The following is a 57,671-nucleotide window of genomic DNA, read 5'->3' as shown; positions in this document are numbered from 1 at the left end:
CGTCAAAAATTATTTGCCTATGCCAATGATGGTAAAGGTGTGATGAATCATTTGTATGTTGATAACTTAATTGATGCCATCTTTTTAGCAATAGAAAAAGAAGTTTATGGCGAAATATTTAATATCACAGATGGCGAAAAAAATTCCTGGAAAGAATATTTTATTCACCTCGCAGCAATGGAAGGTTTACCTGCTCCCATGTCCTTGCCTAAAGAAGAAATGAAATTGTTTCTTAAAGTGCGTAACCAAGGACAAAAACTATTTCGCAAAAAAGCTGATATCCTCCCAGAGTCAGTAGACTTTATGAGTCGTCCTTATGCTTATTCTATTGCTAAAGCTACAAGTTTATTAAACTATAAACCCAAAGTTGATTTAGAAGAAGGCATGAAACGTACTCATCAATGGTTACAAAAAACTGACATTCAAAAATTGATGAAATAAGTAATCAGTAATGTAAGTATTCAGCTATCAGTAAGTGGCTACGCCACGCTACGCTAACAGCCCATAGCCAGGATTCAGGCGTTTTCAGTTGAGGAATGTTATCTACATCTATTTCTTTTGATTCTTTTTATTTCAATCTTTCAGTTACATAGCTGATGGCTGAATGCTTACTCAGTAATATATATTTTTGTGGGGAATAACGTATGTATAAACCTCAAGCAAAATTAAGTATTGGATTACCTGTATACAACGGCGAAAAATTTATAAAACAGTCTCTAGATTCTCTGTTAAATCAGACATTTAGTGATTTTGAGTTAATTATTTCCGATAACGCTTCCACAGATAATACTGAAGAAATTTGTAGAAATTACGCCGCACAAGATCACCGGATTCGTTACTATCGTAATCCTACTAATATTGGTTGCGCTTGTAATTTTAACCGCGTTTTTGAATTATCGAATAGTGAATACTTTAAATGGGCAGCTTACGACGATTTACACGCTGCTGATTTTCTCAGTAAATGTATACAGGTACTTGAGGAAAATCCGCATTATATCTTATGCCATTCCCACACATATCTGATTGATGAACAGGGTAATTTTTTCCAAAACTATGACATTAAACTCAATACTAACTCAGAAAAACCACAGATCAGATTTGAAGAATTACTGACTAAACATCTCTGTTATCAAATGTATGGAGTCATTCGCAAAAGTGCCTTACAAAAAATCACTCCTATGGGTGGTTATGGCAATGCAGATGGAATTTTATTATTAAGACTTGGTACAGTTGGGCAGTTTTATGAAATTCCCGAATACTTATTTTTTGCCAGGATTCATCCCCAACAATCTTTGAGTATGTTTTTTCCAAGTTACCTGTCTTTTACTCAGAAATATCCTCAATATTCATTAGATATGTTACCAGATTTCTATGAGTATTCCATTTGGTTTGATTCAGGTAACAAAGACAAAGTTTTATTTCCCCATTGGCGCATTCTCAAAGAATATTTACTTTCAGTCAGTCAAAGTTCACTTAATTTATATGAGCAAATATTGTGTTATTTGATTATTGTTAAAAAGCTATCTGGAACAGAATCTTTATTACTTAAAGATTTGTGGATCGCTGCTAAAATTTTGCGTTCCCAAAAAAACAAAACTAACAGTAATTTAAGTTTGTCCAATGAATATTTAAGCAATTAATCTACAAGGTATATCTCACAGCTTATGTTAAAAATATCTCGCATTTCTTATCTATTGCTGGCGACTGTTTTAAGTTTCAGTTGTGCTAACACTGCCCATGCACAAACTACCACAGCATTAACTGTAGTCGTGAATGGAATAAGTAACAAAACAGGTGAAATTTGTTTCCGAATTTATAACTCTGAAAAAGGCTTTCCTATGAGTAGTTCTAGTGAAGTTCAAAGTGGCTGCACTAAAATTACTGGTAGTTCTGTGAAAAAAGTATTTTCTGGTTTAAAACCAGGAACTTATGCAGTAGCAGTAGTTGACGATCAAAATGGCGATCGCAAACTCAATAAAGACTTTTTTGGTATTCCCACAGAAGGTTTTGGCATTTCCAGAAATCCCATTGTCTCTATCCAAACTGGTACACCCAAATTTAAAGAAGCCAGTTTTAAAATGACTAAAAATACCACCATTAACATCAACATGAAATATTCCCTTGATCCATAGATGATTGGTGATTGGTGATTGGTAATTGGGTTATTTACCTCCCCATTACCCATTACCCATTACCCATTACCAATTACCCATTACCAATTACCCATTACCAATTACCCATTCCCTATTCCCTATTCCCTATTCCCTATGACTAATAACTAATGGCAGATTTGACTACATTTCTATCTAACTCTTTGATAGGTTGGCTGGTAATTCAGGTATGTTTAATGCTAATATTTTTATGGTATTTGCGAACCTACAAACAGCCATTAATATCAGATAAACAACTACCAAAAACGGCAGTAATTCTTTGTTTACGAGGTGCTGATCCATTTTTACCTAATTGTGTGCGATCGCTCTTAAATCAAAACTACCCAGAGTACGATTTAAAGCTGATCATTGATAGTCTAGAAGATCCAGCTTTGAAAATTGCCAAAGAAGTCATCGCTGAAACTAAAGCCACTAATTTCCAAATTAGCACCCTCAGAACAGTACGTCATAATTGTAGTCTCAAATGCAGTTCTTTAGTACAAGCAGTTTCCGATTTAGATGACTCTTACCAAGTAATTGCCTTAGTAGATGCTGATACCATCGTACACAAAAATTGGTTAAAAGAATTAGTTAGTCCCCTGACCAATGAAACAGTAGGACTAACAACAGGAAACCGTTGGTATGTACCCACAGGAAAATATTGGGGTTCTTTAGTACGCTACGCTGGTAACGTTTCTACCGTCGTGCAAATGTTCCTATTTCAAGTTCCTTGGGGTGGTAGTTTAGCAATTAAAAAACAACTCCTCCAACAAACAGAAATACTGGAAAAATGGGGAGAAGCATTTGGTGACGATATGCTCCTACACAAAGTCATCAAAAAACACGGATGGAAAATTAAATTTGTCCCTTCTTTGTTAATGGTAAACCGAGAAGAAAGCAATTTATCTACTTTATTTCCATCTCTCCAACGCCTCATACTTTGTTCTCGACTTTATCATCCTAATTGGTTAGCATTAGTAAGTGATGCAGTTTCCAGTATTCTCTTTCCTACCCTCACCATTCTCTTAGCTTTAGGATTATTTTTAGCCACAGAATGGAATCAAGCATTTTCCTTATTTAAAACCTATAGCATCTACACAATTGGATTACTCTTGTTAATGCTAGTCATGGAACTAGGAGTACAAGAAATAATTCGCTCTCAAGGACAACCAATTCCAGAAATTTCACTCACCAACATCCTCAAAATGTTCATTGCTATTCCTTTAACACAATGGCTTTATGGTTTAGCAATGTTATCTTCCCTCTGGATGTCAACAGTAACATGGCGAGGACTTACCTATAAAATTAAAAGTCCTTGGCATATTCGCTTAGTTGAATATCATCCTTATCAATGGTTAGATCAACCAATTGATCCGAAAATTTCTCTCTAGTCATACTCTTGATAGAAATTCAGAAGCTTCTCTGTAATTTGATTGGGAATTTTATTAATTATCAGCGCAGAAACCAACAGTTTCATGATAGTTGCTGCGTAAATCCTCAAACCAGCACATTCATGAAATAAGTGAACTACAAATGAAAAAACAACCCCTCCGCATTGCCTTATTTACAGGTTTATATGCTCCTTTTTTAACAGGAGTATCCGTTGCTGTACATCAGCGCGTCCATTGGTTACTTGAACAAGGACACGAAGTTTTTCTCATTCATCCACAGATCAACAATAAGTACAGTCAACAAATTGGAAATCGTCCCATGTCGGGATTAGAAGAACTACAATCTTTTCCCAACTTTTCATCTTATGCTTTCCCCACAGAACCGCTAATATTCTATAAATCTCTACCTCAACCATTGCACTATCGTCATTGGAGCGATACTAAATTACTGGAAAAGTTTCAGCCTGACATCATCGTCGTTGAAGAAGCAGCCCAAATGAGAGGGCTATATTCAGTTTTCCTACAAGGTTATGGACGACCAGTAGGAGTTGATTACGCCAAACGCACTAAAACCCCCATCATCTCCGTTTTTCATACCGATATCGTCGCCTATATTCGATATTATTTAGGTGATTTTCTATTCGGATTGATGCGTCCCATAATTCCATTATTAGTTAAGCAATTTAGTAATGCTTACACCCTCAATATATTTTCTTCTAGGGAACAACTTTCCAAGTACCAAAAACTAGAATGTCTACGCGGTGAATACGTCCCCTATCAAGGAATTAATTGTGAAAAATTCCATCCCCGAAACATCTGTTATGATCCAATTCCTAACGATAAAAGACCTACAATTTTATTTGTAGGACGCATCACTGCCGAGAAAAATGTCACACAACTTTTAGATGCTTATCCCTTGATAGCTGCTCAAATTCCTGATGTTCATTTAGTCATAGTTGGTAGCGGTCCATTAGATCAAGAAATTCGTCGTCGCGCTCAAAAATTCCTCCACGGTGTAACGCTTTGGGGTGAATCTCACGGTACTGAACTTTTGGGATGGTTCGCTCGAGCAGATGTTTTTATTAACCCTTCAGTAACGGAAAACTTCTGCACTACAAATAACGAAGCTTTAGCATCAGGAACTCCTGTAGTCGCTGCTATGGCTCCCTCTACTGCTGAACAAGTAATAGTTGGTTATAATGGCTTTCTTGCTGAAGCTAATAACCCCAAAGATTTTGCTGACAAGATAATTGCAATACTGCAAAATCCTGACCTAAAAGCCCAATTATCCGCACAAGCTCGTCCTTCTATCTTAGAATTTGATTGGTCAGTATGTAGCCAAAAATTTGAAGATAAGCTCTATCAGTTAGTTGGTATACCCCAAATAGTTGAGTCTTCCTCATAATTATTAGCACCCACAGGTTAAAAAAAAAAGCCAATTTGGCTACATATCTTTGATTATGTCTGGTAGAGTATTCCAGTAATTGACCTGTGGGCTTTTAGGTTACAAGTTGGAGACATGAGCAAACTGTGCCACGGTTTTATCAGCAGAGACATGACCTACTCTCACTGTTGATCATCCTGGTATTGCCCTCAACTGTGCCTAAAAATCTTTAGACCTCATAAGTCATGACTTATGGGGTTTTTATTATCCAAAAAATCTCAGTATTCACCTATTACTACTCAGCAGTCAGCTTTTTAACCAATATTCTTCTTTGTTTTTTTTGTTTTTTTTGTTTTTTTGTTTTTTTTCAACATCCTTACTCCTCAATCCTCACTCTTGAATGACCACAAAATTACAGACAAAATTCCTTTAATTTTGTCTCAAGTTTTCGTGATTTCAATGCACTCTTATGTCAAGATTAAATTTTTAGAAACTACATAAACTAGAAAATCTGTTATTTCTCAGACATAATTACTGCTATTATGTCTCAAGATTTACAGTCACAGTCTTGATTTTTCATATTTTGTCAGTAAAAATACAAAGTAAGTCTAACATCTTGTAGGCTCTCTTGGTGACAACTTAACCTTATCCAATGTCCATAGTCCGCACTTGCGGACTTTTTTATTGCCTTCACAACACAAGGAGTTAAGTAAGTTGTTAACCAGCTAAATTTTATATAAGTTCAACTACTTTGGCTTTTACCGTCGTTCTACTTGTCTCAAAAATTATGATTCATGGAATAAAAATTCCCAAAATCCTATAAAAACTAACCAAAATTCACAGTATCTTTAGTAAATAGGGGTTGCTGAAAAAGTCTTTCCGTTGAGGCAGGGAACAGGGAACAGGGAACAGGGAACAGGGAACAGTTTCAGCTATCTGTCATCCCCAAATTTTTGGATTTCTTAGCCCCAAAATGCACAGTTTTTTAGGTCTAACCTTCAAAAATCTTGCACTTTGTTTCCTATTGTTCAGCCCCAAACCTTTGATTTATCTGGGTTTTGCCTTTATTCAGCAAGCCCTAAATATAAATTCAGAAATTTTACGGATAAAGTATCAAGAAATATTGCGTAAAATAGAATATAAGTGTATTTCCAGTTAAAATACCTAAAGATTGATTACAGATAATCAAATTCGTGAACAAGGTAATGATAACAGGACTTACGGAAAAGGGAACGAAAGTAGGGGTAATTCATGAATTACCCCTACGTAAGAATACAATACTGTTCGGTTAAGGATTTTTGTAGGTTGGGTTTACCGTGTGGAAACCCAACAAACCCTTGTAAATGTTGGGTTTCGTTCCTCAACCCAACCTACGTTATTTCTTTGTTTTGGGCTTAACCGAAAAGTATTGCGTAAGAATAAGGTTTTCAGTCACATCTTGCGTAAGTCCTAGATAAAACCCTTGTAGCGCAGACATACTTTGACAAGCCCAGTACAAGTATTACCCGCTCATAGTGTACCTCATGTAGATAAAATGTGCTGTATGTGTATTTCATTCAGATTAAATATACTGTGAAAAAAATTAAGATGTTTAATATGCACGTTCTTGTTTAGGAGGTGTGTGTTCTTCCCCTGTGGGGTTATCCAAAACAAAACCTCGAAAAAATAGACCAGCACAGACAACAACACTCATGGTCATCACAGCAACTACGACAGTAATTATTCTTAAAGGAAAGGTCTTTTGCTTAGGAATAACTTGTTGTGAAAAATGTAAAGTGGTATTTTGCTGAGGTGTAACTTGTTGTGAAAAATGTAAGGTTGTATTTTGTAGAGGTGTAACCTGTTGTGAAAAATGTAAGATTGTATTTTGCTGAGTTGTCTGGTTGAGAGAAGAAAGTGCTTGCAGTGCCTCAACCGCAGAGGAATAGCGTTCTGAAACCTGGTAGCGCACCATTTTATTCAGAATAGCAGCAAAATCTGGACTGATATTAACAAAGCTTTGCCAGAGAACTTCTCCTGTATCCGGGTCTTCGGGTAATTGATGGGGAAAAATACCAGTCAGTGCTTGCAGAGCAATCATACCCACCGCATAAACATCGCTGGCCAGACGGGGTCTACCAGAAGCCTGTTCGTGGGGCATATAGCCAGGAGTCCCAATAGAGACGGTAGGAGTTGTTTGCCCCTGGGCATTAATTTGTAAAGTTGTGATTTGTTTAACAGCCCCAAAATCAATTAAAACCAATTTGCCATCAGAAGCTCGACGAATGATATTCTCTGGCTTGATGTCACGGTGGATAGTCGGGGGTTGGTGTTGATGGATGTGAGAGATGAGGGTGAGAATTTCCATAACAAGTGTGATCACATTGGCTTCTTGCCAAGGTCTACCGGGCAGTAGTTCATGGCTGAGGTCTTGACCCTCAATCAAGTCTTGCACCAGGAAGAATTGACCACCTAGCTCGAAGTAAGCATGAAGTTTCGGGATGCGATCGTGATTATTCCCCAGATCCAACAAGACCTTAGCTTCTTGTTCAAACAGGCGGATAACCTCTGAGTTGACAACTTGGGGTTTGAGCCGTTTGACGACACACTTAGGTTTGGGTGTGCTGGGAATATCATTATCCTCAGCAATGTAGGTTTCGCCGAAGCCACCACTACGGATTTGCTTAATTATGCTGTATCGGCCTTTGAGAACAGTTCCAATCATCAGCACTCATCCTTGTGGGTATTGCCGATGAAAATTATATTACTCCCACGCAAATCCAGCACTGCATTAGTTACTAAATAATTTACTCTTTGCATCCCCTAGAAATTCTAATTTGCCACTAAAATTACAAACGCTACGTGTAGACACCATCATCCCAATATTAAAAGAACCATCTTGGTTAATTTTAACTGGCTCTTTAGAATCGTTATAGGCAACTAGATTCCAATAACCACCATCTGTACTAGCAGCTTGCACAACAAGGTTATTGTCAAGCTCTAATAAATGTTCTGTTCCTAACTCCACAATACGTAGCTTAAAGCCCTGAGCGGTTGATTCCAGTGTTGCTTTTTTCATAGGTCTCCCGCTACTGAGAGAATCACCACTTATCCCAGAACATGAAACCCGTCCTACTATTTGCGTTTTTTGGGAGGGAGCTAAGGTTGATGGTGGCTGTTGTGCAAGACCAATGAGTGAAAATCCAGCCCATGCAACTGGGTCAGGATGTTGTTTCATGGTGACAATCATTGCTTGTCGCAAAGCCCTTGCCTTATCAGGATTACCTTTGACCCGCATTTCTCACAAACAATGCGATCGCAATCTATAGAATCCTTATAGAGAAGCGGTTTCGGGCATTTTTCATAGGGCTAATTTTTGACACAGTGTGAAAACCCAGAATCCAGATGTTATAAGGGTTTGAGGATCTTGGTGAGAAATCCGGGATAAAGGGTGTAAGTAAGGCAATTGGAAACAGAACAGATAAAACCCCTGGAATGGGTAGGAAGTTCCCTAGAAGACCTAAAAGAGTTTCCTGAAGAGGTAAAAGGGGAAATAGGATACGCTCTGTATTTAGCTCAAATTGGTGATAAACATCCTCATACCAAACCTTTGAAGGGATTTAAAGGAGCGAGTGTATTAGAGGTTGTAGAGGATTTTGATGGAGACACCTATCGAGCTATTTATACTGTCAAACTACCAAAAGCAGTTTATGTGCTTCATGTCTTCCAAAAAAAATCAAAACATGGTATTGCTACACCTAAGCAAGATATGGACTTAATTGAAGCAAGACTTGAAAGAGCAAAACAGCATTATAAACAATTTTATCAGTAAGAGAAAAGGAAGTAATCATGACAGAAAAGATTGAAATAACAAGCAGTAGCGGTAACGTATTTGCTGATTTAGGTTTACCCAACCCAGAAGAAATGCTAGTCAAAGCTGAACTAGCACGAAAAATCAGCAACGCTATCACTGCACGTCATATCACCCAAGCAGAAGCGGCTGAATTATTAGGAATTGATCAGCCAAAAGTTTCTGCTTTAATGAGAGGAAGACTTACAGGTTTTTCGCTAGAAAGAATGTTTAAATTTCTGAATACTTTGGGAATTGATGTAGAAATTACAGTCAAACCTAAATCGAGAGATCATGCACGGATAACAGTAGTTTAATTTACTTTCTTATGACTTATCCCCACCTCCTAATTTTCAGAGACGGGGACATAATCATTATTAATTAAATGATTTCCTTAACGCGATGGATTACCCTGATTAGGACTACCCGCTACATTATCCTCACCAGGTGCTTCTGGTTTAGCGGTTTCTCTAGCTTCACTTTTTTCAGCAGTACCAGTTTTACGAATATCCTCTTGTAGAGGAGTTTGATAACCACCAGAAGTTGCTGGTGTACTTTCTTTCTGTTCAGATTTTGATTGTTTTTTTGATTTGGAACTCATGAAGTAAATAAACTCCGATTAATCTGCGTTTTATATTAATAATTTTAAAATCCAAAATTTATCCATCATCAGTATTGTTTTAACATCTATCACTTAATACTCACAGGAATAGGAACAATTAACTAACTTATCTCCAAAGTATGAAAAACAAATGACTTATGATTACTCCCCTCCTGACTTATGGTAATTTTTCTGCTTTATATCAAGTTCGGATAATCACTTACAATATAACTTGTTGGTTAATAATTATCTTTTCCCAATTACCAATTACCCATTACCAATTACCAGTCTCAACAGATATGATAAGTATTCAACCGGATATGATATCATTCCTTTGTGTACTTTGCGTACTTTGCGGTTAATCAAGAAAAAATTTGTCACCCACACCAAAACCTAACTAATTCACCCCGTTTTATGGTAAAAATTAAATTGACAAAAAAATATCAATATTAATCATGAGTCTAATTTGGCAAGTTGATTTTTATCGTAGTCCCCAAAAAGATGCAGCAGGACAGATATTATGGGATTTATTGATCTGTGATCCTAATCGTAACTTTAAATATATCGCTACCTGTCCCCAGTCTCAAGCAAATTCAAATTGGTTGACAGAACATTTTAAACTAGCAGCAGGGGAAAAATTACCTGATATCATTCAAGTTTTTCGACCCCAAGCTTTAAGTTTAATTACAGCAGCAGCAAATAATTTAGAAATTGAAATTGAAGCTACCCGTCGCACCTTAGCGTTAAAACAATGGTTGCAAGAAAAGCAATATTCTCTAGTTATTGATAAACCACCACCAACACCATTACCAGAAAATCTCTGGGGTGAAGAATGGCGGTTTGCAAATATTCAAGCTGGTGATATTATTGATGAGTTTGCAGATCGTCAGATTCCAGTTTTACAAATACCAGAATTTCTGCAACCAATTAATTTAGGTTTAGCTTCAACTGTTCCTATTCCTGGTGTGATAATTTATGGTGGTAGACAATCTTTGCGTTTAGCAAAATGGTTACAAGAAACCAACCCTGTGAGTTTAAATTATATTCCTGGTTCACCTGATGGGTTAATTTTAGAAGCAGGTTTAGCTGATAGATGGGTTTTAGCAACTTTTGAAGATGCAGAAGTTACCGCAGCAGCAAAAGTTTATGAACAACGCAAACAATTAAGTAAAGGTTTGCATTTTTTATTAGTACAACCTGATGATTCAGGAATGACTTTTAGCGGTTTTTGGTTGTTAAAAGAGGAACAGTAAAATTATTTTTAATGCAAGTAAATATTCTGACTCCTGACTCCTAAATTCTGAAATTATTTCCTCAATTCGTGCATACTTCTGACAATTTTGGTAACGATATTTCTAGGTGCAAATCGCACGGATATGGCTAATATTTGATTTCTAATTCCGGGAATAGCAATGGTTTTATTTGCCATTAAACTATCATAACCAATTTTCGCCACAGTTTCAGTTGTCATCATTCTATTAACATGAGAAATTTTTGATTCTTCCATTGCTGCGGATTTTTGAAATTTGGATGCGGTAGGACCAGGACAAAGGGTAGTTACTGTGACTCCTGTACCTTCTAATTCATTGGCGATCGCCTCTGAAAATGATAACACATAAGCTTTACTAGCAAAATAAACCGCCATCAAAGGACCAGGTTGAAAAGCTGCAACAGAAGCAACATTTAATATTTTCCCATATCCTTGACTAATCATATCCTTGAGGAATAATTTAGTTAAATGGGTGAGACTGACAATGTTAATTTGTAACAATTTTAATTCTTGTGTCAGGTCAGTTTCGCTAAATACTCCATAAGTACCAATTCCCGCATTATTTACCAAAACATCAATTTTAATTCCTGCTATTTGTAATTCGTTAAATATTTCCTCTGGAGATGTAGATATAGATAAATCCTTAACTAATATTTTTACAGAGATACCCAATCTATTAATAAAATCATCAGCAATTGTTCTTAACTTTTCTGCATCTTTATCTATCAACACCAAATTGTAACTATGTCTAGCAAAAATATAAGCTAATTGATAGCCAATTCCGTGTGCTGACCCTGTAACAAGTACGGTTTTTTGTCGATTTTCCATGTGATTTAATAAGTAATTTTACTTTCGTTTATTCAAATTCCCATTAAAATAACATTATGCAAAATGAAGTTTGTAGCAATTACATTAACTTTATTATTTGCCAATTTTCAAATCTGTCTTTTTTGATTCATTATTGATTGACAAATGTTTATAAATCATGAAATACTAATTATTGGTTTCATTAATTGTTTAATTAAATACAGATATGCAAGCAAGTTTTTTAAGTTCAGTTGTTCTACCTCTATCCTTAGCGATCATTATGTTAGGGATGGGATTATCTCTACTACCAGAAGATTTCCAAAGAGTAACTAAATATCCCAAAGCAGTCGCTATTGGTTTGTTCAGTCAATTAATTTTGTTACCTATTATTGGGTTTATCATTGCTAAAGTTGTACCGATGCAACCTGTAATTGCAATGGGGTTAATGATAGTTGCATTGTGTCCAGGGGGAGTATCTTCAAATATTATTACGTTTCTTGCAAAGGGTGATGTTGCACTTTCAGTCACTCTCACTGCTTTTAGTAGTTTAATTACAGTGTTTACAATTCCCATTTTTGGCAACCTTGCATATCAACATTTTCTAGGTGAAACTGCTACTATTGCTTTACCTATTTTACCCACAATTTTACAAATTTTCATCATGACTATTGTTCCTATTTCCATAGGAATGATAGTCAGAAAATTGTTTCCTCAATTTGCTATTTCTTTGGAAAAAGTAACCAACCGTCTCGCAGGAGCATTATTAGCTTTAATTATTCTTTTGTTAGTTATTCGTGAGTGGGAAAAACTTCCTGGTTTTCTTGCTCAAGTTGGTGTTGCTGTTGTTTTATTGAATACTATTTCTATGTTTTTGGGGTTTTATCTGAGCAAACTTTTAAACTTGAAACCTGCTCAACAAATCTGTATTGCAATTGAAGTCGGGCTACAAAATGGTACACTAGCAATAGCTATTACTGCGGGAATTTTGAATAATCCTGATATGGCCATACCCGCAGCAGTTTACGCTTTATATATGAATGTTACAGGTTTTCTGGCTATTTTGTATGGGAGAAAGTTAGCTGAAATTAAATCTGCATAATTTATAATTGTTGGGGTTAAACAACATATTGCTTCCCCAACGAATCGGTATTTTATTCAGTTTTCTAACTTAATGGTTCTGTAAAACCAAACTTGTTAAAAATCCAATGATACCATTCTTGATGAGTGGTAATAAAGGTTAATGCTGTTTCTAAATCTACATCTAAATCTTTGTTATAAATACTAACAATTAAATCATAAATTAAATCAAATAAGATTCTATCGTGTTGATTGAATAAAATAAACTTCCCATTTGCGCTATTTTCTAATTGTTTAATTCTTTCTCTCCCCACTTTACCCGTAATTTCTTCTTGACGTTCATCTCTGATTAAAATAAACTCTGAATTAGGGTGATTAATAACTAATTGGTTAAAATTGCTAATGCGAGTAGTAAAAGAAGTACCACTAACTTCTAAAAATGCCATTACATGATATTTTGTTCCTCTTTCTATAACAATATGTTCTGGTAATACCTTTTTCCCAAACCGATATTGTGTTAATTTGAATGACTGAATGTGAGTTAAAGCTTCAGCAATATTCCTCAATTTTCCAATATCATCACCATCACTAATAATGGTTACATTGTGATATTTATTTTCTAATTCTGTGCGACGTTGTTTGAGATATTCAATTACTGGATTTTCCAAACTTCTAAAATTGACATCTTCACTCGGTAAATAATTTGCTAAATTTGATAATTTATCCTGTAAGTTGCTAAAATCACCAGTTTTAGAAAGTTGACTACCTTGAATTAATTGGTTTAAAACTTCTATGATTATCTTTTGCTGTTGTTGTAAAAATTTTAATTGTTGTTCTATTTTTTCATTCTGATCTAATTCTCTAATTGCTTTTCTTTCATCTGGTAAAGGAATATTATGCACTCGTAAATCATAATATTTACCAGCGCGATTTAAAGCAGCGCGAATTGGGGTTTTACTTAAAATATCCTCTAAATCTTCAGATGCAAACAACTGTTCTAAGGAAATATCTAAAGTTTGCATTTTCACTTTGAGAATAGCTTTAATTTCTCCTTCTGTGGGTTGACGTAAAGCAACTTGATATTGAGATATTCTCCCAATAATAGATTGATCAAATGTTGTTTGCAACTTTTCCCATCTATCAGGAAATAAATTCAAAATAATTAAACTATTGGGAACATGAGTAAAAATCTCTTTTATTGCTTCTCCAAAATTCCATAAAATATCTTGGTTGTGAGGAAGTCCTAAACCTTCTAATTGATCAAAAATAATAATTAGCGGTTCATCTAAAGTGGATAATTTACCTAACACGGAAATTGCTTCTAAAGAAAATGCTTCTTTACTAATTTCCTCACTCCAATTTGGTAAACCTACTTTTTCTGCTTCTTCATTAGTTAACATATTTCCTGCTAACCAACGAGTAGTAATATTTCTATATCTATAATCTGTATAACTGCAATATTTCACCATTCCTTTAATGATAGATAAAGCAAAACTTCCTGCTGCATAATTATTCATCCACCATTCATTAATTGTCTTTTCTATATATTCCCAATATTCCCGTTTACGTTGAGTGTTTTCCTTACCTAAAGCATTGATGTCATTATCTTCTAAATCATATAAAGCTTTTAAAATATCTATGTCTTTTTGTTTGACTTCTCTATCAGATAAACTAACTATTTTTCTAAAGGTGTTAATCATTAAAGAATCTAATTGATTTAAATTTCCTACTTTTTCAACTAGAGATTCTAAAATTCTACTGTAGATATGATAAAGTATAGATTGAGAATTATTAGGTTGCCGAATAAATAATAATCGGTTGCTTGTTAATCTTTCATGAGTAAGTCGCATCATTAAATGAGTTTTCCCTGTTCCTGGTTCTCCAATAACAACAACTCCTTTACTTTGATGATTGGGGTCTAATTTGATGTTATTTAATGCAGTTTGTAAAATCTGAAATTGTTGATGATAGGTATCAGGATAATCGGGATGATTTTGGAACGGTGTATCAACGCGACTACTACTAAATGGGTTAGGTTGTTTTTTGAGATTTTCTAATCTGATTCTTTGATAAAGATGATAGGTAAATATGGCATCATAACGCGCACTATGCGCCATATCAGGATTAAAATATAGATGATTATGATCTTTTAAATTCAAATATTTACACAAATATTCTAAAGAATAACTTTCTAAATTTGGGAAACAGTCTTTAGCTAAAATCCAAGTACAATCAAACTTTAATTTCTGTTGTAAATTTTGCCAGGATAAACCAACTTTTTGGCAACTGTGTTTGAGGATTTCTATATCATGTTCTGCATAGTGACAGATGATTTTTTTATCTTCAACAATAGTCAAAAATTCTGTTAATAAATTTTTCAAACTTTTGGTATTGAGAACATTTTGAAAACCATGATAATTCCCATCACAAAAACCTTCATAGATTACCACACCTTGACTATCAACTATCGCTAATTCCGTAAGATATGGCTTACCTTCTGTATCTAAAATAACGAAATCCATATTAATGAAACTCTGAGTATTGTTTGAACGCTTGTAATAATTATAGTTGTTTAACTTAAAAATGAGACAAAAAGTGATAAGTTCTGTAGATAATGATTTTAGGATAACCAAGGCAGTCCAATTGTTTGGAAGATTAAATTTCCGTGGTTATTGTTTAGCGTAATGTCTCAATCTAAAGTTAAATGACTATACATTATAACCTATAACATACTCGGTAGGCAATTCAACAAATACAGTAGATTTCATTTTAGTTATGTAAAATTTAAAACTCCCTTAGCGGGCAAGATGCCCGTACCACAAGAGTGTTATAATTTGTATCTATAACTTGATTAACCTAGAGTTTCTTGTAAATCTTACTTTCTCTTTGCGCCTTTGCGTGAGAAAATTATTGATAATGTCTCATCACCTCAGCAACAGACCAAGCTTGAGCGATCGCACCTCTAGGAAAATGGGGTGCATCACCATCAAAAATTTCCGAAATTGAACCTAAACAACCATTAGATGAAAAATGATCTAACAACGGTTTCCAGTCAAAAGGTAAAGGTTTTTCAGGATAAAAACGTTCCCAAGATCGAATATAAGCACCGATCAACCAAGTCCAAACTGTACCTTGATGATAAGCGCGATCGCGTTTTTGCGGACTTCCTTCACATTTTCCCTGATATTCTGGATCACTAGGATCAAGACTGCGTAAACCATAGGGAGTTAATAACCGCGAAGTTGCTAAGTCTAAAACTTTTTGTCCTTGTTCTTGAGAAAAAGCACAATGACGCAGAGATAAAGCTAAAATAGCATTGGGGCGAATTTGGGAATTACGACTATCATCTAAATCAATGAGATCATATAAATAACCCAACTGGGGATGCCAAAATTTTTGTAAGGATATTTTTACCAGTTCTGCTTGTTGTTGATAACGTTGTTTTTGACTGATTAAACGACTAGAATTATCTATATATTCATGACTTAAATGTTCTGACCATTTACTTAACCAACATAATGCAGAATACCATAAAGCATTGATTTCCACTGCTTTACCGCAACGTGGTGTGACAGGTATTCCTTCTACCATTGCATCCATCCAAGTTAATGCTACACCTTGAGCCTCCCAAGAAACCAAACCATCAATAGCGTCAACTTGAATATTATAACGAGTACCGCTAATAAAAGCTTTATGAATTTGCTGCACAATGGGAAATTGTTCTAATAAAAATTCCCAATCTTGAGTCGTTTCTAAATAAAGTCCTAAAATTTCAATCCACCATAAAGCAGCATCAATACTATTATAAAATGGTTCGTTTTCTACATCAGGAAAAGTATTCGGTATGAGTCCATGACGACAGTAACTACCAAAGGTTTTTAACAGTCCTTTAGCAATTTCAAAACGTCCTGTTGCTAATGTTAATCCTGGTAAGGCAATTAATGTATCTCTTCCCCAATCATTAAACCAATGATATCCTGCAATTACCGTAGGACCTGCTATGGAATCACGATAAACTATAAATTGATCACTAGCTTTGAGTAGTTGTTTTTGAATAGGTGACAGGTGATAAGTGACTGGTGAAAGTAAAGAGGAAAGTGTCAAAAAAGAATTTTCTCCTCTCCTTCCGATTTCCTCATCTCCCCACCCAAAAATCTGCGCTATTCTTGCTTGTTCTATTACTACTGCTTCTGTAAAACTATCAGGTGAAAACAATTCTTGGGATTCTTGGGAGTCGGGGAAACCTACTTTAGCTTCTAGGGTGACTGTATCTCCTGGTTGCAAGTTTACGGTTAAATAACCAGGACTATATAAATCTTGGCGATCGCCTAATCCCCTTTTTGTTTCTTCTGGTAAACTATAATTCCAATACCATAACTCATCTACTTGATATTTTCCCTGAGTCCATCGTAAATGCCAAGGTGTACCAAAGTTACCACAAAATTTACCCCAGTTATTCATTTGTAAACACAATATATTTTGATGGAGTAATTGGGAAAACTGGATTTTTTCGTTACCTATTTGTTGATGATGAAAATTGCGATCGCCTATAAACAACCTTAACCTTAAAATCCCTTCCTCTTTCCCCTCATACCGATATTCAATCAAAACTCTCTGAGAATTGGATAATTGGGAAAAATCTTCTCCCCCTGCTCCCTGCTCCCTGCTCCCCTGCTTTTCCCAAGACCCATTTGGCATTACCAAACGCCTAGATAACTGCCAATTATCCCCACTCCACACCCATTTGGGAACTGGGTTATAATCAAAATCGTGTAAAAATTTATAGCCTGTTGGTTCAATTTTACCCGTACCCCAAATATTTGTTCCCAGTGCTATAACTTTTCCTGGGATTTCTAAACTGGCTTCTAAATGGGAAAGTAGTAATTTTCTGTCTGAAGGTGGATTTGTAGCCGCAAATAACCAACCATGATAAGTCCGTGTATGCACATCCGCAACTGTACCACTGGCAAAACCACCCAGTCCATTGGTTAGTAACCATTCTCTTGTATCTAAATCAAGCATTTGGTTTTAGATTGGTAATTGGTAATTGGTAATTGGTAATTGGTAATTGGTAATTGGTGATTTGTCATAAATTATGTTCCTATTGTCACCAGTCCCCAGTTCCCAGTCACCAGTCACCAGTCACCAGTCACCTGTTCTCAAAATCGTAATGACTATGATATAGTCGTAACAGATCGTAACTAAACTGTGACAAGCGTGGAGGGAAAGGTTGATATCACCCAGATACCCACGCCAAAAACTGGATATAAAGCTGAAGGAGAACTAGGTTAAATGACACTCAATAATGGATGTCTTCGTGTTGGTCAACAGGCTCCCGATTTTACAGCAACAGCTGTAGCAGATCAAGAATTTAAGACCATCAAACTTTCTGACTATCGCGGTAAGTATGTAGTCCTGTTTTTCTACCCCTTAGACTTTACATTTGTTTGCCCCACCGAGATCACAGCATTTAGCGATCGCTACGAAGAATTTAAAACACTAAACACAGAAATTTTAGGTGTTTCCGTAGATAGCGAATTTTCTCACCTGGCTTGGATTCAAACAGATCGTAAATCTGGGGGTGTAGGTGACTTAAACTATCCCCTAGTTTCCGACATCAAGAAAGAAATTAGCACCGCTTACAACGTTCTCGATCCCGCTGCTGGTATTGCTTTGCGTGGATTGTTTATCATTGATAAAGAAGGTGTAATTCAACATTCTACCATCAATAACCTAGCCTTTGGTCGCAGTGTAGATGAAACATTGCGTACCTTACAAGCTATTCAGCACGTTCAATCTCACCCCGACGAAGTTTGTCCTGCTGGTTGGCAACCTGGAGAAAAAACAATGGTTCCCGATCCTGTGAAGTCTAAAGTTTACTTCGCAGCAGTCTAGGAAGATGGGGTGATGGGGTGATGGGGTGATGGGGTGATAGGGAGAATAAATAATTATCTGTTCCCTGTTCCCTGTTCCCTGTTCCCTATTAATTTTTAATTTTTAATTTTTAATTTTTAATTTTTAATTTTTAATTGATTTATGTTGACATCTACAGATTTTACAGGTTTATTTAACGAGCGATTTTTCCGTAATTTGTTACCCAAACCAGCACTCGATGAGTTAAGATTGGGAATATTAACACCTGATTTTAAATTAACTGATGTTACCAATAATCGCACAATCAAATTATCAGATTATCGTGGTCAACAGGCTGTTATTTTAGCATTTACGAGAATTTTTACAGAAAAACAATATTGTCCTTTTTGTTATCCCCATATTAAAGCATTAAATGAAAATTATGAGGAATTTACAAAACGGGGTATAGAAATTTTAATGATTACTAGCACCGATAAACACCAAAGTCAAGCAGTAGTTAAAGACTTAGGATTAAAAATGCCCTTATTAATAAATCCTAGTTGTCATATTTTTAGAACATATCACACAGGGCAAGCATTAGGAGCGCCCTTACCAGCGCAGTTTGCACTAGATAAAGATGGGAAATTAATTTACAGACATTTATTTTCTTTCCTGGATCACAATGCTAGTGTAGAGACACTTTTAGACAAGTATGTAGCAATTTCCAGGTGAGTTAATACCCATCTTCTGCACCCTAAACTTTCACACAACGAAAATTAGTCCTTTGCATATTTGAGATTAGCGATTCCCGATTGTGGACACCAGAGGGTGCGGAATGTGAGTTAAAAGTTCAAATTAAAGGTTCTAACTTACCTGTACTCCGATTATATTGATAACTTTTAAAAATTAAATTTGGATCAGGACTCACACAATATTTTTTGCCATCAATCAGAATTGATACTACTTTTTCCCCAGAGGAGCAGGAAACATTAGTTAATTTCCAGTTTCTAATTAGCTCTACATTGGCATCAGTCGAAGAATTAGAAATTGGTTTTGGCTTTGCTTCTCCTTCAGAAGTAGGTTTTTTAACATAACGCCTTTGAAATATTTCGGCGGATTTTTGATAATCTGCAAGTGCGCCTTGATAATTACCAGTAAAAGTGTAAGCTATAGCACGATTGATGTAAGCATTAAAATCATCAGGATCAATAAGAATAGCGAGACTTGACACTTTAATCGCTGCTGGATAGTCTTTTAAGGAGTTGAAGACATCTCCTTGAATCGTGTACCCATAACTATTATTCGGATCAAGACGAATAGCTTGCTTAGAAGATTCCAACGCCGCTTGATACTTTCCTAATTTAATATAAGCCATACCTTGATGGGCATAGGCAACAGCATAGTTAGGGTTGAGACGAATTGCTCGATTAAAATCCTCAAGTGCAGCTTGATCATTTTGCAACCACATCTGAGTCCAGCCACGATTCAAATAGCCATCTAAGTAGTTAGGATCAAGAGCAATGACTTGGTTAAAATCTGTAAGAGCTTCTTCATATTTTCTCAACCATATGTTTGCATATCCTCGTTTAAAATATGCTTCGATATATTTAGGGTCAAGCTTAATTGCTTGATTAAAATTTGCTAATGATTCCCGATAATTATATTCATCTAGTTTAATAATACCTCTGGCGTAAAAGTCTCTTGCTGACCGGGGTTCATTTAAACGAGTAGCAGGACTTTCACCAATAGAACTCATATCCTTCTTGACAGGGGTATTTTTAACAATTGGCTCACTTATAGATAAAAAAGTATTAATGGGAATACCCGCATTAAATCCTGTTTTCTGTGTTACTGTTGCCCCTGTTTCTGTTTTATTCTTAGCTGAAGTATCAGCCAAACCGTGAATCCCCACAACTCTACCAGCAATATCAAACACAGGCCCGCCACTATTACCAGTTACAGTTTTGGCATCGTAAATCAAACTATAGCCATTAATAGAACTATTAGCACGAGAAACAACAATTCCTGTAGTGAAAGTAAAGTCTCTACTAGCTCCAACTTTACCAAATACAGCTGGGAACCCACCAACAAAGACATCTGCCCCCTCTACCATCTGGTCAGAATTTCCTAAAGTAGCAATGGGATAATCTTCTGTAGCCACAAACGTAACTACAGCTAAATCTGCATCATTTTTAGTTTTCTGCAATACTTGAATATCTTTAACAGCATAATCTTTCCCTGTACTTGTCCGAATAGAATAAGTAATATCTTTAGCGCAAGTAATTTTTCCAGGTCTTTTTAACATATCACACACCACATGATTAGCAGTCAATACAGTATAAGTATGATCTTGTTTGGCAATAATTACTCCTGAACCTCCGGGAGTAACATCACCAACTGTATTAATTTGGACTGAGGTCTGTTTGGCAATTTGGGCAATGGTAATATTTTTGCTACTGATAGTATCAGCAGATGTTGGCATCGTCATGAAAATGGTAGCCACTACAGCCGTAGTCAGAGCCGTAGTCAGAGCCGTATAATTTACCCTAGTAAAAGTTAAACTCATATTCTTAGTTTTTTGTAAAAACTATTAATGCTCTTCATCAGACAAGTCAGTAAAAATTAAATGCTGCCTTGCCAATAAACCAGGTAAAAACGTTCCATGAAACTGCCCTACTTTACCTCCATATCTCTATTGACTATTTCTTGTTGTTTGAGGAAATCAAGAACACTGTTAATAGGAATAGCCCAACTTAAAGCTTCCATTTCTAAGTAATCTTCTTCTTTTGGTATAGTTCCATCAGTAAAAGTAAAAGCATCAATACCTTGAAAAGGATACTTTAATAACCCACTAATGCCGATTAGTTCCCCTTGCTGATTTAAGACTGGTCCTCCACTCATACCAGGAAAAAAATCATTAGTGAAGCCTAATTGATAACCACCTGGTAGAGTTTTAGTTAGCTGCATTTTAATCATTCCAGTTTTGAGTTGAAAAGCACTCACTCCCCAAGTTCGGGTTTCTTCCAGTTTAATGATATCGTTACCGTTGAAAACAAAATGCCAAGCTGGAAAACCAGATACATAAACTTTTTGTCCCTCAGATATCACCTTTGACTTTGGCAATCCTACTACTAAATATTCCTCTGGACTAGTAAATGTTACTAGGGCTAAGTCGAATGAATTATCATTAACGCCATTTAGTTGCTGTGCTGGATAAATGATACCATCAGCAGTCAAAATTTCATAACCATGTTCAGGGCTATCAACGACTACATGATGATTTGTCAACACTGTGTAGGTTTGCCCTTCATGTTTAATAATCACTCCAGAGCCAGAACCAGATTTAGTCAAAATCCTGATAGTTACCTGATTAGCAATTTTCTCAGCGGCAACATCCACATTGGCAGGAGATGTAGCACTCAAAACTACTGGGGTCAGATGGTCATACAACGTAATCACACAAACCGTCGTGATAAATACCAAAAACAACCTGCGAGTTATGGAAGAAAACACGGTTATAAGTTAAAAAACTTGAATTAAATCAGGTACATCAATTAGATACCAGGGGAGAGGTAACAGATGAGAATTTCACCTCTTCTCCAATTACTAATTACCTACTAATTAGCCATGACTTTTTGTTCCTACCTCACCTCAGCTCAGAAAGCAACTGGGATTAATCATTACAAACCAGATGAATGATTTCTAACGATAGGTTTTTTTCTCGATTGCTGGAGTGAGGGATGGGCATTTTGGTTGAGAACATCATTCAAATTGAACTGCACACGACCTTGTGTTTCATAAACAGAACCTGCGCTGGAACCTTCACGACTAATTCGCATAATTTGGGCAAGAATTGCATCGGCTTTTTTGGCATTTTCTGGTTTCAGAGTAAACAGAGTATTGCCTCCGTGACAACCAGTATCATTGCTAGAAACTACGCAAATAACTGTTTTATCTTTGACTCTACCGGTCATCAACACAACATCTTTAAGGCTACCACCACTTTCGGCTACAGCCTGATTGAATTTTGGTGTCACGATTTGGCAACGGCTTTGAGGAGTGTATTTCTCTCCAAAATACCTTGAAGCTCCTGAAGTCCAAATAATTACAGGGATTGGCTGACCACCAGGCCGCTGACCAACTGTAGCCACGCTACCATCACCCTGGGATACACAGCTAAATTTAGTTCCAGTGTAGGCTTCCTCCGATAGTTCTACATCCGGCATACCACTACTGTTAGTATCATCAACGGTATTATCCACTGGTGGTAAGGCTTGAACCTTAGAAGATGCCCACCCAAAAATGCTAGATAGGGCTAAAGTAACACTTAAAACTGTTGCTGACATTTGATTTTTCATAAGACCTCCTAAATCTTAAAAAGAATAAGGGATGAGATTTTTTGGATTTATGGTTGAAAATGTTATGGGAATTACCCACAGAATCCGAGAAATAAATAGTTTGGAATAGTTTTGGTTTGGGCATTGGGTAAGAAAAAGTCACCAATGCTCTCTGCTGTATTCGCACTCTCAATTAATTATCCATCTGCGTAATTCCTGGGTGAATCATTACAAACCACGTTGATTGTTTTGAACACTAGGTTTTTTGACGGTTTGGCGAGAGGAATGATTGGCATTCCTTGATAGGACGTAATCCAATGTGACCTTTACACGACCGTTGGTCTCACGAATTACACCTGCGCTGGAACCTTCACGACTGATTTGCATGAGTTGGGCAAGAATTGCATCGGCCTTCTTGGCATTTTCTGGTTTCAGGGTAAACAAAGTATTGCTGCCATCACAACCAGTGTCATTAATAGAAACTACGCAAATAACCGTTTTATCTTTGACTCTACCGTTCATCAACACAACATCTTGGAGGCTACCACCACTTTCTTCTACAGCCTCATTGAGTTTCGGTGTCACGATTTGGCAACGGCTTTGAGGAGTGTATTTCTCTCCAAAATACCTTGAAGCTCCTGAAGTCCAAATAATTACAGGGATTGGCTGACCACCAGGCCGCTGACCAACTGTAGCCATGCTACCATCACCCTGGGATACACAGCTAAATTTAGTTCCAGTATAGGCTTCATCCGATGGTTCTACATCCGGCATACCACTACTGTTAGTATCATCAACGGTATTATCCACTGGAGGCAGGGCTTGAACCGTAGTTCTCAAACCAACAATGCTGGATAGAACTAAAGTAGAAATTAAAACTGTTGCTGACAATTGATTTTTCATAAGACCTATTAAATCTTAATACTAATTTCTTCACGCTCTAAATGTGACTTTGAGGTACATACAAACCTATAAACTCCCTCCCCCTGGTTTCTTCTGAGAAGAACGGATGGAAGGATTTGCTACAGCTTTGAGGCTGCCAGTAGCCTGATTATATTCATAAGTTTTGGCTGTTAAGTCAGGATGGGGCATAACACAGTATTGTTTGCCACTCATCATGATGATGACTACTTGGGTGGCAGAGGTACAGGAGGTGGGTGTTAATTCCCATTTTTGTAGCAGTGCTATGTTGGGATCGGTGGATGATATTGGTGTAGAGTCCGCTGATGGTACTAGGTTTTTACCTATTTCCACTGAACCTACAATGCGTGAGCCATCGACATTGTTACCAAAAGCATAAATAGTGTTATTTTTGGTAGCGTTGTAGATGTTATAACGACCATTATCGGCAATGACATTGCCACCAGGATTATCGTTAGTCCCCAGGTCAGGTGAAGCGTTAAGGGTGAGGACAATACCATCCCGTTTATTATTCTGAATTACATTGTTCCGCACTAAAGGTTTAGCTGATTCGGTAATCACCATCCCATCTTTGTTTTGGACGATTTGGTTTTCTGTGACTGAGGGTGTGGAAGTCTCACCAATGGCTAAACCAAAGCCATTATTCTGAAATAGATTATTACGAATTTCTCCCTGGCTTGATTTAGTTAGGGAAATGCCGTTGGCAGAATTTTCCACAAATTGATTATTTTCAACTTGAGGATTTCCTGTACCTGTAACAAACACACCTTCTCTGAAGTTGTTAGTGAATGTATTGTTTTTGATGGTGGGATTAGTTGATTCTACCCATATACCTGTACCTCTTTGATTGGTATTGGTGACTGTGACACCAGTAATTGTGGTATCTTGCTCCGCCAGGATAGTAATGTTCTGTCTAGCAAAGGTGCGACTGAGATAAAAACCACCACCGGAAATAACTACTGTCTTCCCTTTGGTTAATTCGTCACCGCGTAATGTTATTCCTGGTTTGAGTAATATCGGAAATGATTCACCGCTATAGTTGCCTGGAGCTAACTGAATCACTGTACCCGATTGGGCTTGACTCAATGCAAAGGTTATGGTTTTATATGGGCTTGTTACAGATTTTCCAGCTTCAGCTGTATTGACACCACTAACTGGGTCAACATAAATTACTTGTGCAACTGGCGGCAATTGGGCTTGTGTTGGGAATGTGACAGTTAAGGAACTACATATAGCCAAGGTCGTTGCTAAAACAGAGGTTTTTGTTCTGAACTGACTAATCATAAAGAACTTACTTTTATTGTCTATATAGTTATTAAAGCATTTTTTTTATTGCCAAGCAAGAAAAATCACATGGATTATTGTGTTTTGATCATGAACTTTTATTGCGACATTCTTCAATAATAAGTCACAGATGTAGCAAAAATTTGTCAATCAGGTCGGAAGTAGCTCAGGTTTTAAACCTACCTTCCGCGCCCCCCGGTGTCACAATCTGTTTTTTCGTAATTTCATTACCACCAAATGTTGTATTTTGTACCAAAGATAATGAATATTGGTAGGCGATCGCCAATTCTAAATCTCCAAATGACCAATTTTCGTTGTGTGACAGTTGAGGGTGCGGAAGGTGGGTTACAACTTCACCTGTGCCAAATGACTACGGGGGTTGTAGGTACGGATAGAGCGGAGTTTTTCATAATATTCTCGCTCCTGTGGGGTAAGGTCTTTGGGGGGTGCGATCGCCACTTTCACAAATTGATCACCGCGTCCACCCTTAGCCCGAGGCCAACCTTTACCACGTAACCGCAGAGACTGACCAGAACGCACCCCTGCTGGTAACTTAACATTCACACTACCATCAGGAGTAGGAACATCAATAGAAGCACCTAAAGCAGCTTCATCAGGGGTTATGGGTACTTCACAAACGAGATTATCGCCTTCAAATTGGAAAAAAGAATGAGGTTGCAGTTCTACTCTTAAATATAAATCTCCCCGTTGTTGAGTCATGGGGTTAACTTGACCTTTACCCCGTACCCGCAACCGAGTACCGGTTTTTGCACCTGCGGGAATACGAACATCTATAGTTTCATTACCTAGACTAAACCGTTTTTGAACTCCTGCGAATCCTTCCGCAAAACTGAGACTAATGGTATATTCACTATCTTGGGCAGCACCACCGCCCATATCTTGAAAACCAAAATCATTAAAACCGCCAAAACCTGTACCTGGTTTACCTGTAGAGGTACGATAGGAATAACTTTGTCTGTTGGTGCGTGGTCCTGCACCGCCAAATAAATCATTGAGGAAATCATTAAAACTGCCGTATTGACCAAAGTCAAAACCGCTCATATCTACCCCTGCACCACCAGGGAAACCACCTTCACCTACCTGCTTCCAATATTGACCGTATTGATCATATTTTTTGCGTTTATCTGGATCAGAGAGAACTTCGTAAGCTTCGTTAACTTCTTTAAATTTGGCTTCTGCTTGTTTATTACCGGGGTTAACATCGGGGTGGTATTTACGGGCGAGTTTACGAAAAGCTTGTTTAATTTCTTCTGGAGTGGCAGTTTTAGTAATTCCTAAAATTGAGTAATAGTCTTTAAAATCGGTTGCAGCCATCTACCAGCCTCCTGTAAAAATTTAGGTAAAGTTAGGTTATGTTTTTTTCTAAGATATTGAGATTTACTGTTTGCCTGGTCTAATGCCCGGAAACAGGATGATAATCCTAAATTAGCAAAGAATAGCAAAAATCCAGTGTGGTTGTCGCTCAAAGTTCCAGCGAAATTACCGTACTCTTGAGGAGGCAGGAGGAGAAAATTTTAGATTTTAGATTTTAGATTGGAGATGACAAAAATAATCCAAAATCCAAAATCCAAAATCAAAAATCAAAAATTGTATCACCAATCACCCCACCTGACTTATAAAGTATTTTATCTAGTCCTTCATCTAAGCTGGGGGGAGCGTCCCGAAGTTGGCGGTGCATTCGCAAAATAACGTCTTCTGGAACTTGGCGATCGCGTTTTTTATTGCGTGTTAAACATAACCAAACGGGAGTTCTTACCCATATACCAGTAATGTGAGTAAAACCAGTGTGACGGGCTAATTCTATAACTTCCCGGCGATTTCTTCTTTGGGCGTTAGTAGCATCAAAAATGGTGGGTATATTGGCAATAGTGGCTTGTTGAAACTGTCTTTCAACTTCTTGCCAAATCAAAAACCAAGGACCTTGAGTGGCTTGAGAACCAAAAAGCCGCCCTCGGATAGCATCTGTAGAAATGAGTTGCATCTGAGGGCATTCTGTTAGTAATTGTGCAGCCAATGTTGATTTACCGCTACCAGGAAGACCAATTAGTAAAAGTAGTTTAGTCATTGGGAATAGGTGACAGGTGACAGGTGACAGTAAAGAGAATAGAGAATAGAGAATAGATTATTTTCCTTTTGCCTCTTGCCTTCTGTTCCCTGTTCCCTGTTCCCTGTTCCCTTCTTGCCCAATTACCATTGACTAAATAACTGTTCCATCAGGAATCACGGCATTTTTGAGAACAACTACAATCCCACTACGGATATAAAATCCTTGTTTTTCCCTTTCAGCTTCTTGGACGTTATCCTTGTTGATAATTTTCACATCATGACCAATGCGGGCATTTTTATCAATGATGGCTCGGCGAATGATGGTATCTGTACCAATACCAACGGGAATATCACCTTGTTCTATACTACATTGACGTTCTACCGATGGTTGGTAATAGTCTGAACCCATAATCAGGGTTTCTTCAATTATAGAACCTGATTCAATCCGCGATCGCACTCCCAAAACTGAATGTTGAATTCGGCAGTTTTTCAAAATACAACCTTCACCAATCATTGATTCTGTAATATTGCAATTCAATAATTTAGAAGGTGGTAAGTAACGAGCGCGGGTGTAAATTGGTGCTGCTTCATCGTAGAAGCTAAAGGGTGGAAGAGGCTGCTTAGTCAATGCCAAATTCGCATTATAAAAAGCTTCTATTGTTCCGATGTCTTCCCAGTAATCATCAAATAAGTATGCCTGAACATTATGATCTTTAGCGGCATCAGGAATAATTTCTTTACCGAAATCAGTCCGTGCTAAAGATTCTTTCAACAGTTTGATTAAAACGTCTTTTTTGAAGACATATATGCCCATTGAGGCGATATATGGTTGTAATTCGGCTTGTTCTTTGGTTAACCCCAGGATGGTAGTATCAACGCGCATTTTGGCTAAAGCATCACCCTTGGGTTTTTCGCTAAAGTCAATCACCCTACCGGAGTTGTCGATTTTCATTAAACCAAAATCGGAAGCACGGCGATCATCAATAGGGATAACAGAAAGGGTAATATCAGCATTTGTGTCTCTATGACGCTGGATAAACTGACGGTAATCCATACGGTAGAGGTGATCACCAGAAAGGATCAGAAATTCGTCTACATCCCATTCCTGCAACATCCAGAGATACTGACGTACAGCATCGGCTGTACCTTGGAACCAGTTGGGGTTTTCTGGAGTTTGTTGTGCTGCTAACACTTCTACAAACCCATCACTGAAGCCACCGAAGTTGTAAGCGCGGGTAATATGGCGATTTAAAGAGGCTGAGTTAAATTGTGTGAGAACGTAGATTTTATAGATTTCTGAATTTATGCAGTTGCTAACTGGGATATCTATTAAGCGATATTTGCCAGCTACGGGTACTGCGGGTTTTGCGCGGAGTTTGGTTAAGGGATACAGTCGTGTACCCGCACCTCCACCAAGAATGATTGCTAAAACTTTTTTCACAAAATTTCTCCAGACTGCCTTTCAACTCTCACCTACAGTTTAGGACTATCGGTAGCTGCTGATAAGGGGGGATCAAAGAATCTTGAGGAAGAATTTTTGAGATTGGGGTTAGGCGGAAAAAGTAGAACTAATGTATTAATAATGATGGAGGTTGGGGAAGGGTGGGGCTAATCGTCACATAACTATGATTTGATGATTTATAGTTCACGCAGTGTTGCCAACATAACTATTATATGCTACTTTAAAGTAGCATTAATTTTTTGGCATCTATGTTTCAACAACTATCACTATTTAAAGATAGCGTAAATAATGTTACTAAGTCTTTCTACGGAAACATTCAACAGTCTGGTTTTAAATATGAAGAAATTGATATAGGTGATATCACATTTAAAGGCGGACAAAATGAGTCAGTCCATAGATGGTATCGTCTTACTCCCAGTTATTCGCCTAGTTTGGTACGCTATTTTATTGAATTATTTAATATTACTAAAGATGATTTTGTAGTTGATCCATTTAGTGGTAGAGGTACTACAGTTATAGAATGTCAGAAGCACGGAATAAAAGCTCTGGGAATTGAAATTAATCCTTTATTACAACAGGTAGGAAATAAATCTCTAATCTGGAATAGTGACAACTTTATAATTATAAATACCTATCTTGAAGAAGTGTGTGATGTGATTAAAAAATATCACAACTATTATTTAGAAGATGTAATTAATATTTTCCAAACTAGAGTTCCCATTATTCATAATGTTTTTCGATGGTGGAAAATAGATGTTTTAAAAAATCTCATTATCTGTCGTGAGATGATGAATAAAGAAAAATATTCTTCTGTGTATGAATATATCTGGGTGGCTTTAAATAAAGCTTGTCTAGATTGCGCCAATATTCACAGAAATCATCCCACAATTACATTTGATGATAACCATCAAAGAGAGATAGATGTTTATGGTGAAATTAGTAACAACCTCAAGAATATAAGTGAAGATTTGCAGAAACTTAATCAAGAGCAAATTTCTTTTTCTCAATTGAACTCAATTGTATTAGGTAATTCTACAAATAACCTGCAAGATATCATTCATCGTCCCATAGATTTTGTGATTACTTCGCCTCCTTATCCCAACCGTTATAGTTATGTTCATCAAACTAGACCTCAGTTACACTTTTTAGAACTGTTAGCAGATGTTCGTGAAGCAACGGAAATAGATTTGCAAGCAATAGGGGGAACATGGGGCAGAGCGACTTCTATTTTGCAGAAGGATTTAATTATAGTTCCTGATGAAATTAAACCCTACTTTTGTTACTATGATGAACTGAAAAACCAAAATATTCTAATGTGCAACTATGCCACTAAATATTTTATTGATATATGGAAACATATGAAATCTTTAAAACCAACTGTGTCGAGGAATTTTCAAGGTGTCTATGTAGTTGGCAATTCTAGGCTTTCCGATGTAGAAATATTTACAGAGGTGATTTTGGGTAAACTTTTTCAACATGAGGGTTTTGAAGTTGATAAGATAATTTCTTTCAGAAAACGAGGAGGTAAAAAACGTTTATATGAAACAGCAGTATGTATTAGAAATTAGAGAAGATATAATCTATCTCATTTTTTAAAGGTTCTGAATTTTTCTGAAGAAAATCATAAAGGTTAAAACCAGTAATAGAGCGAACTAAATTAAAACTGTTGATTCCTTCATAAACTTCCCAACTCTTTGATAGTCTGCTTAAAGGACTTTTTAAAGATGTGTTGCAAAAAACGAGCATTACAGGTAAAATATTGTTAGCTTTTAAAGCTAAGGAAATATCATAATCAGCCTGGATTCTTTTAGAATCACCAATTTGATAGCAAGATCGTACCTCAAATCCTATTCCGGCAAATTGCATCCACTCCGTAGGAATATTTTGATTAAATTTATCCTTTCTGATTAATCCATCAGTGGAGCGTATCTGATCACGCTCACCAATTTTAACTGTGACACTAAAGTGTAGCTCATTTTCTGTTAAGCCAAAACTTTCTTTTAATAAATAGGCAAATAAAGCCTGATACATATCACCAATTTTTCTATGTAAAGAGGTAACAAGATTTCCTCCAACTCTAGCAATGACGTATCTTTCATCATCTAAACCTAGACATCCAAAAGCAGGATCATTAGCTATGATTTGCTGAAATTCTTCTCGATTTTTTACACCTATATAGCTCTTATAAGGATTAAATTCTAAAACTTTTCTAATATTTGTTAAAGCTATATTCAGTAACTCATTTTCATTAATCATTTTGTGTTTTCTCCATTTTCTATTTCATGATCAAATAAATCTTTTGCTGTGACTTCAAGTGCGTCTGCTAAACGAAAAATATTAATCAAACTAATATTTCTTTCGCCCCTTTCTACAGCACCAATGTATGTACGATGCAAGTCCGCTTTTGCAGCTAATTCATCTTGAGAAAGCTTTAAAAGTTTTCTGAAATAACGAACCCGTAAGCCAAAAGCCTTCATTCTGGCATTCATGTTAGCAACAAATATGTGCTTTAACTGAGTAAACATTGTACCTCATTTACACTATCAAAGTACGGCAAATATGTAGATAATTCAAAAATCTCAACAGACCTCCGCGCTTACTCTTTTTTGTATGCGCTCAAAAAATACACACTTGGCTAAAATTTCATTAATTTGTCATACTGGTATACCAACTTCCCAAAAAACTAAATTTATGCAGATTCACACACCAGATTGGGTTAAACACGCGGTTTTCTACCAAATCTTCCCCGATAGATTCGCTAAAAGTACACAACCCCGGAAACGTTTATTAAATGATCCGAAATGGGAAGATTGGGATGCTTTTCCCACACTTCAAGGTTATAAAGGCGGGGATTTATGGGGGATTTTAGAACAATTAGATTATATCCAAAGTTTAGGCATTAATGCTATTTACTTTACTCCCATTTTTCAATCTGCAAGTAATCACCGTTATCATACCCATGATTATTATCAAGTTGATCCTTTATTGGGAGGAAATGCAGCTTTTAAAGAATTACTAGATGCGGCACATCAACGTAATATTAAAATAGTTCTAGATGGGGTTTTTAATCATGCAAGTCGGGGGATTTTCTTCTTTCACGACATATTAGAAAATGGACCTCATTCACCTTGGGTAGATTGGTTTAAAATTCAAGGTTGGCCACTTGCACCTTACACGGGTGATGCACCTGCAAATTATGAAAGTTGGGCGGGTATTCGTTCTTTACCGGTGTTTAATCATGATAACCCAGAAGTGCGGGAATATATTATGGAAATTGCCGAATATTGGATTAAATTCGGTATTGATGGTTGGCGTTTAGATGTACCTTTTGAAATTAAAACTCCTGGTTTTTGGCAAGAATTTAGAAGTAGAGTAAAAGCAATAAATCCTGATGCTTATATTGTGGGGGAAGTGTGGACAGATTCGCGTCAGTGGTTGGATGGAACACAATTTGATGGGGTAATGAATTATTTATTTACGGGTCCAACTATTGCTTTTACTGCGGGAAATCGTGTAGATTTAGAAATGGTAAAAGGGCGAGATTATGAAACATCTCCACCTTTATTTGCTGCTGAATATGCAGAAAAAATTGAGGATTTATTAAAACTTTATCCTTGGGAAATTCAACTTACACAACTGAATTTATTAGCAAGTCATGATACAGCGAGATTAATAACTATTGCTAGTGGTGATGTTGCATCTGTGGAATTAGCAACTTTGTTATTATTGACTTTTCCGGGAGCGCCTAGTATATATTATGGTGATGAAGTGGGTTTACCTGGTGGAATAGATCCTGATAGTCGTCGCGGTTTTCCTTTACAGGAAAGTTGGAATTTGCAAATACTGGAAACTCACAAACAATTAATTTATTTACGTCATCAATATCCAGCTTTGAGGGTGGGAAGTTATCAAGTTATTTATGCGGAAAGTACGCTGTATGTGTTTATAAGAAGTTGGGAAAATGAGGAGTTAATGATTGCGGTAAATGTGGGTGAGGAGTCGGTTACAGTTAGTTTTGATGGGGGGAATTTACAAAGTAAACCACAAAATTTATTGTTTGGAAATGGGGAAGTAAAATGGAATAATGAGAATGTTAGCTTGAGTGTTACTGGGCGTAGTGGGTGTATTTTTAGTTGAATTGAGATGTTATGTTTTAAGATACCCGACTTATTGAATAAGTCGGGTATCTGGTTTTTTAAAGATCGAAATGTCGGTGAAACCGATGATCAATTTTATTTGTTTTACTTTGATTGCAAGTTAAACAAAGAGTTTGCAGGTTACTAATATCGTTTTTTCCCCCACGGGATAAAGGGATGATATGATCAATGCTGAGGTTAGTTTCTAAGGTAGTTTTACCGCAGCTTTGACATTGATATTTATCCCTTTGATAAACATACTTTCTCACTTCTGGAGGTATGGAAATACGTGGGGTTTTGTTCATATTGATTGACTAAATTCCTGAAAATCTTTTTCTACTTGTTGAGCATAATTTTGGGCATATTCTATAATAGAATTATGCCATGATATAGTTTGGGCAAATTCAATTAATTCATCAGCAATAGCTGAACCTTGTCTACCACTACTGCGTAATTGATCCCAAGCTGTAACTTCAGACATTGTTGCAATTAATCTTTCTAAATGTCCTAAATTTCCATCCCACGCTTGTAAATGGACTGTATCTTTTTCTGGTTGCAATTCTTTTAAAACATAAGATGTTTCACCATCATTGATATCTTCTAATAATGCTGGTGCAATACCTTGAAAACGATTTTGAATTGCAACAACTCTTGCACCTGGAGTTTCCCATTTTGGTTGCGAAACAGTCAGATAAGGTTGTAAAGAACTGGGTTGAGTTTCTTTAAAATCTAGCAAATAGTTCTCATCCGGTGAACCATTACCTTCTACTAGAACTATATAACGTTCTAAACCTAAACTACCATTACCAGCAATGCGTTTTTCGACATCGAGAATTTCATAAAATTCTGGATTTTGATCTGTGGTATGATGCCATTGTTTAATTAATTTGTTAACTTTCTTCTGTTCTGCATCTGTAGCTTTTAAAATTCGTTTATCATCAACTACTAAACGTCTTTTACCCTTCTTTTCTTTGGTGTATTTATCTAAAAATTTAGCCCGTTGTCTGTGTTCTAAACTGTCTAATAAATCTTTAACTAAACCTTTTGCAGTTTCCTTTTCTACGGTTCTAGCTTTTCCATCAGCGAGATTTGCAGTGTAGGTTTTTAAATAAATCTCACTTAAATGTAATGCTTCTTCGTCATTTATTCCCACTGCATGAGAACCAACAAGAATACTTGTGATAAATCTCACTAAATCCCAGGTACAAGGTGCAAGAACTGATTCATCAAAATCATTAATATCAAAATAAACTAAACGGTTATCACCTTTATAACTTCCGAAGTTTTCTAAATGTAAATCACCACATATCCAGGTGAGAGGTGCATTATTCAGAGGTGAATCTTGAGGTAAATCTTCATAGAATAAATGACAAGTTCCCCGAAAGAAAGAAAATGGATCGGTAGAGATTTTTTTATATTTTAATTTTAATAATTCTGGATCTCTTCCGTGGTTGAAGGTTTCGATGCGGGTTTTGATGTTGTTCATAGATGGATGTTGTTTGAATGAGAATTTACAAGATTTAACGAATTAAACCTGCATTTTTAAATATATCATAAGGTGTAATTTGCAAACCTGATAATAATTCATTACTAATAATTTGCTGATTTCTATAAGTGATAGGTAGAGAAGATGAGGTAAAGACTGTGATAGTTTGCGAAACTGTATCTACTACCCAAACTAGAGAAATTCCAGCTTGTAAATAATAGGTAGCTTTTTCAATCATATCTCCAAAAGTTTGACCAGGAGAAATAATTTCAATTACTAATTCTGGTATCACTGGACAAGGTTCATCTTTTAACCAGTCAATAGGAAGACGATCATAAGAAACATAAGTTAAATCTGGTACGGGTATCCAATCTTGTTGATTTTTAGTTAATTTTACACTCCATTCAATCACAACACGGCCTTTTTCTTGCGCCCATTTAGATAATAATATAAATAGTGATCCTGTAGTTGAACCGTGAAAAAATTTAGGTGACATTTGTTCATTTTTATATTTAGGTATAGCTTCACCGTTAACCAATTCATATATAGTATCACTTTCAGGAAGTGCGATAAATTCTTCTAGGGTGAGTTTATTTTTAAGTTGAATCATTTTTTGTCTGAATCAGGATGTCCAGGATTAAAGGATTTACAGGATGGGGTTGGATGTTTAAATTTGGGTATTTGTTGATTTTTTTGTCTGAATCAGGATTCAGACAAAAAATATCTATGGTGAACACAGAAAAACCCACATTCACCACAAACAATTATACCTCTTTTTATAACATCCTGAAAATCCTCAAATCCTGGATCTGCTGATTCAGACAATTAAACAAAATCTCAACCCAGCGATTAGAAATCGCGTCTACACAAACAAAGTCCACCGAAGTGGACTAATTTATTTATGATGATAGATCATTTATTTGACGAAGTATACCATCAAGTGGTGATTCTGGTTCTTTGGTTTCTTTAATTTCTGGTTCATCAGGACAAAATTCTAGGGTAAATTTGACTCTAAACTTTCCAGACTCCCAATTTTTCCCAGGTTTTAAAACTTTACAATCAACACCTTGCTCTATCCAATCTTTTTTATTTTTCGTAGATGGTAAAGTACGACTATTTATCTTATCTAACTTCTCATTTAATTGCTTTAATCCATCATTATCTAAAATCACTTTTGATATTGCTTGATCCAATTGACTGACTTTTAATATATGTCCATCAAAATCAATCACAATATCACCATCTTCACAATCAAACAATTGAAAATTATCTTCCATCTCTTTTCATCCTCTCTGCGTCTCTGCGTCTCTGCGTGAAAAAAATATAAATTGTGGTGAACACAGAAAAAACCTGCATTCACCCCAATATTATACTACAACTACACCTCTTCCCCACCAATCACAGGTAAAAGATGTTCATATAACTGCATAGATTGTAGACAATTATTAATCCCCAAAACCGCAGAATTATACTCCTGAATTTTATCCTCAACCTGATTCAACAAACGTTGATTATTAGCAATCTTTTCCTCAGCTTCCTGTTGCAAAGTCTTCTCCAAATAACCACGCGCTTGGGGATAAAGTTGTAAAATCTCATCTGCTTGTTTTTCCCCCATTGGTAACAACTGAGTCTTAATAGTTTGGTTGATAGTTTGACGGAAAGATTGACGAATAGTGTAAGAAACTTTCGGTTCAAAATCTAACTTCAACAATTGTCTAATTGCAGGTTCAGCTTCTATCACACTTTCTGCATCATAACCTTGTGAAGTTTGTTCTAATACTTGTCTAAATTGATAAATCGAAAATGTCCCTTCATTATAAAATCTGGAACTTTCGCGTACAAATCTATCACATTCTACCCTTGCAGCAGTTACCAAAGCTTGAGTAATTAACTTTTCTACCTCTTTAACTTGTAATTCAATTCCCCCATCATTACCCAACAAACGATACAATTGACGGTAATATTCTGATTTTCTAATCTTATCCATTAACAGTTGGAATAAATTAGCAATCACCTGTTCACAAGACTCAGTTAAAATATCCTCCAACTGATTTGATAAATAATAAAAAGCTTCCACCAAAATCGCTAATAAAGGTGCGGTTGCATTGCGGGGATGACTCAAAGTTGCACGACGATAAGCATCAGCGACGGAAAAGGTATCTAATAATTCATCTAAACGACGAATCATTTTTGATTGTAATTGCCGAAAATCATTTTCAAATTCCTCACAATGATTATTGATGATTTTGTTGACTTCTTCATTAATATGTTGATTGAAATCTCTACCAACTTGCTGGAGTTGCTGATTTAATTTTTGCAACTCATATTCTTTCATGCTTTCAATTTCTCGCGGTTGACTATCTAAATCTCGTTGGATATTTTGATAGTGTTTCTTGAGTTTAATACAAATATCTCCTAAATCATCCGCAAGGTTTTTAAATAACTGAGGACGTTTTTCTTCTGTCAGATACCGGGTAATTGCATTTCTAAATTCCTCAATTCCACTATCTTGAATCAGTTGTTTAATTAACGGTGTTCCCTGTTCATTTAAAATTCTCACATAGTTTTGATTAGGAGTTTCAAAACCGTTAAGATAAATGCGAAATTGACTAGGAGAAAGTTTACCAGCAATCACACAATAATTATTGAAAGCATAAACAAATTGTGGTGTTTCTTCTTTCCCGTCTAAACCTTTGACACTTTCTGCAAAAATCGAATCTAACCCAAATCTATCTAACTGACTGGTTTGTTTTAAAAGACTTCCATAAAAACCTAACAAACCACTGGTTTTATAAACTCTTTGACTTTCCCGAAATTGTCCATTAATTAAATCTTCTAATCTTTGTCGCAGTTGGTTATTGTACCAAGTTTCATCAATGCGGTTGAAAATATAAAAAACCCTGTCTCTAATACCTGCATTTCTCCGCATAGTTTCCAAAAGTTCTGTTTCTTCTTTTGTCATATCTCCTGCGGATGCAGGTTTGAGAACACAAACTACCGCGGATGTATCTGGATGTTGAATTTTTGCATAAGTTAATTGTGCATCTTTCGCTACTGGTGCATCAATTCCTGGTGTGTCAATAATAATATTACCATCTTCTAAAAGGGGATGATGACAATAATATTCAATCCGTTTTAAAACCGCGCTATTACTACCTCGTCTTGCATATCCCGCAGCTTCTTTGAGGTTACAAAAGTTAAATTGTTCCATTGAATAAGTAGCATTATTCAAAGTATTAATTCTCTCCCGATTTGCTACATATCCATCTAATAATAAAGTTAAGGCTTTAGCAAGTTTTGCACGTTCTGATTTACTTTCTCCTCCTTCTTGTTGAATAATCACATCACATCCTTGATGCAATAAATCAATTACATCTTGTTTGTTGATATTTTCAACAGTATTGAATCCCAATTGTTGACATAAAAAAATCGCTTGTTCTCTGATTTCTGCTTCACTTAAAAATGTTAAAACTACCCTTTCTTCATTTGCTGGTGCATACTCAATTTTACATTCTGTCCCTGTTGCGTGTCCTTCTGCACTATATAATAATTCTCTTTCCAAAAGTGCATTAATTAACATTGATTTTCCAGCACTAAAAGCACCTGCAAACACAATTTCAAACCGGGGAGAAATAGCTTTATCTAAAGATATCTGCACAGATGTAATATCTTGAGAACGCAAAGCAGGTTCTTGATGTATTAGTTGCAGAATCGTCTCAACTTGTGTTTGCAGTTGCTGACACTGGGGCGCTAAATTTGACATGGTAAGTAGTAAATAAGGTTTATCAGTATTGTAATACTACTTATCGCAACTTGGGTAGATTTGACAGAAATACAAGTATTTTCAGGTGCGTCATACTGCATAAAATATGTAAACAATATGTATAGCTGTAGACAAGTAGTTAGGACATATATTGATAATAAAACTCTCACTACAATAAGGTTTTACTCCTGAATCCTTTGGGGGTTAGTTTAGCGGGCAAGATGCCCGCACCACAAGACTTACAGCTATTTTCAGGTAAATAAACCACATTTTGATTTAGGTTTCGCGTCAACAATGTAGGGGCGAAGCATTCGGACAATTAATTATCGGTTTTTACCTAAGACTATCATCCGAATGCTTCGTCCTTACTGTGGTCTAAAGACATGAAAACTGCTGTAACAATGTGAGGATGATAAAATTTAGCTGTATAACAGCTTTACATCAAACCTAAAGCACCACGAGTCACACCTAATTGATTTTGTAAAAGTTGATTTTGTAACTTTAATGTTTTCCACAGTTCTGAACCTGTGATTTCTCCTTGGATAAGTTGTTGATAATAATGTATGGTTTCCTGTACTTGTGTTGGTGTTTCGTTGAGAAATTCAATTCTCAAATGTTGCAAACCCAAACCTATTAATTTTTGTACATATTCTGCCCCAGTTTGAGCAGCACCATTGTATACTGTATTTCTACATCCTGCGTCTGCTTTAAGGATGTGTTCACTACCTACCCTGTCTCTAATTTTAACTTCCTGTTTTTCGCATGGTCTACCGCAGTTAGTGTAGTCTGTTCCTTCAGAAAGAAAAGCACAAAAAACGCAATGTTCCATGTGAAACATAGGAATATGTTGATGTATTGTCACCTCCAAAAATTGCGGTGCATAACTGGTAATTAAATCTACAATTTGGTTAATATTTAAGTCGTAGGATGCAGTTAACCTTTCTAAACCAAACCGCTTAATAAAATAATCTGCGGTGAGAGGGTTAGCAACATTTAAAGAAAAATCCCCAATACATCTTTCACCTGCAAAATATTCTAAATGGTCGTAATTTCTAATCAAATAACCATCAGCTTGGGAGTCTTTCACCTGTTTTAAAATCCAACTTTCTCCCGGTTTAGTAATGCGGGGAGGTGCTACAAAAATACTTGTTGCTTTTGGAGATTCCCTGGATATTTTTACCGCTTCTTTATAATTGCGCGGGTCTTCAAATTCACAGTATATTGTTTTAATATCTGCGGTTAATGCTGCTTTGAGTTGTTGAATATTTCTCACTAAAATTATCAAAGAAACATAAGGACTCTCTTCAACCTTCTTACCTTCTTGTCCTTTGTGTCCTTCGTGGTTAATTACTCTCTTAATTATACCTGAACTTTCATTGATTAAATCTTGCCATTTTGCACTATAATTTAATTGCCAAAGTTTAGGTTTACTTCTTAACTCCTCTAATTTTGCTACTATTTCCCGACGCATTTTATTTAACTCACTCACGGGTAACATTGCATTACCAATGATTTGATTTTGCAAACTTGCTAAATGAAAAGGTGTATTTCCTAAACGTCCAAATTGTTCTGTTAATTTTTCTGATGTTAAGGGTTTAGTATGTGCTGACTGTAATAATATTTCTGATTCAACTTTGACAATATTACCCATTTCATCTTGAGAAATAGCTATTAACTTATCTCCCACTTCCCCATAGACATCTATATTAATAGGTCTAGTAAATTGGGGATATTCACCTTCATAACTTTGACGAATTTTTTTATCTAATTCTGGGTCACTGGTTTTCCAAACTTTATCACCTATCTTGATTTTATAAGGGTTTAAGTTATTTCTCCCAAAAGTTAAAATTACTTCTTTACCTTTGGATATAACTTCATATATTCTTCCCCCTTCTTCTTTTGCTTCTGGGTGTCCATTATCAAACACTACCCCGTCACCAGGTTTCACAGGTGCGGCAATTTTTATGGTTATTTGTTCATTTTTAATGCGGGTAACTTCTCCCAAATAAACACCGCGTTTTTTACCGAAGTTTGCGTGAACTAATTCTTGATTATTTATTCCCTCAAACCATCCCGTATAAAGTCCGCGAGAAAATGCCATTTCTAAATTATATTGGTCTTGACCTCCTGTTCCCCCTTCCCTTGAAGGGAAGAAGGTTAGGGGGTTAGGTCTTTCCGCTATTCTATCTAATGCTTTTCTATAAACTTGAGTCACATTAGCAACATATTCTGGTGTTTTTAATCTTCCTTCTATTTTTAAAGATGTCACCCCAGATTTTACTAATTCTGGTAATACTTTTAAACCTGACAAATCTTGAGGACTGAGTAAATATTTTCTATTACCTAAATCTACAAATTTTCCATCTGCAATTAAATGATATGGCATTCTACAAGCTTGAGCGCATTCACCTCTATTTGCGGAACGTCCTCCTAATGCTTCGCTGGTTAAACATTGTCCAGAATATGCAACACACAAAGCACCATGAACGAATATTTCTAAGGGTAAAATAATATTTTTTTCCGATATTTGTTGTTGAATTTTATTGATTTCTTTAATTGAACATTCTCGCGCTAAAACTACTAATTGACATCCCAAAGATTTAGCAAATTCTACCCCCGCAGCACTGGTAATAGTCATTTGGGTTGATGCGTGAATGGGAAAGTCTGGGGAAAGATGACGAATGAGACGACAAATACCCACATCTTGGACGATGAGAGCATCAACACCGGCAGAAATGATGTTTTTGAGGTATTGCTCCGCTTCCGTCAGTTCTGAGGGGAAAATTAGGGTGTTTAAGGTAATATAACCTTTGACTCCCCGTAGGTGTAGAAATTCCATTAATTCCGGTAAATCTGCAATGGTAAAATTATCTGCTCTCATTCTGGCATTAAATTTCTCTAAACCAAAATAAATTGCATCTGCACCATTTTCAACTGCTGCTTTTGCACATTCCCAGTTACCCGCAGGTGCTAAGAGTTCGGGGAGTTTAATTTTTGTGATGGTTGTCATTTTGGTTAGTCGGGGTTTACGTCAGTTTATTGATTTTATCTAATTTAGGGGATATTTGTGGGTAGTTTAATTCATAGACCTTGCCACCATTCACATTGGGATCAACAAAATATTATTAGTGGGATAGATTCATACAAAACATTATAATAAAAAAATATTCTCTCTGCGACCTCTGCGGTTCATTATTAAAAACAAAAAAACTCTTACCTTCTTCCCTTTGCGACTTTGCGACTTTGCGTGAGACATAAAAATGCTATCCTAAAAAATATAATAACCAATAAAAACAAAATGCCAGCGCCTACGATAACCCCAACAACAACAGCTTTTCCATTGACTGCTGTAGTCGGTCAAGAAGCGATTAAATTAGCATTACTGTTAACAGCAGTAGATCCCGGTTTGGGGGGTGTGGTAATTGCTGGTCGTCGAGGTACGGCTAAATCTGTAATGGCGCGTGCCATTCACGCCTTGTTACCACCTATAGAAGTTGTGAAAGATTCCATTAGCAACTGTGACCCGAACCACCCGGAAGAATGGGATGATAAACTGTTAACGGAACAAAAACAGGAAATAGAAACAGAAGTAAAACCCGTTCCCTTTGTTCAAATACCCTTGGGTGTCACCGAAGATAGACTATTAGGTTCTGTGGATGTGGAACAGTCGGTAAAACAAGGTGATACAGTTTTTCAACCGGGGTTACTGGCCACCTGTAACAGAGGTGTGTTATATGTGGATGAAATCAATTTATTAGATGATCAAATTAGTAATCAACTGTTAGCGGTATTATCTGAGGGACGTAACCAGATAGAACGGGAAGGGATCAGTTTTCAACATTCTTGTAAACCGTTGTTTATTGCAACTTACAACCCGGAGGAAGGTGCGTTAAGAGAGCATTTACTTGATAGAATTGCGATCGCCCTTTCTGCTGATGGTGTTCTGGGTTTAGATCAACGAGTGGAAGCGGTAGAACAGGCGATCGCATATTCCCGTTATCCCCAAGAATTTTTAAACCAATACAGCGAAGATATAGACGCACTCAAAACCCAAATACTTTTAGCAAGGGAATGGTTAAAAGAAGTCACCATTTCTTTAGAACAAATCACATACCTTGTTAACGAATGTATCCGTGCTGGAGTAGAAGGACATCGCGCCGAATTGTTTGCAGTCAGAGTTGCCAAAGCAGCAGCAGCTTTAGAAGGACGTAATACCGTTAATGCTGAAGACTTGCGACGTGCGGTAGAGTTGGTGATCGTTCCCAGAACCACCATAGTGCAAACCCCACCCCCTGATCAACCACCTCCACCACCCCCACCACCACAAAGTCAAGACGACTCAGAAGAACAACAGGAAGAGGAAGAACAGGAAGACAAAGAAGAACAACAGGAAGAACAGGAACAACAAGAACCCCCAGATATTCCCGAAGAATTTGTATTTGATCCTGAAGGCGTAATTTTGGATTCTGATGTATTATATTTTGCTCAGATGTCCCAACGTCAAGGTAAATCTGGAAGTCGTAGTTTAATCTTCTCAGAAGACCGGGGACGTTATATCAAGCCAATGTTACCCAAAGGTAAGGTAAAACGTATTGCCGTAGATGCCACATTGCGAGCCGCAGCACCGTATCAAAAAGCACGTCGCGCCAGACAGCCGAATAAAAAGGTAATTGTTGAACAGGGTGATATGCGGACAAAGCGGTTAGTTAGGAAAGCGGGCGCTTTAGTTGTATTTGTGGTTGATGCTTCTGGTTCAATGGCTTTAAACCGGATGCAATCGGCTAAAGGTGCGGTCATGCAACTTTTAACCGAATCCTATCAAAACCGAGATCAAATTGCTTTGATTCCTTTCCGGGGTGAACAAGCGGAAGTGTTATTACCTCCTACCCGTTCTATTGCGTTAGCTAAAAACAGGTTAGAAAAATTACCTTGTGGTGGTGGTTCACCATTAGCACATGGGTTAACCCAAGCCGTGAGAGTGGGAATCAATGCCCAAATGGGCGGAGATATTGGTCAGGTTGTGATTGTGGCAATTACGGATGGTCGTGGTAATATTCCGTTATCACGTTCTTTAGGTGAACCCCAAGAACCAGGGGAAAAACCGGATATCAAAGCGGAATTGCTAGATATTGCAGCGAGAATTAGAGCCGCAGGGATGCAATTGTTGGTAATTGATACGGAAAGTAAGTTTGTTTCTACAGGTTTTGCCAAAGAGTTAGCGAAAACTGCGGGAGGTAAATATTACCAGTTACCGAAAGCGACAGATAAGGCGATCGCATCTATGGCTAGAGGAGCGATCGCTGATATAAAATCTAGATAGATTGTCTGAATCAGGATTTCCAGGATTTAAGGATTTACAGGATGTGAAGGTAAAAATCAATTCTGTTTATTCTCTAATCTTGTTAATGCTGATTCAAATTCATGATTATTTCCGCACAGACCAAGAACGAACTTGACCCAAAGTTACAGGAATCCTATCACTAACATCAATAGTAAACAGATAAACTTTTTTAGCTCTGCGGCCATTTTCCGGGTCAAAAAACTTTAATTTCACATCCCAACAATCACTATTAATCCGACAGAAAGGACTTTTTTCTACTTCAATACTATCAAGCTGCATACCCGTAGCAATAGCTTGGCTAAAACTAGAAGCCGCTTGAAAAGCATTAGTGACAGAAAAATTCAGCGCCCGATCTTTAGCAGTTTTTCCTACATTTTGTAAATCATAGTAAACTCGATTTAAGAAACTACTTAAAGCTTTCCGCATTGCCATTTCCTGGGCTGGTGCTGTGCCTTCCGTAATCACAGTTTGCAAAGCTGCATCTACCAAACTGTTGACTTTCCAGCCATACATTCCCCTAGTATTAGTTAGAGTAATTACAGGTACAACTTGACCGGAAAATAACTCCACAGTTCTATCTGTTAACCTGGCGGGAATACTCACCCGTTCCACAAAATCATCACTGTCTTCTGGTTGAATTTGTCCCTCTAACATGGCAATTAGAGTTTCATAGATATCAGCAGCAAAACCGCTAACGGGTTCTAAAGCATAAATGGGAGTTAGTTCTTGGTTGAGAGTCCAAATTAAAGGTTTAGCTTCGCTGGGGTTTGCTGACAGATAATCAACCATTTGCCGACTATCATAAGGGTTAGCAGGGATAATTGCACCGTCAATATTCACTGCTGGCATTAATTGTTTAAAAGAGTCCCTTCTGGCTTCATCACCAAAGTCATAACCAATAGTACCCAAAGCATAGACAAGTTTAGAAGCCGCACTAGGGGTAACACCTTCTGTTATTTCATTTCTTGGAGCCGTAGCAACTGCTACACCAGAGTTTCCTTCCCAGTCTCCGGCTGAGAATGCCTTCTCCAAGGCTCTGCCTGACGGTATAGTGAGGGTCAGAGCCTCTGATGTAGCATTCCCAGGTTCTACCGGGGAATCTACCTGGGAAGAAGAGATTTTTACCCCCTTCTCTTGGTGGGAGAGGGTTTGGGGGTGAGGTTCTAACCTTTCTCCTGTCAATAATTGAAACGCACCGGGAATATTTAACTTACCTAATAAACACCGTTCTGGTTCTTCCACATCTTCCGGGTTACAGGGAATAGCACTATTTAAAATCGCTTGACGCACCGTTTCCGCGTTGGGTTGTTCACCTCGTTGTAATTGCAGACTCATTAATAATGCAGAAATACCTGTAACAATAGGTGCAGCGCAACTCGTCCCTTTTTGTTTGATAGGTTCTTCTGTTCCCGGTTGTGCGCCTAAGATATTTTCCCCATTGGCCATTACACCTTTATTTTGATATTCTCCACCGTAATTGCTAAATTTAAACGGCTGGCCATCATCCCGCATTGCACCAACGGTAATGACACCAGGAAGAATAGAAGGAATACACCAACATTCCCCTTTATCATTACCACCAGGGGCAATAATTAACATATTATTGTCTTGGCATTGTTTGACAGCACGGGCAAATAAATCTGGTGCTACTCCGGTTTGGGTGGGGTGACAAGCAGCAATATGGATGATATTTGCCCCCCATTGCAAAGCCGTATTAATAGCATGAGTAAGGTTGATAGGGGAAATAAAATCATCACCAGCGAAGGAAATGGGAATATTTAATGCTGTACATAAAGGAGCAATACCAGGGGCAGGTGTGCCATGTTGCCCTAAAATTGTGCTAGAAATGTGGGTAGCATGACTTGATAATTCTATCCGTCGTCTAATAGCAGGAGGAAAGGAGGCAAAAAATGCTTCTCGTTCTTTTTTCGCTTCTTCTTTGTCGTGGTCTGGGTCGTCTTTTTTGTCTTTTTGTTGTTGGTTAAATTCTAAAGATAAATTGAGATAATAATAATATTCTTCATTGAGTTCAATATCTTCTGCCCAGTAGGGTTTAAATTGGCTAAATTTTGCCCCTTGAAAACAACTGCGTTCTAAGTCGGCTGCACCATCAAGGATAGCAATTTTAATCCGGGGGTCGCCTTTTGTGCGTGTCCAAATTTGGGAAATTCCGGGGATGTCTGTCAGGTTAGGCATGGTTTTGATTGTGTTGTTGTAATTGGTGTTATAATAATTAGGGGTGAAAAGTCTAATTTTTTATTTTTTTATAATAAAGTTAATGCCAGCTAAAGATATTTTTCATGATGCTGTTAGGATAGGGTTAGAAAAAGAGGGTTGGGTGATTACAGATGATCCTTTAAGGATTCGCTCAGGTAGGGTTGATATGCAAATTGACTTGGGAGCAGAAAAAATCATAGGTGCTGAAAAAGGAGAGGAAAAGATTGCAGTTGAGATTAAAAGCTTTATTAGTTCTTCCAATATTTCGGAATTTCATACCGCTTTGGGTCAATTTCTTAACTATCGTCTGGCTTTGAAAGATCAGCAACCTAACCGTTTTTTATATTTAGCAGTTCCTCTGGGAGCTTATCAAACATTTTTTAACTTGCCATTTGTAGAAACCGCTATTGAGCATTTCCAACTCAGCTTGGTGGTCTATGATCCAAACCATGAGGTGATTGTAACATGGAAAAAATAGAACAATATCGTACATATATCCAAACTTTATTAACTGAATATGCTCAGGGAAGTCCATCGGATCATGAGGTAGAAACGCAACTGATTTTTGACAAGGAACGGGATCATTATCAGGTTGTTTATACAGGTTGGAAAAATCGCCGACCGATGTATGGTTGTGTTTTGCATTTGGATATTAAAGATCATAAAATTTGGATACAACATGATGGAACTGAGATTGGTATAGCGGATGAGTTAGTTAAATTAGGAGTGCCAAAATCAGATATTGTTTTAGCATTTCATGAACCTTTAGTGAGACAATATACAGGTTTTGCTGTTGGTTGATTTTTACATAAGACTTTCATGTAGATTTTACCTGAATTTCAGACCATTTTTGTTTTGTATACATTAATATTTACATTATGTCATACAGTGATTTTACTCTTAGAAAAGTTAAGCAAACCTTTGGCATAAACACCATTGAAGATCAAAAGTTTCTGCCAGAAATCAAGCCCATTGCTGCTAGTGCGACTTTGAAAGATTTTTTAGCAGAAAGTTTACCATTAGCTATAGCGACGGGAAGTGAAAAAGCACGTTCTGAGTTAATTATTAGTCCGGTTTTACTAGAAGTCCGTAAGATATTACAAAGAAAAATTAGTTTATTTTCTGGTATGGATTTTACTGTAGATTCGGCTTTAGGATTGAATGGAGTCTGTGATTTTGTTCTCAGTCGTTCAGCAGAACAGTTAGAAGTTGAAGCACCAGCAGTTATGATTGTGGAAGCTAAAAAATCAGACTTAAATCCGGGTATTGGCCAATGTATTGCGGAAATGATTGCTGCTCAAAAATTTAATGAAATTAATAATCAATCTATTCCTACAATTTATGGTAGCGTGACTAATGGTACTGTTTGGCGATTTCTACAATTAACAGAACAAACTGTAACAATTGATTTTACAGATTATCCCCTTCCTCCTGTTGATGTCATTTTAGGAATTTTAGTTTGGATGGTAACTTCTGCTAACTAGATAATTGTCACCAATCAGACTAACTAGATAATCTACTAATAAAATTCTCATGTTCTGGACTTGCTAAACCCTGCTGGACAACGGTTAACACTTTTCCTAAATCTCCTCCTAATAATGCTGTTTTATCTAACCATAAACCAGGGAATACTTGGGAACAAATTATATTATCTGCATTGGGTTGAAGTTGAATATACTCTCCTTTTTGTAACCTAAACCAATCAAATTGATAGTCATAAACTCGCCAGATTAAATATTCTTGGACTTGATTACGACGATAAACTTTGAGTTTTTCATGTAAATCATAGGAAGCACTAGAAGCGGCAATTTCTACTATTAATTCTGGCGCACCTTCTACATAATCATCCTCATTAATTCTTGATTGTCCGTTTGTTTCAATTCTTAATAAAGCATCCGGTTGTGGTTCGTTATCTGTATCAAGAAGGACGGTAGTATTATCCAGTGCTTCCACGCCTGGTGTAGCTGCTTCATAAGTTCCTAACCAAGTCATAATGCGAGCATGGGGTTTACCATGTTGTTTTGCTCTAACAGGTGATGCCACGTAAACTACTCCTTCAATTAATTCGGCTTTTTTCAAATTCGGCATGGCATGATAACGCCGTTCAAATTCATGACGGGTTAATTTGTCGCCGTTTTCTAGGGGGGGAATAGTTAAGATGGGAGAAATTGCAGTAGTAGATATCATAAATTTGCTCGAATTTTGCAGAAAATGAAATTATCTGAATCAGGATATCCAGGATTTAAGGATTTTCAGGATGTTATTTAAATCTTGTAGGTTGGGTTGACGTATGTTACCCAACATTTTGGTGATTTTGTGATTTAATTTTGTTGGGTTGTGCTGTTGCTTAACCCAACCTACAACTACTAACCTACATCTAGATAAGATAATATAAATTCATTTTTTGAATTGTCCCTTCTAGCAATTCTTTTTCTTGAACAGCAACACACATCTCGCGCATAGGTTGTGGGGGCTTTACGGTTGGAAGGTTAACACCTTGGTTGACGCTGCTATTCAGACAATCCAAGCACAAGCCACAGAAGCCCAAGAAGAGTCTATTCGCCGCACTTTGCGTAGTTTCCTCAGCCGTATTTATTATGATTTACGCAATTTAGGGACAACTTCTCAAGATAGGGCGTTGAATTTTGCTTCTACCAATGCTTTCCAAGCGGCTTCTACTTTTGCTGAAGCTGTGGCTACAGGTATGGAATTGGATAGTATTACAGTAGAGAAAAGTCCTTTCTGTCGTTTAGATAGCGATTGTTGGGATGTAAAATTGAAGTTCTTTGACCCTGAAAATAGCCGTCGTGCTAAAAAGCTATTCCGGTTTACAATTGATGTGAGTGATATTATTCCTGTTACCTTGGGCGAAGTGCGTTCTTGGTCTACTCCTTATTAATATCTCAGAGGTTGTTTGAAAACTTTTTTTTGTGAAATCTGACACCCATAGATCCCCCTAAATCCCCCTTAAAAAGGGGGACTTTGAGGAATTTAGCCCCCCTTTTTAAGGGGTTGGGGGGATATCGATTAATTCTGATACTTTTCAAACATCCTCTCAGTAGTAGGTTGGGTTAAGCGACAGCGCAACCCAACAAAGTCTTGATAATGTTGAGTTTTTTAATGTTGGGTTTCCTTGCGTCAACCCAACCTACAATCAAAAATTGATTATGAGATTACCCAAACTTTCCCCACCAGTAAAAAGACCGGATATTATTTATCCTCATCGGTCTGTTGATGTGATTCATGGCAGAGTTGAAGATTTAGTTCATATTCGCATGGATTTATTACATGGTGCTAACTATAATGATCCTGCTGCTTTTCAAAATCGCAGTTATCAGCAAATTAAATCTTCTTGTAGATGTATGTTTTAGGAGTTGTGACAATTATGAGTAGACCAAAGAAAACTCCCGCAAATTCCAGCCAACCAGAACCTCAACCACCAGCAGAAATTGAACGTAAGTTGTTATCTACTGGTTTGGAAGATTATGGTTTTTGGTCACAGGAAATGGCTAGACAAAAAGCCGAACAAACTGAACCTGATAAACCTTTCCGTCGTGGTCGTATTTGGTGTTAGTTGTAAATTTGATATCCCTGATTTCTTAAAGAAATTGGGGATAAATACTATGATTACTTATTAAGCCAATACAACAAAAAAATATTAAACTATTTAACTACACCAAAAGGGACAGATAAGGCGATCGCTGATATAGTGATCCGATTTGATTCATGAATTTTTCGTGGAGGCAGAGAACAGGGAACAGGGAACAAGAAAGAAGGCTTTAAGTATGTACGGAGTTCTGTTCAAAAATCAAATAGGAGTCCTATATAAACCCTAAGTATTCAGAATCAGGATTTCCAGGATTTAAGGATTTACAGGATGTTAATTTGAAAATAAATTCTGTTTATTCTCTAATCTTATAAATCCTGATTTTTATTGTGGAAATGAGAAATTTCTCACATATTCCCCAAAAACAGGAGATAACGAAAACATCACCTTATCATCTTTAATTTTCACCACTAAATACCGTTGTTGTAAAGATTGTAAACCGTTATTAAAATCAACTGAGGATAAATTTAAGGTTTCTATTAACGTTTGTCTTAATTCTTCTCTAGAAATAGGGTTTTCAAATCTACTCAAATATAATACTATTTGTTTTTCTATAGGTGATAAACGGTTATATATCTCTTGAAAATTAGACTGCATTTGCTGGGTAATATGTAATGTATTTTCTGCTAAAAATTCAGCTACTTCACCATCATAATTTTTGGAGATTAAGACGGTAGTAGTTTTTAAAAACATTAAATTACCTGCATATAATTTGATTAAATCTAACCAAATATCCTGATTTTTTAATCCTGTGTTTTGGAGAATATCGGGATGATATAAACCTGAGATTTCTAAAGATTTACTAGGAGATAATTCTGTATCTAAAGATTCCATTTCTGGACATTGTTCTTGACTAATTAAGATAATATTACTTTGATGTTGGGTTTCTGTAATTATTTTGAATAAGGTTTGATAATCTTGATATTCTGTCCGATATTTTCCCGCAAGTTCACCAGGAATAAAGAGATTTTGGATATCATCAAGGATAATTAAACATTTGTTGTTGGTGAGAATATAGAGTAATTGTTTGATTTTATCATCTAAGGTTTCTTTAGGTTCTTGTTTGCAGATTTGCAATAAATCATCAATCAGTAAATTTAGAGATTTGGGATATTTTAAAGTTTTCCAGATAATGATTTCAAATTTATCAAGGTGTAAATCTATGAATCTTTTTACTAAGGTGGTTTTACCTATTCCTGATGTTCCTAAGATGGAAATTAAACAAGAGTTCTGATTAAATATACAATTAGATAAAAATTCTAATTCTTGTTCTCTTCCATAAAATCTAATAATTCTCGGTGATAAAGTTAAATCATGATATGATAATTTATTTGCAGATTTATCATAATTTTTATAATTATTTTGACGACATAAATTAATGTTATTGTTCTCGAAATTAAGAATTTTAGAAAACTGAGATATTTTAGAATTTACAACTCTTTCTATAGTCCAGGCAAAATTAGACTTATTAATATTTTCACCTAAATTTTCAGATAAAAACTTAAATAACTTTCTACTTTCATCACCAATATAACCTTCATCATATTCATAAATATCAGCAATTTGTTTATAAGTTTTACCCTTAAATAATTCTTCAATAATTCTTTTTTGCAGATCATCTAAATGTTGATCTGTTTCTGTGAAAATTAAATTATCTACAAATTGTAGAATTTCTGTAATAGTCATAAAAAGTAGATGTTATAAATTGATCTTATCATCTAAGAAGCCCAACAAGTATGATCCGGAAAATTACCTGCTTTCCAATGCTGACGTAATTTAATTACTGCTCTTGTGAAAATATGCTGATAATTTTCAATATTAATAGCTTCAATTTCTTGAATTTTTCCATCATGTTTATCAAGATAAACTTTCCCTAAATGTTCAGGATCAGTACCGAAATTATAAGTAACACCTTGCTCATCTTCATTAACCTTAACTAACATTACATAAAAAGCCATAAAACCCTCCTATAGCTATAATTTTTACAACATATTTATTATATTTATTCAGGATTCCATGTTCTGCCTGATTTAATTGTAGCATTATGGGCAGTACGATAATCTGTTTTAAATATTGCTTCAAACCGAGACTCAAAATATTCATGTTCTAATAATTTTATATCCTCATTTTTATAATCTCCTTTCTGTAATCTAAACCAAGCATCAGCAATATCAGGATCTGTATCGAATGTTCTCATACTATCATCTAATTGATGTTTTTGAAAAAATATATGCTCTTTTATTCTTTGAATCTTCTTTTTAGAAAAACCTGTATTTTTAGCGATAGTTAAAACATCGTCACTTTTTCTAATCTTTTCATAAGATTGTGGTGCATAAATCTCCCATCTATTAATATATTCATCCAGTTTACCACCAGTAAAACTATAAGTAAAACCTATTCTAGCTCTCCATACAACCCAGACAGAGATGATTATAACAATAATTAAATCAATTAGTATCATTATTTGATCATAGAAATACCTCAATAATTTTACCAGATGCGATCACTATTTATATTTAGTTATAGGGTATATCAGATATCAAGAAGCTGCTTATTTACAGCATTGATGCAGTCTGACGCACCCTACGACATTTCATAAGCTGTTCAAGTATTATAACTTATATTGGTTTCAGAAAATCAGGGATTTTCAGGGATTTTTTTAACAATTCTTCATTAAACATCAGGTAATATCAGGGTTTTTCTGTGATGACAAAAAAGTAACAATCTATAAAAATGATTAATCAAGGTGTATTCAATTAAAATAGGTTGAGGAAAACAATGGTTAATCAACTTTATTATGGAGACAATTTAGAAGTTTTAAGAAAGTATATTAAAGATGAATCGGTAGACTTATGTTATATTGATCCTCCTTTTAATTCTAAGCGGAATTATAATCAAATTTATAATAACATTGGTTCAGAAGATAAAGCCCAAGCGCAAGCATTTATTGACACTTGGGAATGGGATGATCACGCTATTAAAGGATTGAGTGAAATTACCAGTAATTATCATGGTTTATTTACTCAACAATGTATTGCTTTAATTAATGGTTTAAGTCATGTTTTAGGAACAGGTAGTTTACTTGCTTATTTAGTGAGTATGACTTTAAGGATCACAGAAATTCATCGAGTTTTAAAACCTACAGGTAGTTTTTATTTACATTGCGATCCGAGTGCTAGTCATTATTTAAAATTGGTTTTAGATGCTGTTTTTTGTTCTCAGGGTGGAGATTTTTTAAATGAGATAGTTTGGAAAAGAACAACTGCTCATAGTGATGCAAAAAGAAAATTTGGTAAGAATAATGATATTATACTTTTATATACTAAAAATACTGATAATTATACATGGAATCCTCCCTATACTCAATTAAAAGAAGAACGCTTAAAAGATTATTGTTATCAAGATCCAGATGGAAGAAGATGGGCAAGTGGTGATTTATCTGCTAAGGGTTTAGCTGGTGGTGGTTATCAATATGAATATAAAGGAATTAGTGGATATTGGCGTTGTCCTTTACAAAAAATGCAAGAATTAGATCAACAAAATCGCTTACATTTTACATCAAAAAATGGTATTAGAATTAAACGATATTTATATGAAAATAAAGGTCATTTGGTTCAACAAGTTTTTGATGATATTCCTCCTATTTCTTCTCGAGCAAAAGAACGTTTAGGATATCCCACACAAAAACCAGAAGCATTATTAGAAAGAATAATAAAAGCCAGTTCCAACGAAAATGATATAATATTAGATGCTTACTGTGGATGTGGTACAACCGTTGCAGTTGCACAAAAATTAGACAGACAATGGATAGGAATAGACATCACTTATCAAAGTATTAGCTTAGTTTTAAAAAGATTAGAAGACAGCTTTGGTAAAGGAGTTTTAGACACCATTAAATTACATGGTATACCCAAAGATATCGAAAGCGCAAGAGCATTAGCAAATAAACAGGATGATCGCACTCGTAAAGAATTTGAAAAATGGGCAATTTTAACCTATACAAATAACAGAGGAATAATTAACACCAAAAAAGGCTCAGATCAAGGTGTAGATGGAATTGTTTATTTTTACGGTGATAAAGGAGAACAAGAAAAAATCATCTTACAAGTGAAGTCTGGTAAAGTAAAACCAGGAGATATCCGCGATTTATTAGGAACAATAACCTTAGAAAATGCCAGAATTGCCATATTTATCACTTTGGAAGAACCTACCAAAGATATGTTAAAAACTGCCAAATCTGCTGGTTTTTATCAAAATAAACTCATGCCTCATAGTTGTGATAAAATTCAAATTGTCACAGTGCAAGATATTATTGAAAATAAACAAAGACTAACTATGACATTAGCTTATGAAGTTTTAAAAAGTGCGGAAAAACAAAAAGAAGTGAAAGCAAGCCAAATTGAGTTAGATATTTAAGAGGTTGTTTGAAAAGTCTAAATTCATACATCCCTTGGCGATTATAAATCGCGTCTACTAGCTGTTTGTGTCTTTAGTCATCTTTAGATGACTTTTACTATTACACTGGGAATTCATTCCCAGTCGGGTGATGATTTTTATTTTAAATTGACACCAATGAGCAATGCTAAACCCCTACAAAGATATCTGTTTTTGTAAATAAATTGCAAATGCAAATAATTGAGTATTTCTAATTTATAAATAATGCACCATTGAGAATCAGGGTGTTGAGGATTTAAGGATTTACAGAATATAAAAATAAAAAATCCTGTTCATCCTCTAATCCTGTAAATCCTGATTCAGACAAAGAATAACTAAGCACTCATCACCTCTGTCTCACCTTGTGGTTGCAAATAGCAAATTAATTGTTGAATACCTTGATGCAGATAGCGAGTAACAGTCATCGGACTAGCACCAATTTTTTTACCTGCATCCTTGCGAGTTAGTTCCTTAACCAATACTAACTCTACCGCCATTCGGGGTTTATCATCTAACATCCTCATCGCCCCTTGTAGCTGTAGTCTTTCTTCCTCTTGTTGCTGAAGCATAGTAGTATGGGGACAGGGAAGTATATCACCCAAGGTCATTTGATAATCTACGTTGTTAGTTAGATTAGCATCTAAACTTAAAGGCATCCGGTTTTGATTTGCCAACTTACATTCTTGCCATTCTTGTACAGAAATATGCAGATTTTCAGCAATTTCCGTATCTTTGACAGGACGACCCAAAGATAATGTTAATTCTTTACAAAGAAGTTGCCCCCTCAAGTAAAGTTCTTGCCAACGGCGGGGTATTTTAACTAAAGTCGAGCGATCGCGTAAAAAATGCAATATTTCACCGCGAATATAAGGTACAGCAAAGGAACTGAAAGCATATCCTTGACTGGGGTTAAAACGCTCAATAGCCCGGATCAACCCCAAATAACCAATTTGTTCTAAGTCTTCATAAGGTTCATGACATTGATGGACAAACTTATAAGCCATCTTCCGCACCAAACCCTTATGTATCTGCTATATAAAACCTAGACAAAGCTAGACTTTACTTTCTACTTCAACGGGAGCATGGGAGCGGTTATCCCTCTGTAGACCTTCACGCTGTAGCCCAACGCGATTGTGTTCCAATTAAGTTTCTGAAAAAGACTACCACCATCATTGCTTGGTTTTCGCGTCGGCAATAGTCTCAATTCAATACTTGATATCACCGTATTATATATCAAGTAGTTGATTTTTTCCGGAAAATATATTGATTTTTGTCAATATAAGTATAGTTTTGTCTATGAAATTGTCAACTTAGGACAAGCTCTACCAGTTGATTACGCAGTTTAATTGAAGGATTTTGGTGGTATAAGTGTAATAACTCCATACCATCAGGTTGGATAGAGGTTTCACTTTTTGCCATATCAATTCCTTTGTAGTAATCCCTTGTTCTGCACAATGGAGTTAGTATAATTTATTCAAATCTTTAATTATTTTCCTCAGACCGTACTCAATAAGCCATCGTTGTTTTACTGAATTTTAAATCAAGTTTAACGCATACTTACGTAATTTTACTGTTGCTTGACAAGATTTTTAAATTTCCATTAAGTTATCAGCTATCAGCTATCCGTTGTTCCCACTCCCTACTCCCTACTCCCTATTCCCTATTCCCTGTTCCCTGTTCCCTATTCCCTTGTAAAATATGACAGTTGTATTATATGCCCGAATGTGATTGAGCGTTATACTTTGCCCGAAATGGGCAATCTGTGGAATGAAAACTATAAGTTACAAACCTGGCTACAGGTAGAAATTGCTGTTTGTGAAGCTCAGGCAGAACTAGGTTATATTCCCAAAGAAGCAGTTGCAGAAATTAAAGCCAAGGCGAATTTTGACCCCAAGCGGGTGCTAGAAATTGAGGCGGAAGTGCGCCATGACATGATTGCTTTCTTGACAAATGTCAATGAATATGTAGGTAATGCGGGACGTTATATTCACCTGGGTTTAACTAGCTCGGATGTATTGGATACAGCATTAGCACTACAATTAGTTGCTAGTTTGGATATCTTGTTAAAACGATTAGAAGATTTAATCCAGGCAATTCGCAACAAGGCCAGAGAACACCGTTATACTGTGATGATTGGGCGATCGCATGGTATTCACGCTGAACCCATCACTTTTGGTTTTAAATTAGCTGGTTGGTTAGCGGAAGTATTGCGACACCAAGAACGTTTGCAAGTCCTGAAAAAAAATGTCGCTGTCGGTAAAATATCCGGGGCGGTGGGAACTTATGCCAATATTGAACCCCGTGTAGAAGCGATCGCCTGTCAAAAACTGGGACTCAAACCTGATACCGCTTCCACTCAAGTTATTTCCCGTGATCTTCATGCCGACTTTGTGCAACAATTAGCCTTACTGGCGGCATCTATAGAACGCTTTGCAGTAGAAATTCGCAACTTGCAAAAAACCGACGTTTTAGAAGTTGAAGAATACTTCTCCAAAGGTCAAAAAGGCTCTAGTGCCATGCCCCACAAACGCAACCCCATCCGCTCAGAAAGACTGACAGGAATGGCGCGACTGGTAAGAAGTCATGCAGGAGCAGCTTTAGAAGACGTAGCTTTATGGCACGAGAGAGATATTTCTCACAGTTCCGTCGAACGGGTAATTTTACCAGATGCTTGCATATTAACACACTTTATGCTCCATGAGATCACCGACTTGGTGACAAATTTGCTGGTATATCCCCAGAACATGGAACGCAACCTTAACTGCTATGGTGGTGTAGTTTTCAGTCAAAGAGTTCTCTTAACCTTAGTAGATAAAGGACTTAGCCGCGAAGAAGCTTATGCTATAGTCCAACAAAACGCCCATACTGCTTGGAATAAACCAGAAGGTAATTTCCGTGATTCTCTTAGTAAAGACCCCCGTGTAACTGCAAACTTGTCAGCAGCAGAAATAGATGGTTGTTTTGATCCACAAAACCATCTGAGACATTTAGATCAAGTTTATCAAAGACTGGGAATTTAAAATTTAGGAGTCAGGAGTCAAAACTAGAGGTCAGAACTTTTCCCAGATATACCCGTGGAAATGTCAACTTTTCACATCTTAATTGCTTCTGACTCCTGTATTTTTGACAATTTGGTACAGGTTCTGATCCTTCATAACGGAAAAATCGTCAATCCAAAATCGAGTGACTCCTGAACTCCTAACCCTCACGAAAAGGCTTTATTCAGCAACCCCTACTTACATGATACTTGTATATTCAAATAATTTTGAACCCATAAAATTACTATTTGAGTGAAAAATCTGCTAATTGATTTGCAGAAATTTTAAATTTAAATTGCTATTATATCTACCCAAACATCTGAACTATAGATTACAACTGTGTATATAAAACATAAAGACAGTATTGTAAAATATTTTATGGATACACTGATTAACGTCCGTTTTGCACAAAAACTATTCCCAAAAAAAATAAATATTCATAACTCTTCTTTGCTCATCTACTTATAGAAGGTATATTCCTATGATTGAAATCCTCGCTACACTCTCTGCTGGAGGAGCAGCAGGACTGAGATTAGCTATACCTTTATTAATTATTGGCTTGTTACAAGGTAGCAACCTATGGTCTAAAGTACCGCTTTTATCACGTATTTCACCCTATATTTTAGTATGTTTACTTACGAGTTGGTCACTATTTGAAATATTTGCTTCCAAAAAACTTGGAGCTTGTCCTAAGTTGACAATTTAATAAACAAACCTGTACACTCATAGACAAACCTATGAGTGACTTTATGTTTAAACCTCATGAATTTGCTAAAAAAATCGGAGTTTCAGTCAAGACCTTGCAAAGATGGGATGTTGAAGGAAGACTTCCAGCCAAAAGAACATTGTCGGGGCATCGTTTTTATACTGAAGATGATTTACTGATTACCCAGGGATTAAAACCTGTAGACTCAAAACGAAAAGTAGTTGTTTATTGTAGAGTTTCTTCGAGTAGCCAAAAACCCGAACTCAGAAACCAAGTATCCGCGATGGAAACATTTTGTTTGAGTCGTGGGTTAGCTGTTGATGATTGGGTTTCAGAGATTGGAAGCGGATTAAACTTTAAAAGAAAAAAGTTTTTATCAATTATGTTATCAATGCTTAAAGGCGAAATATCGACAATTGTTGTGGCGCACAAAGACAGAATGTGTCGGTTTGCTTTTGACTTTATTATGGAATTAGCAAGTTCCGTGAGGTGTCAGATCATAGTTGCAAA

At 36.3% G+C, this 57,671-nt stretch carries 50 protein-coding genes and 3 pseudogenes (2 of these 53 running past the window's edge); 25 read left to right on the top strand and 28 right to left on the bottom strand.

Annotation, left to right across the window (positions count from 1 at the left end; translation table 11 throughout):
* From K2F26_RS05620 to K2F26_RS05600, 5 genes are all read left to right on the top strand, one after another.
* A protein-coding gene (locus K2F26_RS05620) for an NAD-dependent epimerase/dehydratase family protein (protein ID WP_220610678.1) crosses the window boundary here: on the top strand, positions 1 to 441 show its final stretch. The gene continues 564 nt to the left of window position 1, outside the view; the window shows 441 of its 1,005 coding nt (coding positions 565-1,005); its start codon lies off the left edge, out of view; it ends in the stop codon at positions 439 to 441.
* Between the two features lie 203 nt (positions 442 to 644).
* Positions 645 to 1,640, top strand: coding sequence for a glycosyltransferase family 2 protein (locus K2F26_RS05615; RefSeq protein WP_220610677.1), 996 nt, complete (start codon positions 645 to 647; stop codon positions 1,638 to 1,640).
* A 24-nt stretch (positions 1,641 to 1,664) separates the two neighbouring features.
* The gene (locus K2F26_RS05610; RefSeq protein WP_220610676.1) at positions 1,665 to 2,132 is read left to right on the top strand and encodes a DUF2141 domain-containing protein; all 468 of its coding nucleotides are present in this window, start codon (positions 1,665 to 1,667) and stop codon (positions 2,130 to 2,132) included.
* Between the two features lie 149 nt (positions 2,133 to 2,281).
* Positions 2,282 to 3,541 carry a glycosyltransferase family 2 protein gene (locus tag K2F26_RS05605; protein WP_220610675.1) on the top strand — a complete coding sequence of 420 codons (1,260 nt, stop codon included), beginning with the start codon at positions 2,282 to 2,284 and terminating at the stop codon, positions 3,539 to 3,541.
* 142 nt (positions 3,542 to 3,683) lie between these two features.
* Entirely contained in the window at positions 3,684 to 4,946 is a 1,263-nt protein-coding gene (locus K2F26_RS05600) for a glycosyltransferase (protein ID WP_220610674.1), read from the top strand.
* A gap of 1,570 nt (positions 4,947 to 6,516) precedes the next feature.
* Here the strand turns inward: K2F26_RS05600 and K2F26_RS05595 are convergent.
* Both K2F26_RS05595 and K2F26_RS05590 read right to left on the bottom strand, forming a co-directional pair.
* Positions 6,517 to 7,629, bottom strand: coding sequence for a serine/threonine-protein kinase (locus K2F26_RS05595; protein ID WP_220610673.1), 1,113 nt, complete (start codon positions 7,627 to 7,629; stop codon positions 6,517 to 6,519).
* Between the two features lie 66 nt (positions 7,630 to 7,695).
* Positions 7,696 to 7,983 (bottom strand): hypothetical protein, encoded by a 288-nt coding sequence (locus K2F26_RS05590; protein ID WP_220610672.1) that lies wholly within the window; start codon positions 7,981 to 7,983, stop codon positions 7,696 to 7,698.
* A 112-nt stretch (positions 7,984 to 8,095) separates the two neighbouring features.
* Between K2F26_RS05590 and K2F26_RS05585 the strand changes: the two genes are divergently transcribed.
* The 3 genes from K2F26_RS05585 to K2F26_RS05575 all read left to right on the top strand — a co-directional run bounded on the left by K2F26_RS05585 (position 8,096) and on the right by K2F26_RS05575 (position 9,071).
* Positions 8,096 to 8,233: a hypothetical protein gene (locus tag K2F26_RS05585; protein ID WP_220610671.1), complete on the top strand. Its 138-nt coding sequence runs from the start codon at positions 8,096 to 8,098 to the stop codon at positions 8,231 to 8,233.
* Between the two features lie 137 nt (positions 8,234 to 8,370).
* On the top strand, positions 8,371 to 8,736 hold the full coding sequence (locus K2F26_RS05580) for a type II toxin-antitoxin system RelE/ParE family toxin (protein ID WP_220610670.1): 366 nt from the start codon (positions 8,371 to 8,373) through the stop codon (positions 8,734 to 8,736).
* A gap of 17 nt (positions 8,737 to 8,753) precedes the next feature.
* Entirely contained in the window at positions 8,754 to 9,071 is a 318-nt protein-coding gene (locus tag K2F26_RS05575; protein ID WP_220610669.1) for a helix-turn-helix domain-containing protein, read from the top strand.
* Positions 9,072 to 9,148: 77 nt separating this feature from the next.
* Here K2F26_RS05575 and K2F26_RS05570 read toward each other — a convergent pair whose 3' ends face one another.
* The gene (locus K2F26_RS05570) at positions 9,149 to 9,355 is read right to left on the bottom strand and encodes a hypothetical protein (protein WP_220610668.1); all 207 of its coding nucleotides are present in this window, start codon (positions 9,353 to 9,355) and stop codon (positions 9,149 to 9,151) included.
* A gap of 455 nt (positions 9,356 to 9,810) precedes the next feature.
* Here K2F26_RS05570 and K2F26_RS05565 point away from each other — a divergent pair, with 455 nt between their 5' ends.
* Positions 9,811 to 10,608 carry a Tab2/Atab2 family RNA-binding protein gene (locus K2F26_RS05565; RefSeq protein WP_220610667.1) on the top strand — a complete coding sequence of 266 codons (798 nt, stop codon included), beginning with the start codon at positions 9,811 to 9,813 and terminating at the stop codon, positions 10,606 to 10,608.
* A 53-nt stretch (positions 10,609 to 10,661) separates the two neighbouring features.
* Here K2F26_RS05565 and K2F26_RS05560 read toward each other — a convergent pair whose 3' ends face one another.
* Entirely contained in the window at positions 10,662 to 11,453 is a 792-nt protein-coding gene (locus K2F26_RS05560) for an SDR family NAD(P)-dependent oxidoreductase (RefSeq protein WP_220610666.1), read from the bottom strand.
* A gap of 205 nt (positions 11,454 to 11,658) precedes the next feature.
* Between K2F26_RS05560 and K2F26_RS05555 the strand changes: the two genes are divergently transcribed.
* On the top strand, positions 11,659 to 12,531 hold the full coding sequence (locus K2F26_RS05555; RefSeq protein WP_220610665.1) for a bile acid:sodium symporter family protein: 873 nt from the start codon (positions 11,659 to 11,661) through the stop codon (positions 12,529 to 12,531).
* 64 nt (positions 12,532 to 12,595) lie between these two features.
* Here the strand turns inward: K2F26_RS05555 and K2F26_RS05550 are convergent, their stop codons facing one another.
* Together K2F26_RS05550 and K2F26_RS05545 are read right to left on the bottom strand one after the other, a co-directional pair.
* Positions 12,596 to 15,031, bottom strand: a complete 2,436-nt coding sequence (locus K2F26_RS05550) for an exonuclease domain-containing protein (RefSeq protein WP_220610664.1) — start codon at positions 15,029 to 15,031, stop codon at positions 12,596 to 12,598.
* Positions 15,032 to 15,416: 385 nt separating this feature from the next.
* On the bottom strand, positions 15,417 to 17,531 hold the full coding sequence (locus K2F26_RS05545; protein WP_220610663.1) for an amylo-alpha-1,6-glucosidase: 2,115 nt from the start codon (positions 17,529 to 17,531) through the stop codon (positions 15,417 to 15,419).
* 270 nt (positions 17,532 to 17,801) lie between these two features.
* Between K2F26_RS05545 and K2F26_RS05540 the strand changes: the two genes are divergently transcribed.
* Positions 17,802 to 18,404: a peroxiredoxin gene (locus K2F26_RS05540; RefSeq protein ID WP_220610662.1), complete on the top strand. Its 603-nt coding sequence runs from the start codon at positions 17,802 to 17,804 to the stop codon at positions 18,402 to 18,404.
* A 141-nt stretch (positions 18,405 to 18,545) separates the two neighbouring features.
* Positions 18,546 to 19,094 carry a peroxiredoxin family protein gene (locus K2F26_RS05535; RefSeq protein ID WP_220610661.1) on the top strand — a complete coding sequence of 183 codons (549 nt, stop codon included), beginning with the start codon at positions 18,546 to 18,548 and terminating at the stop codon, positions 19,092 to 19,094.
* Positions 19,095 to 19,212: 118 nt separating this feature from the next.
* On the opposite strand, the gene K2F26_RS05530 is transcribed toward K2F26_RS05535, so the two are convergent.
* The 8 genes from K2F26_RS05530 to K2F26_RS05495 all read right to left on the bottom strand — a co-directional run bounded on the left by K2F26_RS05530 (position 19,213) and on the right by K2F26_RS05495 (position 28,412).
* A complete protein-coding gene (locus K2F26_RS05530) occupies positions 19,213 to 20,928 on the bottom strand; it encodes a tetratricopeptide repeat-containing S1 family peptidase (protein ID WP_220610660.1) in 1,716 nt (571 codons plus the stop codon).
* A gap of 107 nt (positions 20,929 to 21,035) precedes the next feature.
* Positions 21,036 to 21,875, bottom strand: a complete 840-nt coding sequence (locus tag K2F26_RS05525; protein ID WP_246605531.1) for a S1 family peptidase — start codon at positions 21,873 to 21,875, stop codon at positions 21,036 to 21,038.
* 167 nt (positions 21,876 to 22,042) lie between these two features.
* Entirely contained in the window at positions 22,043 to 22,720 is a 678-nt protein-coding gene (locus K2F26_RS05520; RefSeq protein WP_220610659.1) for a COP23 domain-containing protein, read from the bottom strand.
* Between the two features lie 207 nt (positions 22,721 to 22,927).
* The gene (locus K2F26_RS05515) at positions 22,928 to 23,602 is read right to left on the bottom strand and encodes a COP23 domain-containing protein (RefSeq protein ID WP_220610658.1); all 675 of its coding nucleotides are present in this window, start codon (positions 23,600 to 23,602) and stop codon (positions 22,928 to 22,930) included.
* Between the two features lie 66 nt (positions 23,603 to 23,668).
* Positions 23,669 to 24,904, bottom strand: a complete 1,236-nt coding sequence (locus tag K2F26_RS05510) for a DUF1565 domain-containing protein (RefSeq protein WP_220610657.1) — start codon at positions 24,902 to 24,904, stop codon at positions 23,669 to 23,671.
* A 345-nt stretch (positions 24,905 to 25,249) separates the two neighbouring features.
* Positions 25,250 to 26,239 (bottom strand): DnaJ C-terminal domain-containing protein, encoded by a 990-nt coding sequence (locus K2F26_RS05505; RefSeq protein ID WP_220610656.1) that lies wholly within the window; start codon positions 26,237 to 26,239, stop codon positions 25,250 to 25,252.
* Positions 26,240 to 26,498: 259 nt separating this feature from the next.
* Entirely contained in the window at positions 26,499 to 26,990 is a 492-nt protein-coding gene (locus K2F26_RS05500; protein ID WP_194057211.1) for an AAA family ATPase, read from the bottom strand.
* A 132-nt stretch (positions 26,991 to 27,122) separates the two neighbouring features.
* Positions 27,123 to 28,412 carry a glucose-1-phosphate adenylyltransferase gene (locus K2F26_RS05495; RefSeq protein WP_194057212.1) on the bottom strand — a complete coding sequence of 430 codons (1,290 nt, stop codon included), beginning with the start codon at positions 28,410 to 28,412 and terminating at the stop codon, positions 27,123 to 27,125.
* Positions 28,413 to 28,681: 269 nt separating this feature from the next.
* On the opposite strand from K2F26_RS05495, the gene K2F26_RS05490 reads away from it, so the two are divergent.
* Positions 28,682 to 30,001, top strand: a complete 1,320-nt coding sequence (locus K2F26_RS05490) for a DNA methyltransferase (protein ID WP_220610655.1) — start codon at positions 28,682 to 28,684, stop codon at positions 29,999 to 30,001.
* Here K2F26_RS05490 and K2F26_RS05485 read toward each other — a convergent pair.
* Together K2F26_RS05485 and K2F26_RS05480 are read right to left on the bottom strand one after the other, a co-directional pair.
* Positions 29,991 to 30,689: a type I restriction endonuclease gene (locus K2F26_RS05485; RefSeq protein ID WP_220610654.1), complete on the bottom strand. Its 699-nt coding sequence runs from the start codon at positions 30,687 to 30,689 to the stop codon at positions 29,991 to 29,993. The two genes, K2F26_RS05490 and K2F26_RS05485, sit on opposite strands and share 11 nt — an antisense overlap.
* Entirely contained in the window at positions 30,686 to 30,958 is a 273-nt protein-coding gene (locus tag K2F26_RS05480; protein ID WP_246605530.1) for a helix-turn-helix domain-containing protein, read from the bottom strand. The genes K2F26_RS05485 and K2F26_RS05480 overlap by 4 nt, the downstream gene beginning before the upstream one ends.
* Before the next feature lie 166 nt (positions 30,959 to 31,124).
* Between K2F26_RS05480 and K2F26_RS05475 the strand changes: the two genes are divergently transcribed.
* Entirely contained in the window at positions 31,125 to 32,570 is a 1,446-nt protein-coding gene (locus K2F26_RS05475) for a glycoside hydrolase family 13 protein (protein WP_220610653.1), read from the top strand.
* 58 nt (positions 32,571 to 32,628) lie between these two features.
* Here K2F26_RS05475 and K2F26_RS05470 read toward each other — a convergent pair whose 3' ends face one another.
* The 6 genes from K2F26_RS05470 to K2F26_RS05445 all read right to left on the bottom strand — a co-directional run bounded on the left by K2F26_RS05470 (position 32,629) and on the right by K2F26_RS05445 (position 40,828).
* On the bottom strand, positions 32,629 to 32,874 hold the full coding sequence (locus K2F26_RS05470; RefSeq protein WP_220610652.1) for an HNH endonuclease: 246 nt from the start codon (positions 32,872 to 32,874) through the stop codon (positions 32,629 to 32,631).
* On the bottom strand, positions 32,871 to 34,055 hold the full coding sequence (locus K2F26_RS05465; RefSeq protein ID WP_220610651.1) for a DUF2252 domain-containing protein: 1,185 nt from the start codon (positions 34,053 to 34,055) through the stop codon (positions 32,871 to 32,873). Before K2F26_RS05465 ends, K2F26_RS05470 begins: the two co-directional genes overlap by 4 nt.
* Positions 34,056 to 34,089: 34 nt before the next feature.
* Positions 34,090 to 34,665, bottom strand: a complete 576-nt coding sequence (locus K2F26_RS05460) for a Uma2 family endonuclease (protein WP_220610650.1) — start codon at positions 34,663 to 34,665, stop codon at positions 34,090 to 34,092.
* Between the two features lie 289 nt (positions 34,666 to 34,954).
* Positions 34,955 to 35,332 carry a KGK domain-containing protein gene (locus tag K2F26_RS05455; protein ID WP_220610649.1) on the bottom strand — a complete coding sequence of 126 codons (378 nt, stop codon included), beginning with the start codon at positions 35,330 to 35,332 and terminating at the stop codon, positions 34,955 to 34,957.
* Between the two features lie 101 nt (positions 35,333 to 35,433).
* Entirely contained in the window at positions 35,434 to 37,818 is a 2,385-nt protein-coding gene (locus tag K2F26_RS05450) for a dynamin family protein (protein ID WP_220610648.1), read from the bottom strand.
* A 436-nt stretch (positions 37,819 to 38,254) separates the two neighbouring features.
* Positions 38,255 to 40,828: a U32 family peptidase gene (locus tag K2F26_RS05445; RefSeq protein WP_220610647.1), complete on the bottom strand. Its 2,574-nt coding sequence runs from the start codon at positions 40,826 to 40,828 to the stop codon at positions 38,255 to 38,257.
* Positions 40,829 to 41,116: 288 nt separating this feature from the next.
* Between K2F26_RS05445 and bchD the strand changes: the two genes are divergently transcribed.
* On the top strand, positions 41,117 to 43,138 hold the full coding sequence (gene bchD, locus K2F26_RS05440; protein ID WP_220610646.1) for a magnesium chelatase ATPase subunit D: 2,022 nt from the start codon (positions 41,117 to 41,119) through the stop codon (positions 43,136 to 43,138).
* A 105-nt stretch (positions 43,139 to 43,243) separates the two neighbouring features.
* Here bchD and K2F26_RS05435 read toward each other — a convergent pair whose 3' ends face one another.
* Positions 43,244 to 45,355 carry a S8 family peptidase gene (locus K2F26_RS05435; protein WP_220610645.1) on the bottom strand — a complete coding sequence of 704 codons (2,112 nt, stop codon included), beginning with the start codon at positions 45,353 to 45,355 and terminating at the stop codon, positions 43,244 to 43,246.
* An 82-nt stretch (positions 45,356 to 45,437) separates the two neighbouring features.
* Between K2F26_RS05435 and K2F26_RS05430 the strand changes: the two genes are divergently transcribed.
* From K2F26_RS05430 to K2F26_RS05420, 3 genes are all read left to right on the top strand, one after another.
* Complete coding sequence (locus K2F26_RS05430; protein WP_028083546.1) at positions 45,438 to 45,854, top strand: XisH family protein; 417 nt, start codon at positions 45,438 to 45,440, stop codon at positions 45,852 to 45,854.
* Positions 45,842 to 46,177 carry a XisI protein gene (locus K2F26_RS05425; RefSeq protein WP_220610644.1) on the top strand — a complete coding sequence of 112 codons (336 nt, stop codon included), beginning with the start codon at positions 45,842 to 45,844 and terminating at the stop codon, positions 46,175 to 46,177. The genes K2F26_RS05430 and K2F26_RS05425 overlap by 13 nt, the downstream gene beginning before the upstream one ends.
* Positions 46,178 to 46,254: 77 nt before the next feature.
* Positions 46,255 to 46,860, top strand: coding sequence for a hypothetical protein (locus K2F26_RS05420; protein WP_220610643.1), 606 nt, complete (start codon positions 46,255 to 46,257; stop codon positions 46,858 to 46,860).
* A gap of 19 nt (positions 46,861 to 46,879) precedes the next feature.
* Here K2F26_RS05420 and K2F26_RS05415 read toward each other — a convergent pair whose 3' ends face one another.
* Positions 46,880 to 47,563 (bottom strand): Uma2 family endonuclease, encoded by a 684-nt coding sequence (locus tag K2F26_RS05415; RefSeq protein ID WP_220610642.1) that lies wholly within the window; start codon positions 47,561 to 47,563, stop codon positions 46,880 to 46,882.
* A 283-nt stretch (positions 47,564 to 47,846) separates the two neighbouring features.
* Here K2F26_RS05415 and K2F26_RS05410 point away from each other — a divergent pair.
* The 3 genes and pseudogenes from K2F26_RS05410 to K2F26_RS05400 form a co-directional block, all read left to right on the top strand.
* Positions 47,847 to 48,275, top strand: a pseudogene (locus K2F26_RS05410) (cyanobactin maturation protease PatG family protein); the annotation flags it as partial.
* 268 nt (positions 48,276 to 48,543) lie between these two features.
* The gene (locus K2F26_RS05405) at positions 48,544 to 48,747 is read left to right on the top strand and encodes a cyanobactin biosynthesis system PatB/AcyB/McaB family protein (RefSeq protein ID WP_006198021.1); all 204 of its coding nucleotides are present in this window, start codon (positions 48,544 to 48,546) and stop codon (positions 48,745 to 48,747) included.
* A 14-nt stretch (positions 48,748 to 48,761) separates the two neighbouring features.
* Positions 48,762 to 48,950 carry a cyanobactin biosynthesis PatC/TenC/TruC family protein gene (locus K2F26_RS05400; RefSeq protein WP_246605529.1) on the top strand — a complete coding sequence of 63 codons (189 nt, stop codon included), beginning with the start codon at positions 48,762 to 48,764 and terminating at the stop codon, positions 48,948 to 48,950.
* A 357-nt stretch (positions 48,951 to 49,307) separates the two neighbouring features.
* Here K2F26_RS05400 and K2F26_RS05395 read toward each other — a convergent pair whose 3' ends face one another.
* The 3 genes from K2F26_RS05395 to K2F26_RS05385 are packed head-to-tail and all read right to left on the bottom strand — an operon-like array spanning position 49,308 to position 51,444.
* Positions 49,308 to 50,669: a helix-turn-helix domain-containing protein gene (locus K2F26_RS05395; protein WP_220610640.1), complete on the bottom strand. Its 1,362-nt coding sequence runs from the start codon at positions 50,667 to 50,669 to the stop codon at positions 49,308 to 49,310.
* Between the two features lie 32 nt (positions 50,670 to 50,701).
* Positions 50,702 to 50,941 (bottom strand): hypothetical protein, encoded by a 240-nt coding sequence (locus K2F26_RS05390; protein WP_194053107.1) that lies wholly within the window; start codon positions 50,939 to 50,941, stop codon positions 50,702 to 50,704.
* A 44-nt stretch (positions 50,942 to 50,985) separates the two neighbouring features.
* Entirely contained in the window at positions 50,986 to 51,444 is a 459-nt protein-coding gene (locus K2F26_RS05385) for a hypothetical protein (protein WP_246605528.1), read from the bottom strand.
* Between the two features lie 317 nt (positions 51,445 to 51,761).
* Between K2F26_RS05385 and K2F26_RS05380 the strand changes: the two genes are divergently transcribed.
* Positions 51,762 to 53,399, top strand: coding sequence for a DNA methyltransferase (locus K2F26_RS05380; protein WP_220610639.1), 1,638 nt, complete (start codon positions 51,762 to 51,764; stop codon positions 53,397 to 53,399).
* Positions 53,400 to 53,752: 353 nt separating this feature from the next.
* On the opposite strand, the pseudogene K2F26_RS05375 reads toward K2F26_RS05380, so the two are convergent.
* Positions 53,753 to 54,448: pseudogene (locus K2F26_RS05375) on the bottom strand (sigma-70 family RNA polymerase sigma factor); the annotation flags it as partial.
* A 693-nt stretch (positions 54,449 to 55,141) separates the two neighbouring features.
* On the opposite strand from K2F26_RS05375, the gene purB reads away from it, so the two are divergent.
* The 3 genes and pseudogenes from purB to K2F26_RS05360 form a co-directional block, all read left to right on the top strand.
* Positions 55,142 to 56,437: an adenylosuccinate lyase gene (gene purB, locus K2F26_RS05370; RefSeq protein WP_220610637.1), complete on the top strand. Its 1,296-nt coding sequence runs from the start codon at positions 55,142 to 55,144 to the stop codon at positions 56,435 to 56,437.
* Positions 56,438 to 56,936: 499 nt separating this feature from the next.
* Positions 56,937 to 57,134: pseudogene (locus tag K2F26_RS05365) on the top strand (DUF4126 domain-containing protein); the annotation flags it as partial.
* A gap of 70 nt (positions 57,135 to 57,204) precedes the next feature.
* A protein-coding gene (locus K2F26_RS05360; protein ID WP_220611727.1) for an IS607 family transposase crosses the window boundary here: on the top strand, positions 57,205 to 57,671 show its 5' portion. The gene runs 184 nt beyond the window's last position; 467 of the gene's 651 nt are visible here — the first part of the coding sequence; the start codon lies at positions 57,205 to 57,207; its stop codon lies off the right edge, out of view.

The organism is Sphaerospermopsis torques-reginae ITEP-024 (assembly GCF_019598945.1).
In the GTDB taxonomy this organism is placed as follows: Bacteria; Cyanobacteriota; Cyanobacteriia; order Cyanobacteriales; family Nostocaceae; genus Sphaerospermopsis.
The sequence above is the reverse complement of the archived record's forward strand: the minus strand, read 5'-3'. Positions and strand labels throughout refer to the sequence as shown.

Coding starts and splice junctions, on each gene's coding strand:
- K2F26_RS05615 (WP_220610677.1), top strand. CDS start 645: ATGTATAAACCTCAAGCAAAATTAAGTATTGGATTACCTGTATACAAC.
- K2F26_RS05610 (WP_220610676.1), top strand. CDS start 1,665: ATGTTAAAAATATCTCGCATTTCTTATCTATTGCTGGCGACTGTTTTA.
- K2F26_RS05605 (WP_220610675.1), top strand. CDS start 2,282: ATGGCAGATTTGACTACATTTCTATCTAACTCTTTGATAGGTTGGCTG.
- K2F26_RS05600 (WP_220610674.1), top strand. CDS start 3,684: ATGAAAAAACAACCCCTCCGCATTGCCTTATTTACAGGTTTATATGCT.
- K2F26_RS05595 (WP_220610673.1), bottom strand. CDS start 7,629: ATGATTGGAACTGTTCTCAAAGGCCGATACAGCATAATTAAGCAAATC.
- K2F26_RS05590 (WP_220610672.1), bottom strand. CDS start 7,983: ATGAAAAAAGCAACACTGGAATCAACCGCTCAGGGCTTTAAGCTACGT.
- K2F26_RS05585 (WP_220610671.1), top strand. CDS start 8,096: ATGAGTGAAAATCCAGCCCATGCAACTGGGTCAGGATGTTGTTTCATG.
- K2F26_RS05575 (WP_220610669.1), top strand. CDS start 8,754: ATGACAGAAAAGATTGAAATAACAAGCAGTAGCGGTAACGTATTTGCT.
- K2F26_RS05570 (WP_220610668.1), bottom strand. CDS start 9,355: ATGAGTTCCAAATCAAAAAAACAATCAAAATCTGAACAGAAAGAAAGT.
- K2F26_RS05565 (WP_220610667.1), top strand. CDS start 9,811: ATGAGTCTAATTTGGCAAGTTGATTTTTATCGTAGTCCCCAAAAAGAT.
- K2F26_RS05560 (WP_220610666.1), bottom strand. CDS start 11,453: ATGGAAAATCGACAAAAAACCGTACTTGTTACAGGGTCAGCACACGGA.
- K2F26_RS05555 (WP_220610665.1), top strand. CDS start 11,659: ATGCAAGCAAGTTTTTTAAGTTCAGTTGTTCTACCTCTATCCTTAGCG.
- K2F26_RS05550 (WP_220610664.1), bottom strand. CDS start 15,031: ATGGATTTCGTTATTTTAGATACAGAAGGTAAGCCATATCTTACGGAA.
- K2F26_RS05545 (WP_220610663.1), bottom strand. CDS start 17,531: ATGCTTGATTTAGATACAAGAGAATGGTTACTAACCAATGGACTGGGT.
- K2F26_RS05540 (WP_220610662.1), top strand. CDS start 17,802: ATGACACTCAATAATGGATGTCTTCGTGTTGGTCAACAGGCTCCCGAT.
- K2F26_RS05535 (WP_220610661.1), top strand. CDS start 18,546: ATGTTGACATCTACAGATTTTACAGGTTTATTTAACGAGCGATTTTTC.
- K2F26_RS05530 (WP_220610660.1), bottom strand. CDS start 20,928: ATGAGTTTAACTTTTACTAGGGTAAATTATACGGCTCTGACTACGGCT.
- K2F26_RS05520 (WP_220610659.1), bottom strand. CDS start 22,720: ATGAAAAATCAAATGTCAGCAACAGTTTTAAGTGTTACTTTAGCCCTA.
- K2F26_RS05515 (WP_220610658.1), bottom strand. CDS start 23,602: ATGAAAAATCAATTGTCAGCAACAGTTTTAATTTCTACTTTAGTTCTA.
- K2F26_RS05510 (WP_220610657.1), bottom strand. CDS start 24,904: ATGATTAGTCAGTTCAGAACAAAAACCTCTGTTTTAGCAACGACCTTG.
- K2F26_RS05505 (WP_220610656.1), bottom strand. CDS start 26,239: ATGGCTGCAACCGATTTTAAAGACTATTACTCAATTTTAGGAATTACT.
- K2F26_RS05500 (WP_194057211.1), bottom strand. CDS start 26,990: ATGACTAAACTACTTTTACTAATTGGTCTTCCTGGTAGCGGTAAATCA.
- K2F26_RS05490 (WP_220610655.1), top strand. CDS start 28,682: ATGTTTCAACAACTATCACTATTTAAAGATAGCGTAAATAATGTTACT.
- K2F26_RS05485 (WP_220610654.1), bottom strand. CDS start 30,689: ATGATTAATGAAAATGAGTTACTGAATATAGCTTTAACAAATATTAGA.
- K2F26_RS05480 (WP_246605530.1), bottom strand. CDS start 30,958: ATGTTTACTCAGTTAAAGCACATATTTGTTGCTAACATGAATGCCAGA.
- K2F26_RS05475 (WP_220610653.1), top strand. CDS start 31,125: ATGCAGATTCACACACCAGATTGGGTTAAACACGCGGTTTTCTACCAA.
- K2F26_RS05470 (WP_220610652.1), bottom strand. CDS start 32,874: ATGAACAAAACCCCACGTATTTCCATACCTCCAGAAGTGAGAAAGTAT.
- K2F26_RS05465 (WP_220610651.1), bottom strand. CDS start 34,055: ATGAACAACATCAAAACCCGCATCGAAACCTTCAACCACGGAAGAGAT.
- K2F26_RS05460 (WP_220610650.1), bottom strand. CDS start 34,665: ATGATTCAACTTAAAAATAAACTCACCCTAGAAGAATTTATCGCACTT.
- K2F26_RS05455 (WP_220610649.1), bottom strand. CDS start 35,332: ATGGAAGATAATTTTCAATTGTTTGATTGTGAAGATGGTGATATTGTG.
- K2F26_RS05450 (WP_220610648.1), bottom strand. CDS start 37,818: ATGTCAAATTTAGCGCCCCAGTGTCAGCAACTGCAAACACAAGTTGAG.
- K2F26_RS05445 (WP_220610647.1), bottom strand. CDS start 40,828: ATGACAACCATCACAAAAATTAAACTCCCCGAACTCTTAGCACCTGCG.
- bchD (WP_220610646.1), top strand. CDS start 41,117: ATGCCAGCGCCTACGATAACCCCAACAACAACAGCTTTTCCATTGACT.
- K2F26_RS05435 (WP_220610645.1), bottom strand. CDS start 45,355: ATGCCTAACCTGACAGACATCCCCGGAATTTCCCAAATTTGGACACGC.
- K2F26_RS05430 (WP_028083546.1), top strand. CDS start 45,438: ATGCCAGCTAAAGATATTTTTCATGATGCTGTTAGGATAGGGTTAGAA.
- K2F26_RS05425 (WP_220610644.1), top strand. CDS start 45,842: ATGGAAAAAATAGAACAATATCGTACATATATCCAAACTTTATTAACT.
- K2F26_RS05420 (WP_220610643.1), top strand. CDS start 46,255: ATGTCATACAGTGATTTTACTCTTAGAAAAGTTAAGCAAACCTTTGGC.
- K2F26_RS05415 (WP_220610642.1), bottom strand. CDS start 47,563: ATGATATCTACTACTGCAATTTCTCCCATCTTAACTATTCCCCCCCTA.
- K2F26_RS05405 (WP_006198021.1), top strand. CDS start 48,544: ATGAGATTACCCAAACTTTCCCCACCAGTAAAAAGACCGGATATTATT.
- K2F26_RS05400 (WP_246605529.1), top strand. CDS start 48,762: ATGAGTAGACCAAAGAAAACTCCCGCAAATTCCAGCCAACCAGAACCT.
- K2F26_RS05395 (WP_220610640.1), bottom strand. CDS start 50,669: ATGACTATTACAGAAATTCTACAATTTGTAGATAATTTAATTTTCACA.
- K2F26_RS05390 (WP_194053107.1), bottom strand. CDS start 50,941: ATGGCTTTTTATGTAATGTTAGTTAAGGTTAATGAAGATGAGCAAGGT.
- K2F26_RS05385 (WP_246605528.1), bottom strand. CDS start 51,444: ATGATACTAATTGATTTAATTATTGTTATAATCATCTCTGTCTGGGTT.
- K2F26_RS05380 (WP_220610639.1), top strand. CDS start 51,762: ATGGTTAATCAACTTTATTATGGAGACAATTTAGAAGTTTTAAGAAAG.